General features: G+C 60.6%; 50 protein-coding genes (2 of these 50 cut by a window edge). 17 read left to right on the forward strand and 33 right to left on the reverse strand.

The window, feature by feature from the left end:
- The 3 genes from BCY88_RS02460 to BCY88_RS40195 form a co-directional block, all read right to left on the reverse strand.
- Positions 1 to 1,804: the 5' portion of a putative bifunctional diguanylate cyclase/phosphodiesterase gene (locus BCY88_RS02460; protein WP_120342661.1), read on the reverse strand. Its footprint begins 131 nt before the window's first position; the window shows 1,804 of its 1,935 coding nt (coding positions 1–1,804); the start codon lies at positions 1,802 to 1,804; its stop codon lies off the left edge, out of view.
- A 201-nt stretch (positions 1,805 to 2,005) separates the two neighbouring features.
- Complete coding sequence (gene alr / locus BCY88_RS02465; RefSeq protein WP_120342662.1) at positions 2,006 to 3,073, reverse strand: alanine racemase; 1,068 nt, start codon at positions 3,071 to 3,073, stop codon at positions 2,006 to 2,008.
- Positions 3,074 to 3,488: 415 nt separating this feature from the next.
- The gene (locus BCY88_RS40195) at positions 3,489 to 3,971 is read right to left on the reverse strand and encodes a hypothetical protein (RefSeq protein ID WP_259461201.1); all 483 of its coding nucleotides are present in this window, start codon (positions 3,969 to 3,971) and stop codon (positions 3,489 to 3,491) included.
- A 370-nt stretch (positions 3,972 to 4,341) separates the two neighbouring features.
- Here BCY88_RS40195 and BCY88_RS02475 point away from each other — a divergent pair, with 370 nt between their 5' ends.
- Positions 4,342 to 5,337 (forward strand): GlxA family transcriptional regulator, encoded by a 996-nt coding sequence (locus BCY88_RS02475; protein ID WP_120342663.1) that lies wholly within the window; start codon positions 4,342 to 4,344, stop codon positions 5,335 to 5,337.
- Positions 5,338 to 5,487: 150 nt separating this feature from the next.
- Here the strand turns inward: BCY88_RS02475 and BCY88_RS40200 are convergent, their stop codons facing one another.
- Positions 5,488 to 5,973: a flagellar transcriptional regulator FlhD gene (locus BCY88_RS40200; protein WP_259461202.1), complete on the reverse strand. Its 486-nt coding sequence runs from the start codon at positions 5,971 to 5,973 to the stop codon at positions 5,488 to 5,490.
- Positions 5,974 to 6,176: 203 nt separating this feature from the next.
- Here BCY88_RS40200 and galU point away from each other — a divergent pair, with 203 nt between their 5' ends.
- Entirely contained in the window at positions 6,177 to 7,058 is an 882-nt protein-coding gene (gene galU, locus BCY88_RS02485; RefSeq protein ID WP_120342665.1) for a UTP--glucose-1-phosphate uridylyltransferase GalU, read from the forward strand.
- 48 nt (positions 7,059 to 7,106) lie between these two features.
- Entirely contained in the window at positions 7,107 to 7,685 is a 579-nt protein-coding gene (locus tag BCY88_RS02490) for a phosphatase PAP2 family protein (protein WP_120342666.1), read from the forward strand.
- Here BCY88_RS02490 and BCY88_RS02495 read toward each other — a convergent pair whose 3' ends face one another.
- The 13 genes from BCY88_RS02495 to BCY88_RS02555 all read right to left on the reverse strand — a co-directional run bounded on the left by BCY88_RS02495 (position 7,686) and on the right by BCY88_RS02555 (position 21,818).
- Positions 7,686 to 8,633 carry a KpsF/GutQ family sugar-phosphate isomerase gene (locus tag BCY88_RS02495; protein WP_120342667.1) on the reverse strand — a complete coding sequence of 316 codons (948 nt, stop codon included), beginning with the start codon at positions 8,631 to 8,633 and terminating at the stop codon, positions 7,686 to 7,688.
- A complete protein-coding gene (gene kdsB / locus BCY88_RS02500; protein ID WP_120342668.1) occupies positions 8,630 to 9,427 on the reverse strand; it encodes a 3-deoxy-manno-octulosonate cytidylyltransferase in 798 nt (265 codons plus the stop codon). The genes BCY88_RS02495 and kdsB overlap by 4 nt, the downstream gene beginning before the upstream one ends.
- Positions 9,428 to 9,520: 93 nt before the next feature.
- Positions 9,521 to 10,366 (reverse strand): 3-deoxy-8-phosphooctulonate synthase, encoded by an 846-nt coding sequence (kdsA, locus tag BCY88_RS02505; protein WP_120342669.1) that lies wholly within the window; start codon positions 10,364 to 10,366, stop codon positions 9,521 to 9,523.
- 75 nt (positions 10,367 to 10,441) lie between these two features.
- On the reverse strand, positions 10,442 to 11,521 hold the full coding sequence (locus BCY88_RS02510) for a glycosyltransferase (RefSeq protein ID WP_120342670.1): 1,080 nt from the start codon (positions 11,519 to 11,521) through the stop codon (positions 10,442 to 10,444).
- Positions 11,518 to 12,498, reverse strand: coding sequence for a glycosyltransferase (locus tag BCY88_RS02515; protein ID WP_120342671.1), 981 nt, complete (start codon positions 12,496 to 12,498; stop codon positions 11,518 to 11,520). Before BCY88_RS02515 ends, BCY88_RS02510 begins: the two co-directional genes overlap by 4 nt.
- Positions 12,495 to 13,022 carry a serine O-acetyltransferase gene (locus tag BCY88_RS02520; RefSeq protein ID WP_120342672.1) on the reverse strand — a complete coding sequence of 176 codons (528 nt, stop codon included), beginning with the start codon at positions 13,020 to 13,022 and terminating at the stop codon, positions 12,495 to 12,497. Before BCY88_RS02520 ends, BCY88_RS02515 begins: the two co-directional genes overlap by 4 nt.
- A gap of 2 nt (positions 13,023 to 13,024) precedes the next feature.
- On the reverse strand, positions 13,025 to 14,224 hold the full coding sequence (locus BCY88_RS02525) for a capsular polysaccharide export protein, LipB/KpsS family (protein ID WP_120342673.1): 1,200 nt from the start codon (positions 14,222 to 14,224) through the stop codon (positions 13,025 to 13,027).
- A gap of 29 nt (positions 14,225 to 14,253) precedes the next feature.
- A complete protein-coding gene (locus tag BCY88_RS02530; RefSeq protein WP_120342674.1) occupies positions 14,254 to 15,486 on the reverse strand; it encodes an oligosaccharide flippase family protein in 1,233 nt (410 codons plus the stop codon).
- 30 nt (positions 15,487 to 15,516) lie between these two features.
- Positions 15,517 to 17,757, reverse strand: a complete 2,241-nt coding sequence (locus BCY88_RS02535) for a polysaccharide biosynthesis tyrosine autokinase (protein ID WP_120342675.1) — start codon at positions 17,755 to 17,757, stop codon at positions 15,517 to 15,519.
- A 142-nt stretch (positions 17,758 to 17,899) separates the two neighbouring features.
- Positions 17,900 to 18,334 carry a low molecular weight protein-tyrosine-phosphatase gene (locus BCY88_RS02540; RefSeq protein WP_120342676.1) on the reverse strand — a complete coding sequence of 145 codons (435 nt, stop codon included), beginning with the start codon at positions 18,332 to 18,334 and terminating at the stop codon, positions 17,900 to 17,902.
- Complete coding sequence (locus BCY88_RS02545; protein ID WP_120342677.1) at positions 18,331 to 19,506, reverse strand: polysaccharide biosynthesis/export family protein; 1,176 nt, start codon at positions 19,504 to 19,506, stop codon at positions 18,331 to 18,333. Before BCY88_RS02545 ends, BCY88_RS02540 begins: the two co-directional genes overlap by 4 nt.
- A gap of 113 nt (positions 19,507 to 19,619) precedes the next feature.
- Positions 19,620 to 20,699, reverse strand: coding sequence for a sugar transferase (locus BCY88_RS02550; RefSeq protein ID WP_120342678.1), 1,080 nt, complete (start codon positions 20,697 to 20,699; stop codon positions 19,620 to 19,622).
- 114 nt (positions 20,700 to 20,813) lie between these two features.
- A complete protein-coding gene (locus BCY88_RS02555; protein ID WP_259461203.1) occupies positions 20,814 to 21,818 on the reverse strand; it encodes a GlxA family transcriptional regulator in 1,005 nt (334 codons plus the stop codon).
- A 1,077-nt stretch (positions 21,819 to 22,895) separates the two neighbouring features.
- On the opposite strand from BCY88_RS02555, the gene BCY88_RS02560 reads away from it, so the two are divergent.
- Together BCY88_RS02560 and BCY88_RS02565 are read left to right on the forward strand one after the other, a co-directional pair.
- On the forward strand, positions 22,896 to 24,119 hold the full coding sequence (locus tag BCY88_RS02560; RefSeq protein WP_183081250.1) for an EpsG family protein: 1,224 nt from the start codon (positions 22,896 to 22,898) through the stop codon (positions 24,117 to 24,119).
- A gap of 16 nt (positions 24,120 to 24,135) precedes the next feature.
- Positions 24,136 to 25,320: a sialidase family protein gene (locus tag BCY88_RS02565; protein WP_259461204.1), complete on the forward strand. Its 1,185-nt coding sequence runs from the start codon at positions 24,136 to 24,138 to the stop codon at positions 25,318 to 25,320.
- A 67-nt stretch (positions 25,321 to 25,387) separates the two neighbouring features.
- Here BCY88_RS02565 and BCY88_RS02570 read toward each other — a convergent pair whose 3' ends face one another.
- A complete protein-coding gene (locus BCY88_RS02570) occupies positions 25,388 to 26,560 on the reverse strand; it encodes an acyltransferase family protein (protein WP_120342681.1) in 1,173 nt (390 codons plus the stop codon).
- A 228-nt stretch (positions 26,561 to 26,788) separates the two neighbouring features.
- Here BCY88_RS02570 and BCY88_RS02575 point away from each other — a divergent pair, with 228 nt between their 5' ends.
- Positions 26,789 to 28,039 (forward strand): SGNH/GDSL hydrolase family protein, encoded by a 1,251-nt coding sequence (locus BCY88_RS02575; protein WP_120342682.1) that lies wholly within the window; start codon positions 26,789 to 26,791, stop codon positions 28,037 to 28,039.
- Positions 28,040 to 28,058: 19 nt separating this feature from the next.
- On the opposite strand, the gene BCY88_RS02580 is transcribed toward BCY88_RS02575, so the two are convergent.
- The 4 genes from BCY88_RS02580 to BCY88_RS02595 all read right to left on the reverse strand — a co-directional run bounded on the left by BCY88_RS02580 (position 28,059) and on the right by BCY88_RS02595 (position 31,564).
- Positions 28,059 to 28,910 carry a shikimate dehydrogenase family protein gene (locus BCY88_RS02580; RefSeq protein ID WP_259461215.1) on the reverse strand — a complete coding sequence of 284 codons (852 nt, stop codon included), beginning with the start codon at positions 28,908 to 28,910 and terminating at the stop codon, positions 28,059 to 28,061.
- Positions 28,888 to 29,649, reverse strand: coding sequence for a glucose 1-dehydrogenase (locus BCY88_RS02585; RefSeq protein ID WP_120342684.1), 762 nt, complete (start codon positions 29,647 to 29,649; stop codon positions 28,888 to 28,890). The genes BCY88_RS02580 and BCY88_RS02585 overlap by 23 nt, the downstream gene beginning before the upstream one ends.
- Before the next feature lie 123 nt (positions 29,650 to 29,772).
- Positions 29,773 to 30,675, reverse strand: a complete 903-nt coding sequence (locus BCY88_RS02590) for a LysR family transcriptional regulator (RefSeq protein WP_120342685.1) — start codon at positions 30,673 to 30,675, stop codon at positions 29,773 to 29,775.
- A gap of 91 nt (positions 30,676 to 30,766) precedes the next feature.
- Positions 30,767 to 31,564, reverse strand: coding sequence for a carboxymuconolactone decarboxylase family protein (locus BCY88_RS02595; protein WP_120342790.1), 798 nt, complete (start codon positions 31,562 to 31,564; stop codon positions 30,767 to 30,769).
- 342 nt (positions 31,565 to 31,906) lie between these two features.
- Here BCY88_RS02595 and BCY88_RS02600 point away from each other — a divergent pair, with 342 nt between their 5' ends.
- The gene (locus tag BCY88_RS02600; protein ID WP_120342686.1) at positions 31,907 to 32,911 is read left to right on the forward strand and encodes an aldo/keto reductase; all 1,005 of its coding nucleotides are present in this window, start codon (positions 31,907 to 31,909) and stop codon (positions 32,909 to 32,911) included.
- Between the two features lie 90 nt (positions 32,912 to 33,001).
- On the opposite strand, the gene BCY88_RS02605 is transcribed toward BCY88_RS02600, so the two are convergent.
- Together BCY88_RS02605 and BCY88_RS02610 are read right to left on the reverse strand one after the other, a co-directional pair.
- Positions 33,002 to 34,261 carry a Zn-dependent hydrolase gene (locus BCY88_RS02605; RefSeq protein ID WP_120342687.1) on the reverse strand — a complete coding sequence of 420 codons (1,260 nt, stop codon included), beginning with the start codon at positions 34,259 to 34,261 and terminating at the stop codon, positions 33,002 to 33,004.
- A 14-nt stretch (positions 34,262 to 34,275) separates the two neighbouring features.
- Positions 34,276 to 35,661 carry a dihydroorotase gene (locus tag BCY88_RS02610; RefSeq protein ID WP_120342688.1) on the reverse strand — a complete coding sequence of 462 codons (1,386 nt, stop codon included), beginning with the start codon at positions 35,659 to 35,661 and terminating at the stop codon, positions 34,276 to 34,278.
- A gap of 123 nt (positions 35,662 to 35,784) precedes the next feature.
- Between BCY88_RS02610 and BCY88_RS02615 the strand changes: the two genes are divergently transcribed.
- The 9 genes from BCY88_RS02615 to BCY88_RS02655 all read left to right on the forward strand — a co-directional run bounded on the left by BCY88_RS02615 (position 35,785) and on the right by BCY88_RS02655 (position 47,017).
- Positions 35,785 to 36,675, forward strand: coding sequence for a LysR family transcriptional regulator (locus BCY88_RS02615; RefSeq protein ID WP_120342689.1), 891 nt, complete (start codon positions 35,785 to 35,787; stop codon positions 36,673 to 36,675).
- Positions 36,676 to 36,935: 260 nt separating this feature from the next.
- Positions 36,936 to 38,027 carry a DUF917 domain-containing protein gene (locus tag BCY88_RS02620; protein WP_120342690.1) on the forward strand — a complete coding sequence of 364 codons (1,092 nt, stop codon included), beginning with the start codon at positions 36,936 to 36,938 and terminating at the stop codon, positions 38,025 to 38,027.
- 13 nt (positions 38,028 to 38,040) lie between these two features.
- Entirely contained in the window at positions 38,041 to 39,681 is a 1,641-nt protein-coding gene (locus BCY88_RS02625) for a urocanate hydratase (RefSeq protein WP_120342691.1), read from the forward strand.
- A 4-nt stretch (positions 39,682 to 39,685) separates the two neighbouring features.
- Positions 39,686 to 41,047, forward strand: a complete 1,362-nt coding sequence (locus BCY88_RS02630; protein ID WP_120342692.1) for an MFS transporter — start codon at positions 39,686 to 39,688, stop codon at positions 41,045 to 41,047.
- Positions 41,041 to 42,684 (forward strand): HAL/PAL/TAL family ammonia-lyase, encoded by a 1,644-nt coding sequence (locus BCY88_RS02635; RefSeq protein ID WP_259461205.1) that lies wholly within the window; start codon positions 41,041 to 41,043, stop codon positions 42,682 to 42,684. The genes BCY88_RS02630 and BCY88_RS02635 overlap by 7 nt, the downstream gene beginning before the upstream one ends.
- Before the next feature lie 40 nt (positions 42,685 to 42,724).
- Positions 42,725 to 43,585: an MBL fold metallo-hydrolase gene (locus BCY88_RS02640; RefSeq protein WP_120342693.1), complete on the forward strand. Its 861-nt coding sequence runs from the start codon at positions 42,725 to 42,727 to the stop codon at positions 43,583 to 43,585.
- 47 nt (positions 43,586 to 43,632) lie between these two features.
- The gene (locus tag BCY88_RS02645; RefSeq protein WP_120342694.1) at positions 43,633 to 44,886 is read left to right on the forward strand and encodes an NAD(P)/FAD-dependent oxidoreductase; all 1,254 of its coding nucleotides are present in this window, start codon (positions 43,633 to 43,635) and stop codon (positions 44,884 to 44,886) included.
- Positions 44,883 to 45,707 carry a sulfite exporter TauE/SafE family protein gene (locus BCY88_RS02650; RefSeq protein ID WP_120342792.1) on the forward strand — a complete coding sequence of 275 codons (825 nt, stop codon included), beginning with the start codon at positions 44,883 to 44,885 and terminating at the stop codon, positions 45,705 to 45,707. Before BCY88_RS02645 ends, BCY88_RS02650 begins: the two co-directional genes overlap by 4 nt.
- A 203-nt stretch (positions 45,708 to 45,910) precedes the next feature.
- The gene (locus BCY88_RS02655; protein WP_120342695.1) at positions 45,911 to 47,017 is read left to right on the forward strand and encodes a porin; all 1,107 of its coding nucleotides are present in this window, start codon (positions 45,911 to 45,913) and stop codon (positions 47,015 to 47,017) included.
- Between the two features lie 153 nt (positions 47,018 to 47,170).
- On the opposite strand, the gene BCY88_RS02660 is transcribed toward BCY88_RS02655, so the two are convergent.
- From BCY88_RS02660 to BCY88_RS02680, 5 genes are all read right to left on the reverse strand, one after another.
- Positions 47,171 to 47,710 carry a fasciclin domain-containing protein gene (locus tag BCY88_RS02660; RefSeq protein WP_259461206.1) on the reverse strand — a complete coding sequence of 180 codons (540 nt, stop codon included), beginning with the start codon at positions 47,708 to 47,710 and terminating at the stop codon, positions 47,171 to 47,173.
- Between the two features lie 138 nt (positions 47,711 to 47,848).
- Positions 47,849 to 49,030 (reverse strand): porin, encoded by a 1,182-nt coding sequence (locus BCY88_RS02665; protein WP_404935664.1) that lies wholly within the window; start codon positions 49,028 to 49,030, stop codon positions 47,849 to 47,851.
- Positions 49,031 to 49,169: 139 nt separating this feature from the next.
- Positions 49,170 to 50,477 (reverse strand): MFS transporter, encoded by a 1,308-nt coding sequence (locus BCY88_RS02670; RefSeq protein ID WP_120342698.1) that lies wholly within the window; start codon positions 50,475 to 50,477, stop codon positions 49,170 to 49,172.
- A gap of 35 nt (positions 50,478 to 50,512) precedes the next feature.
- Positions 50,513 to 51,907 (reverse strand): M20/M25/M40 family metallo-hydrolase, encoded by a 1,395-nt coding sequence (locus BCY88_RS02675; RefSeq protein ID WP_120342699.1) that lies wholly within the window; start codon positions 51,905 to 51,907, stop codon positions 50,513 to 50,515.
- A gap of 62 nt (positions 51,908 to 51,969) precedes the next feature.
- On the reverse strand, positions 51,970 to 53,565 hold the full coding sequence (locus tag BCY88_RS02680) for a carboxylesterase/lipase family protein (protein ID WP_120342700.1): 1,596 nt from the start codon (positions 53,563 to 53,565) through the stop codon (positions 51,970 to 51,972).
- A 133-nt stretch (positions 53,566 to 53,698) separates the two neighbouring features.
- On the opposite strand from BCY88_RS02680, the gene BCY88_RS02685 reads away from it, so the two are divergent.
- Positions 53,699 to 54,616 carry a LysR family transcriptional regulator gene (locus BCY88_RS02685; protein ID WP_120342701.1) on the forward strand — a complete coding sequence of 306 codons (918 nt, stop codon included), beginning with the start codon at positions 53,699 to 53,701 and terminating at the stop codon, positions 54,614 to 54,616.
- A 40-nt stretch (positions 54,617 to 54,656) separates the two neighbouring features.
- Here BCY88_RS02685 and BCY88_RS02690 read toward each other — a convergent pair whose 3' ends face one another.
- The 4 genes in view from BCY88_RS02690 to BCY88_RS02705 are tightly spaced (at most 13 nt apart) and all read right to left on the reverse strand, a layout consistent with a single transcriptional unit that may run on beyond the window.
- Complete coding sequence (locus BCY88_RS02690; RefSeq protein WP_120342702.1) at positions 54,657 to 55,934, reverse strand: NAD(P)/FAD-dependent oxidoreductase; 1,278 nt, start codon at positions 55,932 to 55,934, stop codon at positions 54,657 to 54,659.
- Positions 55,931 to 56,719 carry an amino acid ABC transporter ATP-binding protein gene (locus BCY88_RS02695; protein WP_310796103.1) on the reverse strand — a complete coding sequence of 263 codons (789 nt, stop codon included), beginning with the start codon at positions 56,717 to 56,719 and terminating at the stop codon, positions 55,931 to 55,933. Before BCY88_RS02695 ends, BCY88_RS02690 begins: the two co-directional genes overlap by 4 nt.
- A 2-nt stretch (positions 56,720 to 56,721) precedes the next feature.
- Complete coding sequence (locus tag BCY88_RS02700; protein WP_120342794.1) at positions 56,722 to 57,636, reverse strand: amino acid ABC transporter permease; 915 nt, start codon at positions 57,634 to 57,636, stop codon at positions 56,722 to 56,724.
- Positions 57,637 to 57,649: 13 nt separating this feature from the next.
- Positions 57,650 to 57,671, reverse strand: partial view of an ABC transporter substrate-binding protein gene (locus BCY88_RS02705; protein WP_183081251.1) — the 3' portion only. The gene runs 833 nt beyond the window's last position; the window shows 22 of its 855 coding nt (coding positions 834–855); its start codon lies off the right edge, out of view; its stop codon occupies positions 57,650 to 57,652.

A 57,671-nucleotide genomic window follows, 5' to 3' on the forward strand; every position in this document is an offset into this window, starting at 1 on the left:
CCTGCGTCTCGATGCCTTCGGCCGTGGTCGGTATGCCGATTTCCCGTGCCAGGGCCACAATCCCGCGAACCACGGCTGCGGATTCACGCCGGTGCACGGACTCCTTCACGAACGAACTGTCGATCTTGAGCTTGTCGAAAGAGAAGCGCACGAGCGTGGACATGGTTGAAAAACCCGTGCCGAAGTCGTCGAGCGCGAGGCCGATTCCCAACGCACGCAGTTTCTCGACGTTGTGCCGGGTCACGCTATCGTCGCTCAACAACACCGTTTCCGTGACTTCGATATTCAGACGCGCCGGCGGCAATCCCGTCCTGCCAAGAATGGCCGCAACCGTCCCCGCAAACGACTCCTCCCGCAATTGCACCGGCGAAACATTCACGGCCACGCTCACCGCATCGCGCCAGGTAACCGCTTCCGTGCAGGATTGCAGCAGGGCCCACTCGCCGAGTGCGAGGATGAGGCCCGTACGTTCGGCGGTGGGAATAAACGCCGAGGGAGAAAGCTCGCCACGAGTCGGATGCGTCCAGCGCAGCAGCGCCTCGCGGCCGGAAATCGTGTCGTCGCTGAGATCGACGATCGGCTGGTACTCCATGCGCAGATCGCGATAGGACTGCATCGCGCCTTCCAGATCGCTGCGCAACAGGCTCAAACTTTCGTCGGAAGCGTGCCTGACGGCGTCGAACATCGCGAAGGCGCTTTTGCCACTGCGCTTGACCGCGTACAACGCACGATCCGCACAGATCAGCAATTGAGGCCCGGTGGTTGCGTGCTCCGGATAGCGCGAGACGCCCACGCTGGCGCCGATATGCACCAATGCCTCGGTCAGTACGAAAGGGCGCGCCAGCGTTTTGACGATGCGATCCGCCAGCAAATCCACGGTGCCGGTCGACGCCGTGCCGTCGGTAATGGCGACAAACTCGTCGCCTGCCAGGCGCCCGACCAGGCCGGCGCCCGGCAGTACTTCACGCAACCGGATGGCGGCCTCCTGAAGGATCTGATCGCCGGCGGCATGGCCCAGGCTGTCATTGATGGCCTTGAAGCCGTCGAGGTCGATCAGCAGAACCGCGAACCGATAATCCTGCCGCAACGAGCCTGCCGCGGTGCGTTCCAGCAGAAGCTCGGTAATGCGAGCGCGATTGGGCAGGCCGGTGAGGCTGTCATGGTGGGCAAGCCGGTGACTGCTTTCGCGCGCCAATAGAAGCGCCACGATGTCGCGATTGCTGCGCAGCGCCACGGTAAAAAATCCCGCCGCACAGAACGGCGCCTGAAACAGCAGCACGAGCTTGCCGGAGCCGGGAGAAAGCGCCGCCCCGCACGCCAATAGCGCGAGAATGGACGAAATCTGCAGAAGCACCAGCCGGGGCGTGCCCGCGTTGCGCCCGGCCAATCCGCCGATTACCCCCACGGCGCAGACATTGCCGAGCAGAAAAAGCGTCTGGTCGCCGCTGGTGTTGCACAAAAAAGTACCGAAGCCAAATACGACGGCCCAGAGCAGACTCGCGAGGAGAAAGGCCGAGGTAGGGGTCGGCAGGTTGCGGGCGCTGCGCCGGCAGCACAGCCGGATCAACGTGAGACGCGCAATCAGCAGCGCGACCACGGCGCTGCCCCACACCGCGTAAAGGGCCGTTGGATACAGGTAGTAGGCGGTCGCGCAGACACTGATTTCGCAGATCGACGCAAAGATAATCGATGCGGTTCGCGTGAACAGATTGGCAAGCAATATTTGCCGATTGTCAGCGCTCAGATTCTGAGCGGAAGACACGACCCATTTGAAAAATGGAGACCTTGGTTCGCTGAACGCCATGACCTGCGCATTTTTAATGGTTAGTGGATCGAGTAGAACACCCCGCGCAATTATTACGTAAACACAAAGTGTCCGGTGCAACGGCATAAGCCTGCCCCGGACCCACAACGCCTGCGCCACAAGCGTGTCGCGCCGCCTCCCGGCCGAAGATGCGACGCTTCCTTGCGGACTGCCTCACGCCCCGGCCAGAAAGAAGGTCATTCAGGCGACTTCCACCGGCACCCGTTTTGCCAACGCGCACATGAGTTCGTACCCGATTGTTCCCGATGCGTGAGCGACGTCATCGATCTTGACCTGGTCACCCCATAGCTCGACGGTTGAACCGATGCGCGCATGCGGGCATGGCGTCAGGTCGACGGTGAGCATGTCCATCGAAACACGGCCCACCACCTGGGTCATGACACCGTCGACCGCGATGGGCGTACCCGTCGATGCATGGCGGGGATAGCCGTCCGCATATCCGCATGCCACCACGCCAATGCGCATTTCACGATTGGCGGCGAAGGCACGGCCATAACCCACGGTTTCCTGCGCCGACAACGACTGCACACCGATCACTTCGCTACGGAACGTCATTGAAGCGCGCAAGCCCACGTCGTCAATGTGGCGCGACTGACCGGTGGGCGAACCACCGTAGAGCACGACACCCGGGCGCACCCAGTCGCGATGCGCCTGGGGATGCCACAGAACCGCCGCCGAATTCGCGAGGCTGCGTTGTCCGGGCAAGTCGTGAGTCACCGCATCGAAGCGATCCAACTGCCATGCCACGTCGCCGTCATCGGCATTCGCGAAATGGCTCATCAGCGTGATGTCCGCGATGCCCGGAATCGACTTCGCGTCCTCCCACGCGGCACGGTACGTATCGGGCCGGAAGCCGAGACGGTTCATTCCGGAGTTCATCTTCAGATTCACGTTGACGCGCGCACGTGAGGACGACTGGCGCAACAGATCGAGTTGCTCACGGCAATGCACAGCCATGGAAAGATCGAACTGCTGGGCGATTTGCACGTCGCCCGGCCTGAAAATACCTTCCAGAAGAAGAATCGGTTTGGTCCAACCCAACTCGCGTACGCGGACCGCTTCGTCGAGATCGAGCAGCGCGATGCCGTCGGCGCTCGCGAGCGCCGGAAAGACGCGCTCGATCCCATGTCCGTATGCATTGGCTTTGACCACGGCCCAAACCCGTGATCGAGGTGCCCGTTGTTTGACGAGGGAGAGGTTATGGGCAATGGCGTCGGGATGAATCTGCGCAACGATGGGACGTGGCATAGGAGGCGTGAAGGGCTTGTTTGGAAAGGGAATGACTGCCCGTTGCTAACAACCAGTGTTATGGCTGACAGGCAGCTTTTTCCACTATCGTATCCAGCCTTAGCCAGTTTTTGTTAATGTATTGTTTTGATTTTCAGGTTTATCTGCCGCTTGAGCGGTTCTGCTCACGGGCCTTTTTTCATGTCCGGTTCGGTCAACAACTTGATTCAATCAGCCGTCTGCGTTCACCGCCCGCTTCGAACGGCTAGACTCGGCTCTGGTCTTTCGAGGGGCGCCCATCTCAGGCACACACCCCACCCCTCGGTCTCATAGCCTGCCGCTCCTTCGGGCGGCAGGCTTTTTTTTTGTTGATTCGTGAATTCGTCTATTCGATTCGAAGCAATGATGCGCAAGCGGCAGAAACCCCGCTGCGCACCTAATCGAGAATCGAAAGCAGCTCGACAATGCTAATGTCGGGTAATTGCTTGGCGATCATGTCCCAGAAGATCACGTCGTGCATTGCGCTTGCCTCCTCGGCCGTCCTCCACCGCCGCGCACCGACAATGGTATCGGCGGTTTCGCTGGCGGCATCAACGATTGTTTTAATGTCTTGTTTGTGCATGAACGGGTTATCGGCCACAAATGCGACTTTTTTAGCCACGCAATCGTTTGCCAGTAGTGTGATCGTGCCCGGCTCCGGTATGCACCCGGCCAATGCAACCTGCCCCAGGCGGCAAGTGAGCCGCGCGCAGCGCGCCGACATGATACGCGGCACCCCTTTCAAAGAAGACGCAGGAAGGCCCTGCTTTGACGATCGGAAATGAGAAACGGATAAGCGCTGTGCCGCAACCAACCGGGAATCAGAAAGCAGTCTCGCGATAAGGTGATCGCGGCTACAGCGGCAACCCGGAACCGTCATGCTGCTTTACCGTGCTTATCGGCAACATACCGGCTGGCGAGGCCATGCCGCTTCAATAGCGTTTGACAACCTGATTCCCTTTGATCCGTATATAAATTACTTTATAAACCTCTCCATACACTCCGTCTCATTTTCGCAGTTATTTACCAGATTCATTCGACTTTTTCGTTAAAACACGCAAATCCTTTATTTGGGAATGCCTGCACCGGCGGGACACCGCCCGCCCAATTAATGTCTCGATCCGCCAATTTCTTGGCCAATTCAGCCATACAATAAAGATGCTAATATCATTTGCATAACATGTGCCAACAAGAAAAAAGACAGGGTCTTGAGAGAGGCTTTGCAGGCCATATCATTCCGGGGAAAACTAATGGAGAGGGTTCTTACTCTGCCGCGCAGCTCGCGGCAAGGTGCCATGCCGACGCTGGCAAACGCGATGACTCGCGTCGACATAGCGCTGTTCAATGGCTTCGCACTACCTAAGGTCGCAGCGCTCATCGAGATATTCCACAAGGCGAACGTGCTCAACGCGTCGCAACGATCGGGCCGCGCACGCTACGACGTCTCACTGCTTTCGGCCGCGGGTGGCCGCATCGCGAGTTCGTCGTCGGTGTTCGTCTGGACGGAAAGCGTCGATTCGCACCGCGGCACGAACGACACGCACCTGTTGTTCGTTGCAGGCGGCGCGGGCGTGCAACAGGCATGCGGCGACGAGCGCCTGCGCATCTGGCTGAGGCACAGGCATTCGTTCAGCGCGATCGTTCATCCCATCGCGGAAGGCCGGTTGCTGCTGGAAGCCGCCGGGCTTGCCAGCCGCTACCATCAGCCGCTTCACGACAGCAACAACGTGCGCGGCCTCTATCCGGCGCGCTCGAGCAGTGAGACCCCGACTGCCGAGCGCACGGCATTGCGCATCATTGAAGACGATCTCGGGCCCGAACTCGCGTGTCAGGTTGCCGAGTCGATCGCCCCTCAGCATAAGACGCCATTCAGCGCTTCCATGGCTCGCAGCGTGGCGCCGCACGTCAGCGAGAAAATCATGGCGTCGGCACGCTGGCTGGAAGAAAACATCGATCGTCCCATTTCGGTCGACGACGCGGCACGCCTCGCCGCCATGAGCGAGCGCAACTTCCTGCGCCGCTTCAAGAACGAGATCGGCTTGACGCCCTCAGACTATCTCCTGCGCGCACGTCTGAATCTGAGTTGCCAGATGCTCGTGGAATCGCGTTTGCCCGTCGACAAAATCGCGCGGCGCTGTGGAATTGGCAGTGGCGGTCAGTTGGCCAAACTGTTCCGCAAGTATCTGTCGACGACACCCACCGACTACCGGTTGAGCAGAGAAGCGTCGCGAGGCAGTGCGGCCTGAGCGCGCTGACCGGTGCGCGCGATCGACGAGGCGCATGGTGTGCGGCACACCATGCGTTCATTTGCGACGATCGTTCTGCGTGCCAGGCTTCGCGTCTCCACGGCGCCCCACTGCATCTGCGCCTCGTCATCGCTTCGCCTCACGCTCACATCACGCACGGCCCGGCGCGACATGGACCCGCAACTGGCAAACCAGCTCCTCGGTCTGCGCGAGCACTTCCATTTCAGCCGAGGTCAATGAACAGATACGGCCGGCCAGGACGTCGGAGACGCCCAGCATGCGTTTGCCGCTCTCGCGGTCTTCCCGAAGCATCCGCTGTGCGAGCAGTAGATACGACAGATTGAACTTCGCAATCGCATCAGAAATATCGGATTCTTCTTCCATCATCGTGCCGCCATGGCTTCCCAGGTTTTTTATTGCGAAAGTTAATGCAGCTGCCTCTACTGATTTGCCGGCAATAACAGACGTGTGGAGTCTATCCATTCTGAAATACTCGTCACTGACAAAATCTTGGGCTATTCCGCCATCCAGCAGAAACGCATACTTCCTTGAATGCGGCCCAATCGGCGGCAGCGACAAAAATCGCGTGCAGCGGGTTCCAACATGGATAGCAGCTTTACTGGTGCGTTCGGTCAATTGCTAAGCGCGATCCGACATGCGTCTATTGAACGGGCGCACTGGCGGACATACTGGCCGCGGGTTCGTCCCAATTGGCGAGCCTTCAACACCTCGGCTTAACCTGCCCGTCCAATTGCTGAACGGGCAGGTTCTTTTTGGCGCCTATTGTGAAAATGAACGGCGCGAGCACACGATCACTTCACAATCGAGATTCGAAGCTCATGCTTAAAGTGACCAAAGCAGTATTTCCCGTTGCCGGCCTCGGCACGCGATTTTTGCCTGCAACCAAGGCAAGCCCGAAGGAGATGCTTCCTATCGTCGACAAACCGCTGATCCAGTACGCCGTTGAAGAAGCCATTGCGGCCGGCATCACCGAAATGATCTTTGTGACCGGGCGCAGCAAGCGCGCGATCGAAGATCACTTCGACAAGTCGTATGAGATTGAAGCCGAACTGGAAGCGCGCGGAAAGGAAAAGCTGCTCTCACTCGTGCGCAATATCAAACCCAGTCACGTCGACTGCTTCTACGTGCGGCAAGCGGAAGCACTCGGCCTCGGCCATGCGGTGCTTTGCGCGGAAAAGTTGGTGGGAGACAGCCCGTTCGCCGTCGTGTTGGCCGACGACCTTCTGTACGGCAAACCTCCGGTTCTACGGCAAATGATCGACGTGTTCGATCACTATCACACCTCCGTTCTGGGCGTGGAGAAGATCGCGCCGGAAGAATCGAAGTCGTATGGCGTGATCGACGGCAAGCAGTGGGAAGACAATATTTTCAAGCTGTCGGGTCTGGTCGAAAAACCGGAACCCGCTGCAGCGCCATCCAATTACGGCGTGGTTGGCCGGTACGTTCTCAAACCACGCATCTTCGCGCATTTGCGCGCACTGCGGCCCGGCAGCGGCGGCGAATTGCAATTGACCGACGCGATCCAGTCGCTGCTGAGCGACGAACAGGTGCTGGCCTACCGGTATGATGGTGCGCGCTTCGATTGCGGCAGCAAGCTCGGCTATCTGAAAGCGACGGTGGAGTTCGCCCTGCGGCATCCCGAAGTGGCGGCAGACTTCGAGCAGTATCTCGCCAACCGCATGGCGGACATACAGGTTTGACGAAACACGGCGGCCGCGTGAGCCGCCGCCCAGGTAAAGGATTTTTGCATGTGGTCTGCTTTAAGCAATCTCGGCGACGCGGCGCTCACGCTGCCGCTCGCGATGGCCTGCGCGGCATGGCTGACAACCTCGCTAACAGGCTGGCGATCGGCGACCTCGTGGCTCACGCTGCTGGCCGCTGGCGCGTTCATGGTGGGCGTCACGAAGATCCTGTACGCGGGTTGCGGCATACAGATTCGCGCGATCGACTTTCGGGTGATCAGCGGTCACACGATGCTTGCGTCCGCCGTGTGGCCGATGGCGCTGATCCTGTGCCTGCCCCGGCGTGTGAACGCGACGCCGCATCTCGCGCTTGCGCTCGGACTGGCGCTGGCCGCCGCGATCGGCACCGCCCGCGTGTTCGACGACGCGCACACGGTCTCCGAGGTCATCGCCGGCTGGGGAGTCGGCTCGCTCGTCACCGTTCTGTTCGTGTACCGGAAGAATGCGCCCGTGCTGCCGGCGCGGTTCCAGCCATTCATCATTGTGTCGCTGCTCGGTATTTCGACCGTCGCGTATGGGCACCACGCGCCGATTCAGGAGGCGATCGAACTGTACTCGCCGTACCTGTGCGGGCGTGGCATCTAGCTATTTCTTGAATACCCCGACCACGTCGTCGCCCTCGAACACCAGCAACGCGTTGATCTGCCGCTCGTCCATCAGGATCAGCGCGTCCTCGATGCGCGTGCCGACCGGCACCATCGTGGGATCGGCCGACATCATGTCCGCCGCGATTCGGCTGAACAGCGTGTCGCCAAAACTCTCGATCGCGCGCCGGATATCGCCGTCGGTAATCACGCCCCAGCCCGAACCCCGCCCTGTCTCGCGCCGCACGATCGCGACGCCGAGGCGGCCGCGCGTCATCGTCTGCAGCACTTCGACCGTGCGGGCCTGCTCGCCGACAAACGGCAGATCCCGCCGCACCATTTCGTCTTCGACTCGGGACAGCAGCCGGCGCCCGAGCGACCCGCCGGGATGCAGCCGCGCGAAGTTCTCGGGGCGAAAGCCTCGCGCCTTCATCAGCGTGACCGCAAGCGCGTCGCCCATTGCCAGTGCGGCCGTCGTCGAGGAAGTCGGCGCAAGCTGTAACGGGCAGGCCTCCTGATCGACGCCGACATGGAGATGGTGATGCGCCGCTTTCGCCAGCGTCGACTTTGGATTGCCTGTGAGCGCAACCAGATGGTTGTGGTTGCTGCGCAAAAACGGAATGAGCTTGATCACTTCATCCGTCTCTCCCGAGTTGGAAATGGCGAGGAAGGTGTCTGAAGGCGCGACCATGCCGAGGTCGCCGTGATACGCCTCGCCCGGATGCATGAAGAAGCTCGGCGTGCCCGTGCTCGCCAACGTCGCGGCGATCTTTTTGCCGATAATGCCTGACTTGCCCATGCCGCACACCACGACGCGCCCGGTCGAGGTGAGGATGCAGTCGACGGCGTCGCTGAAGTTCTCATCGAGTTGGTGCGCGAGATTGGAAAGCGCTCGCGACTCGATCTGGAACACTTCCTTCGCCGAATCGATATAGTTCGCTGCGTTCATCGATTGCTCTGCTTGCTCAGTGTGAATAGATTGACTACACGTGCAACATCTTCCGAGGTGTCGACACCGGCAGGAACACTATCGGACCAGCGCATGACGAGAATCGGAACGCCAAGCCATAGCGCGCGTAGCTGTTCGAGTTGCTCCCGCCGCTCCATCTCGCACGGCGCGCTACAGGTGAGCTGCTGCAACACGGCATTGCGGTACGCATAGATGCCGATATGACGCAGGAAAACTTCCGGCACGCCACCTTGCGCGGCGCGATCCCGATTGCGGTCGCGCGTGAACGGAATCGGTGCACGTGAAAAGAACAACGCCCGATTGTTCTGGTCGGTCACTACCTTGACGATATTTACATCGTCCACCAGATCGCGCTCGACGATAGGGCTCACGATTGTCGCCATTGCAAGCTGCCGGGCCGAACCGCAATAGTCGACGAATGCCTGCAGCAAAGCAGGTGGCACGAGTGGTTCGTCACCCTGAACATTCAGTACGATGTCGTGATCGCCCCAGCCCGCACGGCGTGCCACCTCCGCGGCACGGTCCGTGCCGGACGCATGCGCAGGATCGGTCATCGCGCACGGCACATGGCAGGCCGCCAGTACCGCCTGGATGCGCTCGTCATCCGTTGCGACCACTACCGTGGAAGCGGGCAGCGCATCCTTCACGCGCTCGTACACGCGCACGATCATCGGCTTGCCCGCGAGGTCGATCAACGGCTTGCCCGGCAAGCGCGTCGAGCCGTAACGGGCAGGAATGACGACGCGGACCGGCGCCGATTCACTGGATGACATCGTGCGCGCTCCAATGCGCCGGCAACGGCACGTAGATGTCCTGAACCGGAAAGTCCGCGGCCATTGGCATGCTCCTCTGATCGGCGCCCACGCTCATTGGATATCCAGCACCGGCTGGCTTTTCACGAGATCGTCGATCGCCTTGATCTGTGCCAGGAAGGCTTCGAGCAGATGCAGCGGCAATGCGCTCGGACCGTCGCAGCGCGCGCGGTCAGGGTCCGGGTGAGCTTCGAGAAAGAGTCCTGCTAGCCCCACCGCCATGCCGGCCCGGGCGAGGTCGACCACCTGGCGGCGGCGGCCGCCGGATGCTTCGCTGGCGGGGTCCCGGCGTTGCAGGCTATGGGTGACGTCGAAGATCACCGGGCAGTTGTCGCTCGCGTCCCGCATCTCGCGGAACCCCAGCATGTCAACGACGAGGTTGTCGTAGCCAAACGAACTGCCGCGCTCGCACAGAATCACCTGATGATTGCCGGCTTCGTTGCATTTCGCGACCACATGCTTGATCTGCACGGGGCTCATGAACTGCGGCTTCTTCACATTGACCGGCTTGCCCGTGCCTGCAATCGCCACCACCAGATCCGTTTGACGGGCAAGAAACGCCGGCAGTTGCAGCACGTCCGCCACTTCTGCAACCGGGCCAGCCTGTTCGACTTCATGCACGTCGGTAATGACCGGAACGCCGAATCGCTGCTTGACGGCGCTCAGTATTTCGAGTCCTTCATCCAGCCCAACCCCGCGATACGAATGCATCGACGAACGATTTGCCTTGTCGAACGAGGCCTTGAATACGAACGGCACGTTCAGCTTGCGCGTGACTTCGACATATTTCTCGCACACGTCCAGCGTGAAATCGAGGCTTTCGAGTACATTGAGGCCGCCGAAAAGCACGAACGGCAGCGTGTTGCCGAGCGTCACGCCCGGTGCGATGTTGATATTCATGATGTTCCCCCTACGTTTGATAACCCACATCCGCACGGCCACGTGCACCGATGTGGAAACAATCTTCACCGTCGTTCAACGCGCCAGCCTGCGTGCGTAGAACGGTGCGAGTTGCTGGAAAAAACGCGCCTCGGCAAAACGCTCCGAGGCTTCTTTCTGTGCTCGCGCGGCGATCAGCCCGCGCAGCATCTGGTCGTCGGCGAAATCGACAATACAGCGTATCGCGTCCTCGCATGTGGTGAACACTACGCCGTTATGCCACGGCCGGACAATGTCGATATTCCCAGCACACGCCGAGACTACCACCGGAACACCGAGCAACATCGCCTCGATGACCGAGACCGGCATCCCTTCCCACGACGAAGTAGAAAGATACACGCAAGCCTGTTGCAGTTGCAGTTCAACCTGTGCGCGCGCCATCCAGCCGGTGACTTCGACGCCCGCGGCGCGCAATTGCGCCTTGAGGGCAGCGTCGCCGTCGCCGATCCAGATAAAGCGCAATCCGCTGCCGCGCAGGCCGTCGGCGATCTCCGCAAAGAGCAGTGGGTTCTTCTGCGCACGGATGCCCCCCACGGTGACCACACATTTCGCGGTCGTCGCATTTCGCGCCGGCAGGTCGGCACCCCGAACCCGCATTTCGCTCACCGCGTTTTCCACCACGACGACGGGCTGCCGAAGATACGAACGGACCGCCTTGCGTTCGCTTTCGGAACACGCGACGTACAGACACTTGCGCAGTGTCGCCAGCGATTCCAGCGCGACGAACGCGAAGCGTGTAAGCGGTGAAATATCCCGGCGCATGAACGAGATGCAATGCGGGCTGTAAAGCACGGTTGAGCGACGCGCCGTGAACAGCGCCGCGAGCCGCCCAAGAAAGCCGGCAACCGACGAATGCAGATGAATCACATCGGGCTGAATCTCACGGAGCACGCCGGTTAGTCTGGCGATAGCCGGCAATAGCGGCACGCCCTTCATCTGCACGTGCCGCAACGCGACATTGCTATCGAACATGGCGTGAATATCGGTTGGCGTCTCCTCCCGAATGGAGTAAATGACATGGACTTCGTGCCCTTCCCGCGCAAACCGGTTCGCGATCAGGCACACCATCGAGAGCGTGCCGGTCGCACTAGACTCCATGATCTGGACGATCTTCATGCCGAACTCCCCGCGTGCACCGGTCCTTGCCAGCGCAGCGCCGGCAACGCGGCACTGATGTGCGACAGTACCCCCGACCGCTCGATTACCGAGGTCCACTCGAGCCCGCGCAGGCTGCGTGGATCGTTGTCCTCGATCGCGATCTGAGAAGCCGGCGGCAATCCGTCGAAGATGGTGGGTCCGGTCACCAGCGAGCGGATGTTGAGCTCCGCGCATGCCAGCACGTTCGACGGCGCATCGTTGCAGATGATCTTCTTGCCAAGGGCGGCGTACTCCAGAAGCTTGGTCGGCGTCTGAAAGCGATGCGGGCGGTGATACGGGAAATAGCAGATCGCAAAGTCGGAGCGGCGCACGATACCCAGTGCGTCGGATTGTGGAACCCGCCCGACGAACTCGAGACCCGGTGTGTCTTTGAAGGCCTGATAGAGCTCCGGTTCGGGGCGGCCCACCAGAACGAGCGAATCGCCGGCCTCACGCGGTGCGGCACGCCACGCCGAGAGCACCTTGTCGAATCCCCGCTCACGGCTCATTTCGCCGATGTAGCAGAAGCGGCCGGCAGGCAATGCTGCCGCGCCAGCCTCCTGACTATGGGCGAGATTGAAAATCCAGTCGGGCACGCCCATCGGCAGCAGCACCGACGTAACACGATCGCGAAACCCCATGGCGTCGCGCATCCGCTCGTTCTGAAACACGCGCAGATGTGGCCTCGCGTTGAACGCGCGCTTGAGTCCGTCCTTCACCCACGCGAGCGGTCCCAGCGAGAGCGAGCGATAGTCGTGGATCACAAAACGTGCCTCTTCGTGGGCACGATAAAAACCCATGATGCACCACAGTACGCACTCCGATTTGAACGGGAATCCGGCATAAGCATCGCTGTCGCCCTCGAATACTTCAACGCCGTGTCTGTTGAGAAACGCGGTGTAGGCGGATATCTCGGGGTAGTTCGCTTTCCCCGGATGCAGAATGAAGACTTTCATGCTTGTTGATCTCCTGTCATCACGCGGGCCGGCACACCGACCGCGATCGCGCCGTCGGGCACATTGCAAAGCAGCACCGCGCCCGCGCCGATCCGGGCTCCGTCGCCGATCCGGATATCCCCTAGCGCGACGCTGTGCGCGCCGAATTCCACGCGATCTCCGATCACCGGCACGCCACTGTTGGTGCCGTCGGCCAGAATCGTATTGCCGATGGTGACGCCGTGGCGAACCACGCAGTAGTCGCCCATGACGCAGTAGCCGTTGATTACCAGACCTGTGCCGTGATACAGCGTGAGCCCTTTACCGATCTGCGTCTTGACGGGAATCTCGATGCCCATCAACCAGTCGCACATGAAGATATAAAGCAGGATCACGGGTGCGCCCAGCACCAGCGTCAGACGGCTCCGGCACGCCAGGTAGTTCGCTATCCGGAAGAAAATCACGACACAACGCGTTTTTATGAATGCATTGCACCGGTAGTCTTCGACGATGGCATGGATCGTGTCTTTGAGCGTGGCAACCATGGTCAGCCTCCCGGTGTGAGCACACGTCTCGCCGCGCCAGCCGGAACCGGCCCGGTGCCGAAGTAGTCGACGCCATCAATCAGAAAACCGTGGATGTACTTCATCAACCGGCCACGGTCGAACTCCTTGTAGAAGCAACGTCCCAACGCGACCACTTCCTTTCCGTACAGGAGCGCTTCGAGACCCACGGTCGAGTTGATCGTCACCACCGCTTCTGCGTGCCGGATGAGCTCCACGGTGGCAGCATCCGCGATCTCGAAGTGATAGGTACCCTGTAATCCGACGATCTCGTCGATCACGCCAGTATCGATTTCCGCCGGGTGGATCTTCACGATCAGATCGGCACTCGCATTCGAAGCGAACTGAAAAGCGATCTGAATCGCCTCCAGATTGTCGACGTCCGAATGCAGCTTGATCTGGGTATCGCCCGAGACCTGGAGCGGCAGGAAAACATAACGGCGCATCGCCAGATCGTCTGCCGACAACTGGCCCGCCTGGATTGGGAGCTTCGCTGCGTTGCTGACACGCACGGTGTCGAGCCGCTTTCGCCCCACACCCCGCGTGGCGACCTTCAGCACATAGTTGAGCAGCGACAGGCCTTTGCGTTTGAGCGACGTGCGCGATTGCGGCAACGGTCGCGACTTGTATTCTTCGTAATGCAGCAGCCAGCGGCGATGCTTGTCCTCGCTCGGCATGGGCAGCCGGTCGATCAGCGCCGGGTCGCTGCTGATCGATGAAAGCGCGTTCACGCCCATACTGTCGACGAACAGCTTGCCGGGCAGATTCGACAGTTCGAGAAAGCGCGTGGCTACGCCGTGCACCATGCATGCATGGCTGACGGCCCGGCAGACGAGTTGTTGCCCGTTCCACATCAGGCAGACCGCAACTTTTCGGGTGAGAAAGAGATCCGAAACCGTACGGAAAACCGCCGCAGAATCGAGCCGTGCCTGTTCCGTATCGATCTGCGCGTTCAGAACCTCGATCGACCGCTCGTATTGCGAGTTTTCCGCGCCACGGTCGTAGCCAGACACGCGCGATGCCTCATGACGCAAATAGACGGACTCGTGACCCGCCATGCGCAGCGCCACATGTGCAAGCGGTTCGCTGGTCAGGAAGAGGAAGCTGAATTCGTCCCTGACGGTTTGCACCAGCCGGGTGACGAAGTAATAGCGCTCCATCGAATCGACTACGATCACAATCATCACAGACCCCGGAATAGAGTGAGCGGTTTTCATATCGATACGCGTAGCCGTGCCGCGCTGACGCTCATCACGCGAAACGTCAGCATGACCCCAAGAATCATCATTGCGGTGCCGGCAAGCGAGAACACCTGAACGCTGGAATGGACCGAGAGATCCAGCGCCTTCGCGGCAAACAGCACACCCATCAGCACGACGCCGCAGCACAACTGAAAAGAGAGATCGAGGCGCTGCTCACGCGTTGCAAGAAAGATCTGCGACAAGGGCACGTAAATCATCTGCACCGCAAATAGCGGAATGAGTGCGTAGAAAAATCCACTTGCGCCAATCCAGCGCTCGCCGAAGAACAGCCGGACCAGCGGCTCGAACAGCAGTGCGCCGCCCACGGCATAGCCGAGCGCCAGCAACGCCAGCGACCGCGCGTAGGTGAGAAACACCCTGGGCAGCACCGAGGCCGCATCCTGCCGCGCCACCGCGCCAATCGCGTCACGCCGGAACACACCGCCCAGACTCTGTCCGATCAGCGATACCGGGAAAAAACCCAGCCGGTATGCAGCGGCGAAGTAGCCGGCGCTTTCGGCGTCGAACCAGCGGGGAATGATGATTGCGAGTGCGTACGTCAACACCGAACCGCAGATCGTGGAGGGCAGGATGTACTTCGCAAACCGCACGTTGTCCGCGAAAAAACTGCGTGACAGGACAAGCGAATACCCATGGCGCCGCCCATGCCACAGCACGCCAATCAGCATGACGGTTGAGATCGCCAGGTTGATCGCGGTGTAGGTCTCGAAGACATCCAGCGCGTTGATCGCTTTGAACTCCAGCGCGGCGATCAGGCACAGCAGAAACGACAGGTTGACGGCGAACCGGCTTGCCGCGATCAGGTCATAGCGCCTTAGGCTGTTGAGATACGAACCCGCAGCGATCTGGGTGAATGAGGCAAACGCATAAGCACCGACGATCAGCAGTTCCCCATGCCCACTCGCCACCATGACGACGATCGCTATCGCAATCACGCCACCGCTCAGCGCCATGACATTGACGAACCCGCTGAACGACTGCCGGGGACTGTCGGTGACGCACGCAAGCTCGAAACGCAGCGCGAGTAACGTCCCCGCGAATGTGCCTAGCGCGAGCAGGTAGTTGAAATGGCCCAGCGCCTCGGGCCCGCGCAGGCGCCCGATCAGCGAAACGCACAGAAACAGTGCGATCTGCCCGGTGACTACGCCCGTCATGGATACGACCGAATCCTTCAGCCGGATCATGGCGTGCTCGTCCACGGCGCGACGCGGCCACTACGCGTCATGATGGGTCCCGTATTCGTAGGCGACGTAGCGATAGCCGCCGTACTTCGAGCCGTAGCCGTACTGTCCGAGCCGCGGATTGACGCCGTTGAACACCACGCCGTTCAATTTGACGCCGTTCTGCGTGAACCGTTTGATCGACTCCTCGATCTCGCCGAGCTTCGTCACCCCTGAGAACGCGATCAGGAAGGCTGTACCTGCGGAGGCGGCGAGAATCCCGGTATCGGCGACGGCCAGCACCGGCGCGGAATCGATGATCACAATGTCGTAGCCTCCCGACAGTTCTTCGATCAATGCCGGTACTCGCGAACTCAGCAGCACTTCAGCAGGGTTCCTGGTGATCGCGCCGGTCGCAATGAAGTCGAGTCCGTCAAGTACGTCGCGGTGAATCACATCGGCTACGGGAACACTGCCCAGAATCGCTTCAGAGAAGCCATTTGCCCGTCGAAGTCCGAGGTATTCGTTCAAGCGGCCCTTGCGCAGATCGCCGTCGATCAGCAGCACCCGCTTGCCACCCATCGCAAGTACGGCGGCGAGGTTTGCCGATACGAAAGTCTTGCCCACACCGGGCGCGGGTCCGGCAATGACCACCACGTTGTTCTTCGCCTCGAGCATCGCGAATTGCAACGCGGTGCGCAGGCTACGCAAGCTCTCCACCGCCGGATCGCCAGGTGCCGCGAGCGCGAGCAGCGACACCGAACGCTCGCGCCGTTCCGCCTTCTGCGCCAGCGCTTTTTGTTGCTCACTGAGCGGTACAGTTGCATAGACGCTGACGCCGAGACGCCGCTCGATCTCGGCAGGATCGGAAACGCCGTTGAACAGGAACGAGCGCGCGATCGCCGAGCCGCAGCCCACCAGCAAACCGAACAGCAGCGAGGCGGCCACAACGAGTACTTTCTTCGGCTTGACGGGAATTTCCGGCACGGCCGCGGTATCGACGAGCCGTACGTTGCCGACCTTGCCTGCGCGAACCAGTTGCAGTTGCTGCATGTTGTCGAGCAGCGCGGTATAGAGATCCGTATTCACCTTCACATCGAGCATCAGGCGAACCGAGTCCTGCTGCAGGTCCGGCAAGCGCCGAATCTGCGTCTCCGCGGCAGCGCGATACGCACTCAACGATGCAATCTGCTGATCGATAGCCGCGATGCTCGGGTGCGTGCCGGTGAAGTGCGACAGCAACTCCTGCCGCTTCTGTTGCAGTTCGAGCAAACGCGTCTGCGCATCGGCGGACTGCCCCAGGGCGAGCTTGGCCTCCTCCGTGAGGTCGACGGTGCCGCGCTCGTCGCGCAATTTCGTCAGACGCTCTTCCGATTCGTTGAGCTGCGTTTTCAGCTTCGGCAACTGCTCGTTCAGGAAGTCGAGCGACTGTGCAGCTTCGGCCGATTTACGCTCGATATTCTGGCGAATGTACTGGCGTCCAATCTCGTTCAATGCATCAGCGAGCCACTGCGGGTCGGTGTCCTGCAAACTGGCCACCACGACGTCGGATTGTTTGACCTTCTCCTGGACGTCGAGATGGTCCTGCAGGTCTTCGATCGTTTGCAGGCGTGAGTTACGTATCAACCGGAAGGCCGTGCCGGGCTTTGCGGTGACGGAAGCCACGCGCAATTCGATCGGACCACTGTCGCTGTTGAAACGCTCGAGCTTGCCGATCGTGCCTTCGACACTGTCGGCCAGATCCGAACCCGATAACCGGTAGCGTCGCGCATCGAGCAAGGTCAACAGGAACCCGTCGCCTTCGATCTTCGCCGGCACATTGAATACCGGTACGTCGATGCGTTCGTGGCCCCACGCGAAGCCGCCGAAACCGGCGAGGCCAGGCTCCGAAAGTCCGTCGTGATGCCGGGCGATCAATTGTCCGATCAACGGGAAACGTCGCGGTTTAGCGTAGATAAACAGATTCAGGCCGTCGACCGCGCGCGAGACCACCAGCCGCGAGGCCAATATCTGCGCTTCCGCCGCGGCAGACGACTTGACGTCGAAGAGCGCCGACACATCGCCCAACAGGCTCTTTGCCGCCGACGTGTCGGGGCTGTCCTCGACCTGGACCATGATGTCCGCTTCATACACGGGCTTGGCGAGGAACGCATAGGCCGTTCCAAGCAGAAGAAATGCGCAGACGATCGCAATGATGGTCCAGCGGCTTTCGATAAGAATGTCGAGGATGGCGATGAGATCGCCATCTGCATCCTCATCGTCGGAATGCGTCGGCCCCAGATTTTTTGGATTCATGATGCAACTCGGTTCAGGGTTGTCTGTACGACGTTCATTGGCTTTGTGGGCGAGCGGGCGCTACGTGTGCAGACGGAACACCTCATGTTCGACGGCGTCCGCGCTTCATGCGGAACGGAACGCGGTGCAAGCCCGGAACAGGTCAAAGCAGCCTCAAGCGTGCTTGCCAGTCAGCTACACCGGTTTCGATGAGACGCGCGCAGCGTTCAAAGACGAAGCGGGGCTGACGGTAAGGATCGTGAACGTCGAAGTTCTTGTACTCGCCAATGCGGAAAACTTTGCCGCGAGCAAACGGATGTTGACTCTCGAGTAATGCGCGTTGCTGCCGGTCCATCACCAGAATCAGGTCGGCCTCGACGCATGCCGCGTGACTGACTTGCCGCCCACGGTGATCCTCGATCGACAGACCGCGTTCGCGCATTACGTCCTGCGCGAACGGCATGGCAGGCACGCCGAGCAGCGCGTTGAAACCCGCCGATGCCACCGAGCGGTCCGGCAGTGCAGCGCGAAGCAGTGCCGCGGCCATCGGACTGCGGCATACGTTGCCTTCGCACAGGACGAGAATGTTGCCGATCATTTGGTAACGATCGCCGCCGTAAGACCCGCGTTGATCGCCGGCAGCAGGAGGCTCAGCACGCGGCTGAAGCGCACCAGGCCATTGCCGTCGACATACACGATGTCCTTCGGCTGCAGGTCGAACTGATTGGCGAGCACCATCGCGACCGGTGAGCTCGCGTCAAGATGGAACACATGCGGCGCGGCGCTCTCATTGCCCCGAATGACGTAGAGTTGGGCCGCATCGGCTGAAGTCGAACTCAGGCTGCCTGCCTGCGAAAGTGCGTCGCTCAACGTCAGCTTGCCGCTTCGCATCGGCAGCGCGGTGACGGGCTTGTTGACTTCACCCATCACGAACACGCCGAAGTCGTCGCGCGCGGGAATGCGCAGCAGGTCGCCGTTCTGCAGGACGATCCGCGATGGACTCTGGCCATGCTCAGCCATCGCGCTCAGATTGATTTCATGCCTGACACCGTTGCGCACCAGCGCAATCCGGCTCTGATCCGCTGTCGGAGCGAGTCCGCCGGCGCGGCTGATTGCGTCGTACAGCGTCATGGGGATGTCGTTGATTGGCTGGGTACCCGGTGTGTGCACCTCCCCCTCGATAAACACCTGCTTGGCGCGAAACGAAGCGATGCGTACGGTGAGCTGAGGCGCCTGAAACGTTTTACCCAATGTCTTTTGCAGCAGTGCCTGAATTGCTTCTGTCTGCAGCCCGGCGACGTGAACGCGTCCCACGTAGGGGAATTGCAGCGTACCGTCCTGATCGACGACAAATCCGGCCGGCGCATCCGCTGTTCGCGTGCCGGTTTGTGTCTGCGGACCGAGCGCTGCTGCAAGCTCAGGGTGATCCCATACCGTGATTTGCAGCACATCGCCGGGCCCAACCGAATACGCTGCCGGCACCGTCATCAAACCCCGCCAGTCTTGCTGCGAGGTGCGCGCGTCCTCACGCATGCGCGCGATCAACCCAAGATTGATATCGGTAATCGGCACGTTCAGTTGCGTGTCCTCTTGCGGCGTACTGCCGCTTTCCAGCGGGAGGTTGGCCGGCTGCCGCATTCGCATACCGGGCGCTACCGTGCAGGCGCATAACACGGCGCACATGGACAGCGTGGCAATCCGCAAACCGACTCCGCGGATGGCCGGGGAGCGTCGCCACGCACCGCTTCCCGTCTGTTGCAATCTGATCATTTAAAACCTCGGCAATCTGTTTATTGTTTGAACTGGCTACTACTCCATACGCCGGCGCGCCATCAACGCTAGTCAACGCGCCGGTTGAATCGACTAATCAACTAATCACCTATTCAGTACGCGCCCGATCCGCGCAACACCACACTGACCGTCTTGAAGAGGATCCGCATGTCGCGACGCAGTGACAATTGCTTCACATAGGCGACGTCGAGCGACACACGCGTCGCGTAGTCGGTGTCGTTCCTGCCGCTCACCTGCCACAGCCCCGTCATGCCGGGCTTGGCCATCAGGTAGTAGTTCACGTCCTGCCCATAGCGCGCCAGTTCCTGCTGCACGATTGGCCGGGGACCGACCAGGCTCATCTCGCCTTTGATCACGTTGAACAGTTGCGGCAGTTCGTCCAGACTCGTGCGCCGCAGAAAACGACCGATCGGCGTAATGCGCACATCGTTCTTGAGCTTGAATTCGCGCTCCCATTCGGCGCGAGCTTGCGGATCGCGCTCGAGCAACGCCTTCAGCACGCCATCGGCGTTCATCACCATCGAACGGAATTTCAGGCATTTGAAGCTGACACCGTCGCGGCCAATACGAACATGTCCGAAGATCGCCGGGCCGCCATCGCGCTTGACCAGCACAGCAATCAGGAGCAACGCCGGTGACAGCATCAACACGAGCAACGACGCCGCGGCGAGATCGAAGCTTCGTTTCGCGATCCGCCGCGCTGTACCCGACGCCGTCGCGCGACTAGCCACCGAGCGACGGTAGTGATCGACCTGATCGAGCGCACCCGCCTGCACGCGCCGCCCTGCTCTTTCGATCCATTCGAAGATCGCCAGCGTCACCGCGCGGAAGATCAGAAGGCCGATGCCACTCGTGATGGTCCAGTAGACAAACCAGACACTGGACAGCACTTCGCCGCGGCGCAATGCGTAGAGCAGCACCATGCTGCCGCCCTGAACCACGATCCACGCAAGCGCCGTGCGGCTGAACAGATGCACCGGCGAGCGCCGCTTTGCACTCTCGTAGATGCCGCAGGCAGGGAAAACCGAAAGCGCCAGCGCAGCAGCGAACGCAACGAGCGAGCCGTCGAAGATGGAAGAATGAATTCCGTCCGAATCGTGAATAAGAAAAGGAATGAACGCACCGGACACAATTAATCCGATATCGATAATTCGCGGGATGATTCTTTCCATTTAGTATTCCTCATTTCGTCACGAGCAGACACATCGGATCGGCGTGCCCCTTTCGGGGAAACGCAAGTCAACGGGAAGAAAAACGTACCGGCCGCTGGGACGCGGGCCAATCCGTCAGAATGCCGATCCGCGCATGCGCCCGGCTACGTCCAATTCGGATAAACCATCGTCCGCCAGCCGGGCGCGCGCGAGCGTGCGGTATTCGGTGGGCGACATCGACAGGTGCTGGCGGAACAGCTTTGCGAGCCGGTCACCACTGCCGAGACCGGTGCGGCGGGCAATCTTGTCAGCAGGCAGATCGGTATCCGCGAGCATGTGACAGGCTTTCTCAAGACGAACGCGCAGAACAAACTCCGTCGGCGTCACGCCGATTTCCTGCTTGAAGCGGCGCAGGAAATTGCGCTCGCTCATGGCGGCTGACTGTGCGGCATCCGCAATCGATATACGGTTCTCGCTGCTCACGCGCAACTGATGCGCCGACGCACGAATGAGATCGCTTGCGCGCGCTTCACGCGAATCGAATATGGAGCGCGCGAATTGCTGCGGCGCAGTGGGCAGCAATTCGTGCGCAACCTGCCGGGCGACCTCATAGCCGCAGTCGCGCTTGACGGCGGACAGCGCGCTGGTCAATGCGACGTCCGCGTCGGCGTCCGCCGCGGATGCCCTGCCGGCGGACAGCGCCTCCGGCAGCATCGCACCGCCGGGCATCTCCACGGCGCTCACGTCTTTGCGCTCCACTCCCGCCTGTTGCAGGACCTGATGACCGCCGCCCACGCCCTGGACAACCGTGGTGTGTGGATGCGCATGGCGAAGCCACGCTAACAGGCGCTCGTCGCGTTCAGCGGGTGCGCCGGCCGCACCAATCAGGAACAACGCATGAACGTCTTTAACGTAGTGGGTGTCGAGAGCATCTGTCCATATCACTACGCCTGACGATGAACGCACCGCGCCACCATTGCCTGAAACCAGCAAAAGGTCGTAGTGATCGCGCAAGGCGCTATCCGCGCGACGCAGACGATTGGCGAGGTTGAAGGTCTCCGCAAGCCGCCCCATATGAATGAGAGAAAAGCCGTCGAACAGCACAATGACGACCTGTCTCCGGCGGCGTGGCGATCCCATGCTTCCGCCCATGATGAGATGAATTTTCTTCCGTGATAAATCAGTCGCATGTTCCATACAGCTGGCCCCCGGGCGCTGAAAGCGAAATTAGGTTTTTCTGCGGTGCATCATATTCGCAGGGGCGAACTGCTCATTCTTAGGCGTCCGATTTGAACATGCTCTTGGCGGATTCGATCAAGAACATCCCCAATGCGATTTAGTCTGCATCTCGTGCATTTCTTGCACCGGCTCAAGTAGACGGATGCCCAGCATTGGTGAATTCGAAATAGAAATTCAGAACGCGCGCGCGTAGCCGATATTTAATTAATTGAGAAGCTATTTCTATATTCTGTGTACGCTTGCGATAAAGCGTTCTAATGAGAGCATCGTCACCTCGGCAGAAGCGGTCGCTCCCCGGCCGCAAAGCTATGCCCAGCCGCAATACCGAGTCTCGATCAGCTACAGGCACGTGCCGGTTCGAGCACCGGCTGAAGGCGACCGAACGCCCGGCGGATGCGAATCCATGTTTTCTTCGGTTAATTTATCGATGTAAACGTTTGCGAATCACAATTGGCGCTCCAAAGGCGCATTTTGCAATCCGGCGTCATATAAGATAGGCAACAGCCGGTCCACGTCAATATCCATGGAGCCTTAAAGCGAACGCAAAAGACTTACGCATCCTTTCCTCGCTCATTTGCGACGATTTTCCTCGCTTGCGTTGCACGATTTTGCATGCCTCCGCGTCATTGCCTGGAAAACGCGTTGTATCAATCAGGAGGTCATTCGGCCAGGAAAGAGGAGTGCATCGGCAAGGAAAAGCACGGCTCATCCTCGCAATGATGGATTTAGCTTGCGGTGATCCGCCAATCATGTGGCGAAATCGGACGCCGAACACGTCCAATCGCCGTGCTTCTATAGGATGGCCAGCACATCTAAGTGGAGCGGCAACATGCATAGAGGAAGGTTGCATGCGACAGGGCGCCTCCGCTCTGCCTCATGCGAAGCGGCCCGGTATCCCCACGCTGCGAAGCATCGCACGACGCCAGAGAGCATCCCTCCGGCGCAGCATGGCGGTTCCTCCATCGCAGGCATCCTGTGATGAGAGCACTCCTGAGCGGCACTAGCAGATGGAATGCTCGCGAATACTTCAGCCTTGCGATTGTCGTGGCGATCGTGATGGTCATGGCGTATCCGTTCGGCCTGTTCTACTCCTGCCTGTTGTTTATCGGTCTCGCGGGCAGCGTACAACGGCCCGCTCGCCTGACGGTTCTTCTGCTATGCATTGCGGCCGTGATTGCACTCGGGCCACTTGTCGCGCTCAAGTTGCCCATTCAGGACGGCGGCAACGACAAGCTGCAATACCTGGAATTCATGCAAACGATGCACGCGTCCGGCATCGAGCAGTACATGGCGAGGCAACCCGAGTTCCTTTCCTTTGCGTCCTTGTACATCGCATCGACCTTGGGCGGATCGACAGATCTGGCCTTCCTGCTCATTTTCATCGCATTCTTTTCGGCGTTGCTGGTCGTGATCTGGCGCGAACGCTATGAAGCGATCCCGGTATTTCTGATCCTGCTGATATCCTCGTCATCGTTCTTCGGAACGTACGGAAACGTGATCCGACAGGCGATGGCGTTCCCGTTCATGTTCCTGATGATCTTCGCCCGCACACGCACCAGGTCGGCATGGTTCACGGCACTTGCCGGACTTGCGCACATTCCGTCACTGATCGTCTGTCTGCCCTACCTGCTCTACCGCTATATGGGAAAGCACGTGATCTGGCCGCTGCTGGCCGTAACGGGTTGCGTACTGCTGGTGTCGAAAGTGAGCCCCGGCTTGTTCAACTCGTTTGGCAGCGACGATTCGTACCTATCGACGAAAGTCAATCTGTACAGTACCTGGGACACCTACAGCATCGTGGGCATCGCGACGCTTGCTGCCGCGATTTTTCTGCTTAGCAATGTCCTATGGCGGCGAAAACGGCCGGCGGAGTCGGTGGCCGTCGCGGGTGCTCAACGGGCGGCCCAAAGCTGTCTGATTACGCTGAACTTCGCCGCGCTGGCCTTGATTGCCACCTATGCGTTCCCGAAAGTGTTCGAGCGCATCTACATCTACTTCTTCGTCGTCGCGCTGATGTATCTGTCGCTGATGATGGTTCAGACAAAACGCGGCCTCACCAAAACGCTTATGTCGTTCGCGATCGTGGCGTACGGCATATATGGGCTCGCCAAGAATCTCGCCATTCAACCGCTGCTCTATGGCGGCGACCCGATCGGTTTCCTCACATCCGGCATGTTCGATCTGTACCGTCCTTTCCTGTAGAAGCGGCTCCCACATCATGACCTCTATCGCACGGCGCTTCGCGACGCCCTCCGCCTCATTGATATCTGGCGCCTGCCTGCTGGGTCTCGTGCTGATACGCTCCCTTCCGGCCGCAGCCGTGAGTGAAGCGCAACCAGGCGTCGCGATTGCTCATAGCCCCGCCGTCAGTCAGATATTCCTGGGGTCGCCGTCACTCGCCATTCTGCCGAACGGCTTCTACGTCGCCGCGCACGATACCTTCGGCCCGGGCTCGACCCAGAATACGGAAGCCGTGTACGAGTCCCGCGACGCCGGCAAGTCGTGGCGCAAGATCAGTGAACTCCAGGGGCAGTATTGGTCTTCGCTATTCGTCAACCGCAGCGCGCTATATATCGTCGGAACGAGCGGGTTCTCAGGTGTCCCCACGATCCGCCGCTCGCTCGATGGCGGCCGAACGTGGACCGTTCCACGCGACAGCGATACCGGCATACTCGCAGCCGGAGGCAAATATTTCTCTGCGGCGGTTCCCGTCGTTGTCGCGAATGGCCGGATCTGGCGGACCATGGAGCGTGTGGAAAGCACCGGTATCTGGGTAATGATGATGTCCGCACCGGTCGAAAGCGATCTGCTCGATGCTAAAAACTGGACCTTCAGTAACCGCCTTGCGCCGAACTCATCGTGGTTGGGAGGGAAATTTGGCGGTTGGCTCGAAGGCAACGCCGTGGCCAAACCCAATGGAGAGGTCGTCGACGTTCTTCGGGTCTATTACAACGCGCTCCCGGAAAAAGCCGCGATCGCCCCAGTCAGCGCGGATGGAACGACCCTGACATTCGATCCGCAAAACGGATTCGTTGATATGCCAGGCGGCGGAAAGAAGTTCACCATACGCTACGATCCCCGCACGAAGCTCTACTGGTCATTGACCAACGCGGTGACCGGCAGCTACGGCGGACGCAACTATGAGCGGGCTCGAAATACGCTTGCGCTGATCTCCTCGCCTGATCTGCGGGATTGGAGCGTTCAGCGAATCGTTCTCCATCATCCCGACTGGAACACCCACGGTTTTCAGTACGTCGACTGGCAATTCGACGGTGACGACATCGTCGCTGTCGTGCGCACATCCGACGATGATCCAGAAGGCGGCGCCCACTCGCAGCACGATTCGAACTGGATCAAGTTCAATCGGATCTCTCGCTTCCGCGAAAATACAGAGGGCAAATAGCCCTCTGCCAGCAAGGATCAAACGCGCGAGTTGCAACAACGCGCGTCCTGCAATCCATCCGTGACGGTTATCGAAGTTCCGCAGCACCGCTCAAACCATCCTCCCGATTGAACGACTTCGGTTTCTCGCGAAAGAGGCGGTTCGACAACCTGCGCGCAATCTCCCGGCCGGGAGATTCAACGAACCGGTAGGTCTGGGTGGAAATACCGATTACCACCGCAAGATACCCCAGCAACACGGTGACTTTGATTGCCAGCGGCAAGGGTTTCAACGTTACATGGCCGATGAAAACCAGCGGCGCGTGAATCAGATAGATCGAGTAGGAAATCTTCCCAAGAAACTGGCAGGCGCGGGCTTTGAGAAGAACCGCGAGCGGGCCGCTGTCGCCGGCAAGCGTCAGCACAACGACAAAAAACGCAAAGACCGCCAGAAACGCATACTCAGGGATCGTGACCGAGCGCGCCATGATGAAGATTGCAAGGCCCGATGCGAGAACCTGGACGATAGACAGCGTCCTTTGCCGGACGAACGTCATGGCCGAGGACAGTCTCTCGGCAATTGCGCCCAGAAAGAAGCCGCCCAGACATCGAGGAAATGCGTACTCGAGATGTGAGTCGAGACAATGGCCAATGCGCAGGCATTGATCCGCTTCAACCGAGCCGTAGAAGGCAAGCGCAAGTCCGGCCACGGCAACAACAAAAAACACCGGCATGCGCAATCGCGGTTTGAGCACGAACAGGCCAAGCGCAAGGGCGATATAAGCGTAGAACTCTGTACTGATACTCCAGCTCGGCCCGTTGATTTCAAAATGAGAAAACGGACCTATTCCCTGAAGAAGCAACAGGTTGGTCAACACGTCGCCCACGCCCGGCAACCCAATCGTGCCGGTCTGCGTGGAGCCGAGGGCCGCACCCAGCCCGAAGTGCAGCATTGCGGTTTTGAGCAAGCGCGACGAACACGTGACACCAACGAAAAATAGCGCGGCAAACACATGCAAGGGATAAAGGCGGCCGATACGGCGGATCATGAAATGCGCAATCTCGCGTCGCGATGCAAGCCGGTCCTTGTACGCGCGGTAGATGACGAATCCGCTCAGAATGAAGAACAGATCGACGAGCAGATAAAAACTTTCGACGATCGATCCCTGCCGTAGAAAACCGTTGAAGTGGTAAACGGCGACAAGCAGCGCAGCGACACCCCGCAAGCCCTCAAATGATTTTATCGTTGCGTCGTTTTTCATTTCGTCGGAATAGATTTAAGCGAATCGGGTCGCCCGCCGCTGCACTTGCATCGCATTGAGTTGACCACCGGCTACAGTAGTCGTTTTCGTCAATGCGGGTCCGCCAAAGTTTGGCTGAAATCCAGGGGTATCCGCCCTCAACCACACCATGCTTTTCCGCTACGATTCAGGATCGTTTGCACACTGGGCCACGCACATGAACAGCGACTCGCCTCTTACAGCACGGGTATGAAAGCACGCGTTCTACGGGTTCTCCTGATCGCCGCCACGATTGTGTCGGCGTCGGCCGCTCAAGCGGCCCCCTTCTTCCTGCGCGATGGCGACACGGTCGTTTTCATGGGGGACAGCATTACGGAGGGCGGCGCATACACAACAGCCGTGGAAGATTACGTAGTCACTCGCTTCCCGACGCTCTCGGTCCGATTCGTGAACTCGGGCGTCGGCAAAGACAAGATATCCGGAGGGATAACGGGGGACATGACGGAGCGGCTAAACCGCGACGTTGCTACGTTCAAACCCACCGTTGTCACGATGATGTTCGGCATGAACGATGGCGCGTTTCGAGCGTTCGACCAGAATGCCTATGACGCATTTGCGTCCGGATACGAATCGGCTCTGTCGACATTAAAGCGCCTCGTCCCCGACGCGCGCCTCACGCTGATCCAGCCGTCCCCGTACGACGAAGTGACCCGAGCGCGATGGATTGGCGGCGGGTACAACGCCGTCCTGACGCGCTATGGTGATTTTGTCTCGCATCTTGGCGCACGCAATGGCGCGTTGACGGTCGACCTCAATGCCCCGGTTGTGTCGGACCTGAACGCGATCCGCTCAGCGGACCCGGACGCGGCTGGCAAATTGTTTCCCGACCGCATTCATCCCACGCCGGCTGGCGGCCTGCTGCTCGCAAAGGCGCTGCTTAAGGCATGGAATGCAACGCCCGCTGTATCGTCGGTTGCTATCGATGCTGCCACGGGCAAGGTGGCCACCGCATTGAATGCCCAGATTCGACGTTTGACGCTCGCTCCGGCACTCTCCTGGGACGAACTCGACGCCGCATTGCCGATGCCCCTGCCTGATGATCCGCTAACCCGGGTCGTGATAGCGCAGACCGATTTCAACGCCGCGTTGAATGAACAGATGCTCAGGATAAGCGGCCTCCTGTCCCGCCGATACCGGCTGGCGATCGACGGCAAGGAGGTCGCTGTTTTCGACGCAGCCGAACTCGCGAAGGGTGTGAATCTGGCCGGCTACCCCACGCCCATGCTCGCACAGGCAGAGGACGTCCACGCGCTGACGCTTGCTCACAACTCACTGAGAATGACACGCTGGCGCCGGGTGCAACTGCTCAAATCAGCCACGGATGCTTCTGGCTATTCGCAAACCCTGGCGTCGATCGATCGCGCGGAAGCTGCCGTCGTCAAATTGCAGCGGCAAGTGGCAATGCCGCAGTGGCATCGGTTTGAGCTCTCGCTGTTGTGAAGTTCGCTGTACGGTGTTTCTATGGGTCGCAGACAGTCCCAAGCATGAAGTCCAGCATCATGTCCTGTACGGCCTCCACCATCTGCACGCCGTTCGCCGTCTTGCAGCCGGCGGCCTGAGCCGCCCGCAGGAATGGTGTCACTCCATGCCCGGCGATAACGTCGCCCACAAACATGGACGATTCAAACAGATTGACGGCGACGGGAAACGGGTCACCATCGGTCATACCCATTGGCGTCGCATTGCAGACCATATCGCAGCCTGTCGGGTCTGCCGGACCGGTGCTCACTCGGCCGCGCCCCAGATCCGCCACCACTGCCATCAACCGGGCAGCGCGAGATTCATTGGCATCGTGAATGATCAGTTCGCGCACCCCTGCCTTGAGCAGCGCGATGGCGATTGCGCTGCCCGCCGCGCCGGCTCCGACCAGCAGCGCTCGCGCTCCCTCGGGCCTGGCTCCCGCGTCAACTTGAGCTTTCACAAAGGCAAAGCCGTCGAGCATTCCACCATGCCATGATCCGTCGGGATTGCGACGCATCACACTCACCGCGCCAAGCAGTCTCGCCGTTCCGGAGCTGGTCGCGCAGCAAGTAAAGGCCGCAAACTTGTGCGGCATGGTAACAAGCAGGCCATCGACATTCGGCGTGCTCGTGAGACCCCGCATGACGACTTCCAGATCGCCGCTCGCCACCTGCATCGGTATGCAGATACCGTTATGCCCTCTTGCCGCGAAGCCGGCGGTCAAGCGTTGCGGTGATTTGACGAATACGATCGGGTCCCCAATGATCGGAAACAGCCGTGACTCGCCGCTTAGATTTTCAGGCATTCGATTAACCAGGCTACCTCCCCTACCGTACCGTGTAGCCACCATCAACGGCAAGCGCGTGACCGATCACGAAGCTGGCGCCAGGACTGCACAGCCAGATCACGGCCGAGGCAATCTCTTCAGGATGACCGAGCCGTCCAATGGGCTGCTCTTTCATCAACGCATCCATCGCTTCAGGCTCACGCTCGATCATGCCGGTAACCATCGGTGTCGCGACGATGCCGGGACAAACAGCATTGACACGAATACCTCGTGCAGCGTATTCAAGGCCGGCACTCTTCGTCAGTCCGAGAACACCATGTTTGGATGCGTGATACACGCCACGGCCGGCGATACCCACCAGTCCACCCAACGACGAGCAATTGACGATTGCACCGCTGCCCTGCTTGCGCATCTGCTGCAATTCGTATTTCATGCAGTTCCAGACGCCGCGCAGATTGACGGCCATCACACGATCGTATTCTTCGCCGCTGGCATCGGCTGTTTCCGCGACCGGACTATTGATGCCTGCATTGTTGTACGCGGCATCCAGGCGGCCGAAGGTGGACACCGTCAGATCAACCATCTCTTTGACCTGTTTCTCCTCGGCCACATCGCAGCGCACTGCAATGGCCTTGTGCCCGCCGGATACGAGTTGCTCCGCAGCGGAACGAACTGCCGCTTCGTTATAGTCCGCGAGCACTACCGCAGCACCCGCCTCAGCGAATGCCCTGGCGGTGGCCAGCCCCATGCCTGATCCCGCCCCCGTCACAAGCGCAACCTGACCTTCGAAAGTGATGTTCATATCTGGCTCGCTTCAATCGTTTAGTAAGCCAGATAATAGGGATAGTCGTTCCTTCTATTAAGCCCACAAAACCGCAAACCCTGATGAGCCACAGTCATGAATCCCGGGGAAGCCTCGCTGACCTCAGCCCGTTTTCGGCCGATAACGCAGCGAATCGATAACCAGAGCCAAGGCTCGTGAGGACTCTGAACGGCTCGCGTAGTAAGCGTGCAAACCCGGGAACGTTGGACACCAATCGTCGAGCACGCGAACAAGACGTCCCGCCGTGACGTGAGGCTGTGCCAGATCCGACGGCAAGTAGGCAAGACCATAGCCTGCCAATGCGGCGTCGAGCATGTGATAGGTGCCGTTGAACGAGAGCTGCCCCTCCACGCGGACCTGAACTTCACGACTCCCCTTTTTCAGCTCCCATGCGTAAAATCCGCCGAGTGTCGGCAGGCGCAGATTGATGCAATTGTGCTGCATCAGATCCTGCGGCGTCTTTGGTAGCGGCCTGTTCTCCAGATAGGCAGGCGAGCCGACAATCGACATCTTCATCTCCGCGGCAATGCGAACCGCGATCATGTTCTTCGCGACCTGATCGCCTTGACGAATGCCGATATCGTAGCGGTCCGCAACGATATCGGTGAGCCCGTAGTCCGTGATGATCTCGACCTTGATCTCCGGATATTTTCGAAGCACCTTGGACAACCTTGGCCAGAGAATCGTGTTGGTGGCGTAGTCTGTCGCCGTGATGCGAATCGTCCCGGCAGGTTTGCCGCGAAGCTCGGTTACCGCCATCAGTTCAGCTTCGATTTCCACGAAACGAGGTGCTACCGTCTGCAGGATACGTTCGCCGGCCTCGGTGGGAGACACGCTGCGCGTGGTTCGCGTCAGCAGCCGCACGCCAAGCCGGCTTTCGAGCGCCCGGATGGTATGGCTCAAAGCGGATTGGGACACACCTAGCTGGGCGGCCGCGCGGGTAAAGCTGCGTTCGCGCGCAACAGCGATAAAGGCGAGCAGGTCGCTGAAATTTTCGCGTGGCATTGATGAACCGATCTCATAGGCGTTGGCGGAATTTAACCACTAGTCACACGCGAGCGCATTGATTAAATTCGCCATGCCGATAGCGGCTGAACTAACCGGGCCGCTTCTCCAACACATCCTTTACAACCGGCAACGCGGAAAATACGTTGGGCCAACCCGCATAGAAGGCCAACTGAGTCATCACTTCGGAGGCTTGCGCCTTCGTGAGGCCGTTGTCCATGGCGCGGTTCAGGTGATAAGTCAGTTGCGCGAATTGTCCCGTGGCGACGAGCGCACTGACCGTCACCAGGCTTCGGTCCCGGGGCGCCAGACCCGGGCGCAGCCAGAGATCATGAAAGAGCGCTTGCGTCGTATAGTGCACGACACCTGGCGCCACTGCGCCGAAGTTATTTTCTACGGCAACTGCCCGTTGAGCCTCCGCGGCCTCGTCGATTGGAAGTTGTTCGCCAGCAACCGCGGGAAGACCGGATAGCGTGATCCCGCGCTTATCGAACACAGGTCTTGCGGCTACAACGGCCGACGCCGCATTGCCCCATCCAGAATAGAACGCCAGATGCGCGATGATTTCGGCAAGCTCCTCCGGCTTCACCCCGCTGTCGAGCGCCAGGTTCAGGTAGTACGGCATCTCAGTGGTTTGATTGCGCGCAATCAGCACCGCTAACGTAACGATGCTGCGATCCCGGGCAGGCAGTTGCGGACGCTTCCAGAGATCGCCGAGCAGTACGCCATTCGTGTAATGCTCGAGCGCCGGTGAGACGGTGCGCATATCATCAGGCGCGAATGTCGGCGGAGGAGAATCTGCTTTCGTCATATCGGTTGTCCTTTCCATTTGCGCACACGCGCCAAGCCCCAAAGAGAGCACTGTCGCCACTACGGCAAAAGATTTCATCTTGCGGTTCCGTTCCATAGGCGAAAGGCGCTTCGGGCGAGTCGTGCGCGTGACACGCGATGTCTGCGAGTTCGTTACCAATCTAACCATCCCGCGCGCGCGTGACTAGACGCTGAATCCTGCAAACACTTATGAATCAGGTTCATTAGTCATTCATCGAGCCTGATGTCCGCTTGTCGCGATCAGTGCGATCGGCGCACTTCGCATGGCGGCCGACGCATGCGGGCGTCCACGCAAATTAATGAATCACCTTCATAACAGCATGCGGTTTCATGGTCTTAATCTCTAGACAATGAATGTCTATCATGCACATCACAGGAAAAGCCTGCATGGAGAAAAGCAATGGACTATCGATATCTGGGCCGTAGCGCCCTCAAAGTGTCGCCCCTGTGTCTGGGCGCGATGATGTTCGGTGGCGAAACGGACGAAACCACCTCGAAACGCATCATCGACAAGGCGTTCGATCAGGGCGTCAATTTCATCGATACGGCGGACGTCTACCACGCCGGCCGTTCTGAGGAGATCGTGGGGCGCGCGGTTGCCGAGCGGCGCGACAGTTGGGTGATCGCCACGAAGTTCGGCTATCCGGCCACTCAAGGTCCGAACGAACAGGGGCAGTCGCGCAAGTGGATCATTCAGTCGGTGGATGCAAGCCTCAAACGCCTGGGTACCGACTACATCGACATTCTCTACTTCCATCGCGCGCTACTCGATGCGCCGCTCGAAGAAGGCGTACGCGCTATCGGCGACCTGATTCGTCAAGGCAAGGTCCGTTACTTCGGCTTGTCGAATTTCCGCGGCTGGCGCATCGCTGAAATCGTGCGACTTGCCGACCAGCTCGGCATTGATCGGCCGGTTGCAAGCGAGCCGCTCTACAACATGGTGGATCGCACCGCCGAGGTCGAGCAACTCCCCGCAGCCGCACACTATGGCATCGGCGTCGTGCCTTATAGCCCACTCGCTCGTGGTGTACTGACCGGCAAATATGCGCTGGATGGCGCGCCGCCAGCCGATTCGCGCGCCGGACGCGGCGACAAACGCATCCAGCAGACCGAATGGCGCCCCGAGTCGCTGGCGATCGCGCAGAAGGTCGCGGCTCATGCTGCGGCACGCGGCACGAATTCGATTGCTTTCGCCCTAGCGTGGGTGCTCAGGAACAAACTCGTCAGTTCGACTATCGCCGGCCCTCGCACTGAGGCGCATTGGGACAGTTACGTTCAGGCGCTGAGTGTGGAACTGGGACCCGACGACGAGAAGTTTGTCGACAGTCTGGTGCCGCCGGGGCACGCGTCGACGCCGGGGTATACGGATCCGGGGTATCCGATCGAAGGCCGCCGCGCGGTTTGAAGCGGCGTAGCAAGTCGAGTCGCCCTCCCCGGGAGCATTGCCCCCGGGGCAGCGCTATTCCTGCAACAGGGCGACCCATTCGTCGAAGCGTTACAAGCTGGCATCCAGCTCACGGATCGTCTGATAGAGAACCCGTGTGCCATCGAGCAACTGCTGCGGCTCGATCCATTCCTCCGGACAATGACTGCGCCCATTCAGACATGGGATGAAGATCATCCCGATGGGGCCGGTCGGCGCGACATACACGGCGTCGTGCCCCGCGCCGCTCGGCAGACGCATGGTGGCGTATCCCAACACCTCTGCCGCCCGTTCGACGGCATTCATCACAAGCGGCTGGCAGTCGGTCGGTTTGGAGCGGCTGACATGCACCGCGCTGGCGGACACACGCAATTCAGCGAGCGCGGCCGTGGCGCCAGCCATCAGGTCTTCGGGAAAACAATCGAGGACTGCATCGCTGTCACTGCGCACTTCGAGCATCAGTTCGACATGCCCCGGCACCGCGTTCGGCACGTTCGGCGTCATCGCAATCCGGCCGATCGTCGCCACCACGTAGTGCGGATGGCCGCTCCACTTCGAAGCAAGCCGGTACGCGCCATCAATCAGACGCGCGGCGCCGACCAATGCGTCGCGGCGAATATCCATCGGCGTGGTGCCCGCGTGGTCGGGCTGGCCCGTGACGGTAATCAGCACGCGCCGAATCCCGACGATGTTCGTGACGACGCCAATCGGCAACTGCCGGCTTTCCAGCACCGGCCCCTGCTCGATATGCAACTCGACAAAGGCCGCCGTGCTCTCCGGCGCGCGCAGCGCTTGCGTCAACGCATCGGGATTGCCGCCAATACGCTGCAGCGCCTGTCTCAACGATTCTCCATCCGCATTCTTCGAAACCAGCATGCCCGCGTCGAGCACACCCGAAAATGCCCGGCTTCCCACACACGAGATCCCATAGTCGCTCGGTTCTTCAGAGAGAAAATCGATCACTTCGAACGGGTGGTCGAGCGTGATGCCCTGTTCGTTCAATGTGTGCGCCACCTCGATGCCCGCCAGCACGCCGATGATTCCGTCGAAGCGGCCGCCGCCGACCACCGTATCGCAATGCGAACCCGTGATGAGCGGCTTGCTCGCACGCCCCGACCCTTCGCGCCGGCCGATCAGATTGCCGCCGGCGTCCTGCGAAACACTCAGGCCGGCGCCGAGGAATTCACCGCGCAACCACGCACGCGCCTCTTCGAACAGCGGTGAAAATGCCCGGCGTGTCCAGGGGACGTCGGCACGCGTGAACTGACTGAGACGCTCGACACGGGCATTCAGACGCTCGGCGTTGATCGGCGGAAAAGGAAGCTTGGACATGGCGGCGGGTCGCTTCACGAAGCGGCCGGCATCATGCCGGCACGGTTAAAGGATGCAGGGCGCAGGAAACGTCCATCGCCGTTCTGATTGACGACGCGAACGCCGTCGAAGACCTGTTTTCCACGGCAGTAAGTCGCCGCGACGCGCACGGTGAACTCCATGCCTTCGAACGAACTCCATTGCACGGCAGACAAGCTGTGCGACGGGTCAAAAGCATAACGCTCAGGCGTGAGAATCACGAAGTCGGCCTCGGCGCCGGTGTCGAAGGTGCCTTTGCGATCATGCAGCAGGAAGTGGCGCGCGGGGTTGCGCGCGAGTTGTTTTGCAACCATGGTCGGTGCAATGCCGTGGTTTTCGCAGCCGGTCCAGAACGCCGGCAACAGCGTTTCCAGCCCCGGGCCGCCCGATGAATTCCTGAACACGTTCGGATTGCCCTTGCGCTCGAGTCCCCAGCTCACGTGGTCGGAGGAGACGAAGGTACACGCGTCGTTTGCGATGTGACTCCACAGCAGTTCGGTCTCCGCCTTCGGCCGGATCGGCGGATAGTGCTTGGTCTTCGCGCCGAATCGCTTCGTGTGCTCTTCGTGATTGAGCATCAGATACTGCACGCACGTTTCGATGCTGGCCTGATGACCCGCCTTGCGATACATGGCGCACAGCTCGAAACCGCGCGACGTCGAGACGTGCACCGCGTGAGCGCGCGCGCCGGTCTCGGCGCCGATCTCATAGATCAACGCGGTCGCGAGATTCTCGATCAACGGCGTATGCGCGCGCAGAAAGGCGTCCCAGCCGGTATCGCCCGCGTCGATCATGCGGCTCACGTTCTTGCGCGTCAGGTCCTGCATCTGGTTGTGCACGCCGCACACGAGTCCGGAGGGCGCGATCAGCCGGAACGCCTCGTACAGGTCGTCCTCTTCCACGCGAGGGAAACGGCCAGGGGTCGCCTCGAACGTCGAGAACTTGAACGCGCAGACGCCGCCGTCGATCAGCCCGGCGGCCGCCTCCAGTCCATGCCGGTCGTTGAGCGTGCCAAACAACGCGACGTCCACATGGCAGTCGCGCTCGACCTCGGCAATCTTCGCGTCCAGTTGCGCGCGCGAGGCCACTGGTTCGGGATCGTCGTAAGGCATATCCACCATCACGGTCACACCGCCCGCCGCCGCCGCGCGCGACGCGTGGCCGAGGCCCTCCTGATTCGCCTGGCTGCCCGAATGAACCTGTCCGTCGATCACGCCAGGCATCACCCATTGCCCGCGTGCATCGATGAAATCTTTCGCGGCCGGCGGCGGCCCGTCGCCTCGCAGCGCCACGCGGCCGTCGCGCACCGCCAGCCAGCCATCCTTCACGACGCGCTCCGCGTCGACGATATTGCCGCGCACCACCAGATCGAAATCGCTCATCTTGCCTCCGTCTCCCGCGCCTATAGCGCTCGGTATCACCTGAATTCCGGGCAAGTTTAGACAGCGGCATCCCAAAATGTCTTATGCTTATTTATCCGCCCCACATAACATCAGGTTAATCGTTTGCGACTCAATCTCAGGCAAATCGAAGTCTTTCGCGCAATCATGCTGACGGGGTCCATCAGCGGCGCAGCCAAGCTCCTGCACGTCTCGCAACCCGCTGTTTCAAGGCTGATTTCCTATACGGAACAAAGGCTCGGGCTGTCGCTGTTCGAGCGCATCAAGGGGCGGCTCTATCCCACGCCCGAAGCACGGCGGCTCTTTACCGAAGTGAACGTGGTCTATCAGGGCGTGCAGCGCGTCAACGAGGTAGCCGACGATCTGATCGAAAACCGCATGGGCCATCTGCGCATTGCGTGCAGCCCGAACCTCGGGCAGTCGCTGATTCCGCGCGCCATCGCCTTGTTCTACGAGCGCTTTCCCGATGTCCGCATCATCCTGCACACGCTCTTGCCCAACATCCTGCTGCAGGCGGTTCTGACGCAGCAGGTCGACGTGGGCATTGCGTTCATGCAGGAGACCCATCCCAACGTGCAGATCCGGCCCATTCACGAGAACCGCATCGTCGCAGCGCTGCCCGTCGGTCATCCGCTCGCGCAGCACGACACGCTGCATGTGCGCGACCTCGTCGATCAGCCGTTCATCGGCTACGGCAGCGACATTCCATTCGGGCAACTGGTGCGCAAGATGTTCGTCGACGCCGACTGCACGCTGCGCATCAAAACCGAAGTCCAGCAGGCTCACGTTGCCTGCGCGCTGGTCCAGGCCGGCGTCGGCATCGCGCTGATCGACGAACTGACGATCGGCGGTCCGGCATGGTCGAACATGGTCGTGCGGCCGATCGAGCCGGTGATCGCGGCACCGGTCAGCGTGATTCACGCCGTGCTGGAGCCGCTGTCGCGCACGGCGCAAGCGTTCATCGCCACGCTCGAAACGCTGCGCACCGAGCTCTGATTTCCGGTGCGACTGGCCTATTCGCGTATACCCGCCCCATAACATCGCGTTATGTTCCCGCCATAAAAAAGCAATAACGCGTTAAAAAATTGGTTCCCTAGACTCATCCCCATTCGATCGCCGCACCGCTCGCCGGCTTGCCCACAAGCAAGCCGCCGGCCGTATGACCGCACGGTTCCGGCTCGCGCTTCGTGAGAACGGCAAACCGGCGGCAAGCGTGTGCAAGCTCGCGCATTTCTTAACGAACAAAGGGGAAAGACATGGGACGCATCCTGAACTTGAAGGACGTGGAGGCCGCCGTGAAAGGGGGCTCGGTGTTCGCCTGCGGCGGCGGTGGCTGGGCCGCGCATGGCCGCGAACTGGGCACGCTCGCGGTGACGATCGGACGCCCCGAACTGGTGTCGATGGACGAGTTGCCCGACGACGCATGGATCGCCACCGCCGCGGCAATCGGCGCGCCCGGCGGCCTCACCGAATGGGAGATGCTCGGCGCGGATTACGTGAAGGCCGTGCAACTCGTGCAGGACGCGCTGGGCGCGCCGATCGCGGGCTTGATCATCGGTCAGAACGGAATGTCGAGCACGCTCAACGGCTGGCTGCCCTCCGCGCTGCTCGGCACCAAGGTCGTGGACGCGGTCGGCGATATTCGCGCTCATCCCACCGGCGACATGGGTTCACTCGGTCTCGCCTCCAGCCCTCAGCCGATGATCCAGGCCGCTGCCGGCGGCAACCGCGCGAACAACGCGTATATGGAGCTCGTAGTGCGCGGCGCGACCGCCAAAGTGTCGCCGGTGCTGCGCAAGGCCTCCGACATGTCGGGCGGATTCATCGCCAGTTGCCGCAATCCGGTACGCGCCAGCTACGTGCGCAAGCATGCCGCGCTAGGGGGCATCAGCCGCGCGCTGGCGCTCGGCGAAGCGATCATCGCCGCGGAATCGAAAGGACCCGGCGCGGTCGTCGACGCGATCTGCAAGGCGACGCAAGGCACGATCATCGGCAGCGGCAAGGTCGTGCGCAACACGCTGAAGTACACCGACGAAGCGTTCGATGTCGGCGTGGTGGAAATCGGTACCGGCGCACAGCGCTGCCTGATTCACGTGATGAACGAACACATGGCCGTGGACGACGCGCACGGCGCGCGCATCGCCAGCTATCCGGACGTGATCACCACGCTCGATTCGCAGGGGCTTCCCGTCAGTGCCGGCAATCTCAAGGAAGGCATGGAGATTCTGGTGCTGCACGTCCACAAGACGCATTTGCCGCTGTCGTCCTCAGTGCGCGATCCCGCGGTCTATCCGCCGGTCGAGAAAGCGCTCGGCATCGGTCTGTCCGCCTACGCACTCGCCGACTAAAGGAACACCGACCATGAAACGCGAATTCAACGTGACTTCCGGAATCACGCTGCGATGCAAAGGCTGGCGGCAGGAGGCCCTGCTGCGCTTACTGGAAAACGTGCTGGCCGTGGGTGAAGACCCGGCTCAACTGATCGTCTACGCCGCGCTCGGACGCGCCGCGCGCGATTGGCCTTCGCACGATGCAATCGTCCATGCGCTCAAGACGATGACCGAAGACCAGACACTGGTCGTGCAGTCCGGCAAACCCATCGGCCTGTTGCGCACGCATGCCCGCGCCCCGCTCGTGATCATGGCCAATTGCAACCTGATCGGCCAGTGGGCCAAGGCGGAGAACTTCTACGACCTCGAACAGAAAAACCTGATCTGCTGGGGCGGCCTCACGGCGGGCGACTGGCAATACATCGGCTCGCAGGGCGTGATCCAGGGCACGTATGAAATCTTCTCGCGGATCGCGGAGCGGCACTTCGACAACGATCTGCGCGGACGCTTCATCCTGACCGCGGGCATGGGCGGCATGGGCGGCGCGCAACCGCTCGCCGGCCGCATGGCGGGCGCGGCGATCCTGACGGTCGAGGTCGATCAGGAACGCATCGACAAGCGGATGAAGATCGGCTTTCTCGAGAAGCAGGCCCGCGATCTTGACGAGGCGCTCGCCATGATCCGCGATGCGCAAGCGAAGCGCGAGCCGTTGTCGGTCGGCTTGCTCGGCAATGCAGCGGAGATCTATCCCGAGATCCTCGCACGGGGCGTGATACCGGACATCGTGACCGACCAGACCGCGGCGCACGATCTCGTCTACGGTTACGTGCCGATCGGACATACCCTTGAACAGGTCCGTGCGCTGCGCGCCACCGACATCCCCGCGCTGATGAACGCGAGTCGTGCCTCGATCGTCCGCCACGTAAGCGCGATGCTCGGTTTCAAGGACCGCGGTGCGATCGTTTTCGACAACGGCAATCTGATTCGCACGCATGCGAAGGAAGGTGGCGTCGAGCGCGCGTTCGAGATTCCGATCTTTACCGAAGCGTTTTTGCGCCCGCTGTTCTGCCGCGCGATCGGCCCGTTCCGCTGGATCGCGTTGTCGAACGATGCCGACGATATCCGCAAGATCGACGACTACCTGCTCGATCATTTCGCGGACAACGCGATCGTCGTCAACTGGATCAGGCTGGCGCGCCAATACGTGCCGTTCGAAGGGTTACCGGCGCGCATCGCATGGCTCGGTCATGGCGAACGAACGGAACTGGCGCTCGCGGTCAACCGCATGGTGCGCGAAGGGGTGCTCAGCGCTCCGGTTGCGTTCACGCGCGACCATCTGGACGCGGGCGCCATGGCGCATCCGAACATCATGACCGAGAACATGCGCGACGGGTCCGACGCGATCGCGGACTGGCCACTGCTCAACGCCATGGTCAACTGCTCGTCAATGGCGGATCTCGTCGCGATCCACTCCGGCGGCGGCGGCTACAGCGGCTACATGACGAGCGCGGGCGTGACGGTGGTGGCGGACGGCACCCGCGAGGCCGACGAACGGCTGCAACTCTCGATGACCAACGATACGTCGATGGGTGTCATGCGTTACGCCGACGCCGGCTACCCCGAAGCGCTCGATGAAGCCGAACGCAAGTCCCTGCCCCACATCCGGATCTGATTCCATGTCCAATACGAGTCACGTCGCGGCAACCAGCGCCGCCGCCGAGGTCCCGCCGACGCCCAGTACGCTGAAAACGGGGCGCCGTGCGGTACTGGCGGCCTCCATCGGCAATGCGCTGGAGTGGTACGACTTTTCGGTCTACGCATTCTTCGCGGTGTATATCGCGCAGAATTTCTTTAGCCATGGCGACGCCGGCGCCGAACTGCTGGAAGCGTTCCTCGCTTTCGGCCTCGGCTTCGTGGTGCGGCCACTGGGCGCGCTCGTGCTGGGCGTCTATGGCGACCGAGCGGGCCGCAAAGCCGCGCTGAGCGTCACCATTCTGGTCATGGCGCTGGGTACCGCGATCATCGCGTTCGCCCCGCCCTATACCGCGATTGGCTTCGGCGCGCCGTTGCTGATCGTCTGCGGACGCATGCTGCAAGGCTTCTCAGCCGGCGGCGAAGTCGGCGGCGCCGCAGCGTTTCTGATCGAGCACGCGCCGCCGGACAAGAAGGGCAAGTACGCTTCCTGGCTGCAGGCGAGCATGGCGATCTCGAACATTCTCGGGGCCCTGGTTGCGACGGCCGTCACGCTGCTGCTGACCCGCGAGCAGGTTGGTGAATGGGGTTGGCGCGTGCCGTTCATTCTTGGCCTCGCCATCGCGCCGGTTGGCTTGTGGCTGCGGAAAACGCTTCACGAAACGCCCCAGTTCGAAGCCGAAATGGATCGCCGGCATCGCACGCACCAGGCCGCGAAAACGCCGCTGCTGCAAGTCGTTCGCGACTATCCGAAAGCACTGGCGACCGGCTTCGGCTTCTCGATCCTGTGGGCGGTCTGCGTGTATGTGCTCATTATCTTCATGCCCATCTACGTGCAGCGAACCCTGCATTTTCCAGGGCAGCAAGCCTTCCTCGCGGCCTTGATCGGCAACTGTTTCATGGCGGTCGCATGCGTCTATGCCGGCGCATGGTCCGACCGCTTCGGCCGCCGCACCGTGTTGACGTGGGGCGCCACGCTGATGCTGGCCGGCGTCTACCCGCTGCTTGCGTGGCTGCAGGCAACCCACACCCTGGGCGCGCTGATCGTGGTTCAGGTGGCGTTCTGCGTGATGGTCGCGCTGTTCACCGGGGTCGCGCCCTCAGCGCTGTCCGAGCTGTTTCCCACCCGTGTGCGTTCCACCGGCATGTCGCTTTCCTATAACGCAGCGGTCACCATTTTCGGCGGCTTCGCCCCGGCCATCCTGACGTGGCTCACCGAGCGCACGGGGAATGCGTTTGCACCCGCCTGGTACGTCATGGCCGCCAGCGCCGTCGCGTTGATTTCCATTGCCTGTTTGCCTCGCCAGATTAAATTTCAAATAAATAAGGATATCGAATCATGCTGAGACCAATCCGGTGCGCGATTATCGTCGCCACCCTGATGCATGCACCGTTTTCGTTTGCGGACGTCGTGCTCGACGGCCGTTCGGCCACGCCGGAGATCATTGCCAGCATTGCCGATGGGGAAGCCGTCAGTATCGCGCCGGTTGCGATGAAGCGCGTTGAAGCCGCGCACGCCGTACTGCTCGAGGCCGCGCAGGCCGGCCAACAGATCTACGGATTGACCACCGGTGTCGGGGAGAACAAAGACCGCTCGATGGTCGATGCGAAGGGCAAGCTGACGCAGGAGATCATCGACGCGTCGGGGCGCTTCAACGTCGGCCTGATTCACGCGCATTCGGGCAGCGTCGGTCCGGACATGGACGTACGCACGGCGCGCGCGGCAATGGCCGCCCGCCTGAACGCGATGCTCGACGGTGGCGCCGGCGTGCAGACCAGTATCGTCGACACCTATGTGCAGTTCCTGAATCGCGGCGTGACGCCGGCCATGCCGTCGGGCGGCTCGCTGGGCGAGGCCGATATCACCATTCTGAGCCACGTGGGTCTGGCCATGCTCGGTGAGGGCGACGTCTACTATCAGGGCCGCAAGATCCCCGCGGCGGAAGCGCTCAACGCGGCCGGCATCAAGCCGATCAAACCCTACGGCAAGGACGCGCTCGCGATTCTGAGTTCGAACGCCTATTCCGCCGGCATGGCCGCGCTCGCACTCAACGACATGGGCCACCTGCTGAAAATCTCCAAACTGGTCTACGCATTGAGCCTGCAAGCATTCAACGGCAATGTATCGCCGTTCCTGCAGGACACGCTTGCATTGCGCCCGTTCCCTTATACCGTGCGCACCGGCGAGGAGCTGCGCACGCTGCTGGCCGGCAGCAGCATCTGGAATCGTGACGACAAGCGTGCGCTGCAAGATCCGTTGAGTTACCGGGACGGTGTCTATCTGTTAGGTGAAGAAGCGCGCGCATACGCAGGCGCGCAGGCCTTGCTGAACATCCAGCTCAACTCGTCCGACGACAATCCTGGTGTCGCCGTGGGCGTCAAGGCGCACTCCGCGCGCTGGCAGGATCGTCGTGGTTACGTGGATGCGAACGGTGTGACCGGCGCCGTGCTGCCCAGTGCCAATTTCGAGCCGTTGCCGTGGGTGTTGTCGTTCGAAGAGCTTGGGCTCGTGCTTGGGCACAACTCATTGGCGTCGGCCCAGCGCATCATGAAGCTGAACGACCCGCAACGCAGCGGCCTGTCGCGCTTCCTCGGCACCGAGCAGACCGTGCATGCGTTCGGCGCGATGGAAAAGCCGCCGGTGGCGCTGGCCGAAGCGAACAAGGAACTCGCGATGCCCGTTTCGATGGACTACCTGCCGGTTGCCGGCGACATCGAGGACATTGCGACCAATGCGCCGCGCGTGGTTGAGCGCGTGCAGCAACAGATCGACAACAGCTACACGCTGCTCGGTATCGAGTTGATTCACGCCGGCCAGGCCGTCGATCTGCGCAAGCAACAGCAACCGGACTTCACGCTCTCCCCGGCCACTGCGAACCTGTACACCGCGCTGCGCGGCAAGGTCGCGTTCCTCGATCGCGACCGGCCGCTCACGCCGGATTTCCGTGCGGCTGCCGCGTTGCTGCATGCGTATCCCGGCTGACGCGCGCACAGACGCTCGACCGCCCATTCCGGAGTCCACCATGAAGCCCTGCGTTGAAGCATTCCACGATCCGCAGACGTCGACCGTGACCTACGTGGTGTACGAAGCCACGGGTTCCGCCTGCGCGATCATCGACGCGGTGCTCGACTATGAACCGCAGTCCGGCCGGATTTCGACCCGGTCCGCGGATCGCGTTATCCGCTTTGTGACCGAGCGGAACCTGCGGGTGCAGTGGCTACTGGAAACGCATGCCCATGCCGATCACATATCGGCAGCGGCGTATTTGCGAGCAAAGGTGGGCGGCGCGATTGCGATTGGTGAACACATCGGTTCCGTGCAGAGCGTGTTCGAACGGATTTTCAATCTCGAGCCGTCCGCGCACGCGGGGCCTGCGCCCTTCGACCATCTGTTTGCCGATGGTGAAGTCTTTCAGGTCGGCGCGTTGACCGGCCGTGTGATGCACGTTCCCGGGCACACGCCGGCCGATGTGGCTTATATGTTCGACGGCATGGCGTTCATGGGCGACACGTTGTTTATGCCCGACGTCGGCACGGCGCGTTGCGATTTTCCAGGCGGCGATGCTTGCACGCTGTACGAATCGATTGGCAAACTGTTGAGCTTGCCGTTGCAGACGCGTCTGTTCGCCTGTCACGACTATCCGCCCAATGGCCGTGAAGCGCAGTGGGAAACCACGGTGGCCGAGCAGAAAGCGGCGAACATTCATGTCCGCGATGGCGTCACGCGCGGCGAATTTGTCGCCATGCGCAATGCGCGCGATGCAACGCTCGGCCAGCCGGCGTTGATCATCCCGTCCATTCAACTGAACATCCGCGCGGGCGTTTTTCCAGCGGCAGAAGAAAACGGTGTGAGCTATCTGAAGCTTCCGCTCAATGCGTTTTGAAGCGGCCGGCAGATAAAGCAAATTAATCTGGAAGCATAGGTATCGCGATGAGTACGAATGCAGCATCTTCAGGCAACACGGAAACCTTCGACGTCGTGGTGATCGGCGGCGGCGCCGCGGGCATTGGCGTAACAGCGAGCCTGCTGCGCCGTCGGCCCGGCTTGCGCATCGCGATCGTCGAACCGGCGGAGCGCCACTTCTATCAGCCGGCGTGGACACTGGTTGGAGGCGGCGCGTTCGACATCGACGACACGGTGCGGCCAATGTCGTCCGTGATGCCTCGGCAGGCGCACTGGATACAGGCGAGCGCCAGCGCAATCGAACCGCAGCAGCATTGTGTCCGGCTCGCGGACGGGCGCACCGTCGGCTATCGCAGCCTGATCGTCTGCCCCGGCTTGCGGCTCGCATGGGAAAAAATCGAAGGTCTCGAAGAAACGCTGGGCAAGAACGGTGTGACGTCTAACTATCGATTCGATCTCGCGCCGTACACCTGGAAGCTTGTCAGTGAGCTGAAAAACGGCAAGGCAATCTTCACGCAACCGGCCATGCCGATCAAATGTGCGGGTGCGCCACAGAAGGCGCTTTACCTGTCTTGCGACCACTGGCTCAAGACGCGCGTGCTCGGCCAGATCGACGTCGAATTCAATCTTGCCGGGGATGTGCTGTTCGGCGTCGCGGCCTTCGTCCCGTCGTTGACGAAGTACATGGAGCGCTATCACGCGGCGCTGGCGTTCGGCTCGAACCTGGTGAGCGTGGACGGCGCTCGCAAAGTCGCGACGTTCAGCGTGAAGGATGCGGCCGGCGGTGTCGTTCGTATCGAGAAGCCGTTCGACATGCTGCACGTCGTCCCGCCTCAATTGCCGCCAGACGTGGTCAGCAAGAGCGAGCTCGCGGACAAAGCAGGCTGGTGCGAAGTCGATCACGCCACGCTTGTACACCCGCGCTATCCGGACGTTTTCGCGCTCGGCGACGCCTGTGCGGCGCCCAACGCCAAAACAGCCGCGGCCGTTCGCAAACAGATCGTGGTCGTCGCGGAAAACCTGCTGGCCACGATCGATGGCAATCCCCTGCCCGCACGTTATGACGGATACGGCGCGTGTCCGCTGACGGTCGAGAAGGGTAAGGTTGTTCTGGCGGAGTTCGGCTACGGCGGGAAATTGCTGCCGACCTTTCCGCTCGATCCCACGGTGCCACGTGCTTTGGCGTGGCATCTGAAAACTGGCGTCCTTCCGTGGCTCTACTGGAACGGCATGCTGAAGGGCCGGGAATGGCTCGCCGGTTCGACGCGGCCGCAAGCATGAGCGCACTGTCATTCGTCACGTTGACGAGCACCGCGCTTGGCGCATGTGTCGGCGCCACGCTTGCGCTGACCGGAGCGGGCGGCGCAATCATCGCCGTGCCACTGTTGATGTTCGGCTTGCAGCTTTCCGTGATCGAGGCGGCGCCCATCGGCCTGCTCGCGGTGGCGTCGTCGGCCATGCTCGGCGCGTTCCTTGGACTTAGGGCGGGCATTGTCAGATATCGCGCGGCGGGCTTGATAGCGGCCGCCGGGATGCTCATGACCCCGGCGGGCTTGTGGGCCGCGCGGCATATGCCGAACACGCCGCTGACGGTGTTGTTCGCCGGCGTGCTCGCCTGTGTCGCGGTTCAGATGTACCGGCGGGCAAGCGGATCGCATGGCGCTTCTTCGTCGGCGCAATTCGTGCCTTGCCGCCTCGATACCGCATGCGGCCGCCTGGTCTGGACACTGCCGTGTGCACGCGTGCTGGCCATGTGGGGCGCGGTAGCGGGTTTCCTGTCGGGATTGCTGGGTGTGGGCGGCGGCTTCGTGATCGTGCCCGCGCTGAAGCGATCGACCGATCTGCCCATGCAGACCATTGTCGCGTCCTCGCTCGGGGTTATCGCGCTTGTTTCCATGACCGGCGTGGTGTCGTCAGCGCTGCAGGGACATATGGACTGGCCGATTGCCACTCCGTTCGCGGCGGGCGCGGTGTGCGCCATGCTGGCCGGACGCGCATTCGCGAGGCGCTTGAGCGGTCCCCGGCTGCAGCAGGGTTTTGCGGTGATTGCCGGGTTGATTGCGTTTGGGTTGGTCGCCAGAGTGGTGTTGAACCACGTCTGATCGTTCAAGGCGCAAATAACAAACTATCTGAATTCTATAAATATAGTTATCCGAAATAACAATAAGCGGATACACCGGACCACGCTTAAAGTATTGGGTGGATGAAATTCCGCAGCCAGGGCGCCCGCTTGTTGGTCATTGTCGTATCAGGTGCATTTTTCCAAAAACCGATCCATCCCCAACCTTCTAGATCAGGCGTTTATATGATAAAAAAATTTGCAGCGATTATTCCGATCGTGGTCGCCGCGTCGCCGGTACATGCGCAGAGCTCGGTCACCTTATACGGCATCGTGGAAGACGGCGTCGACGTGGTCAGCAACGTACAGGGCAGCCATCTGGTGCAGCTTGCTTCGGGCGTCACGGCGGGTAGCCGCTGGGGCGTACGCGGCACCGAAGATCTGGGCGGCGGGCTTTCCACGGTTTTCCGGCTCGAAAGCGGCTTCGACCTCAACTCCGGGCGCCTTGGCAGCGGTCTCGCGTTTTCGCGCAATGCCTATGTGGGGCTGCAAAGCCAGCAGGCAGGCACAGTGACGTTCGGACGCCAGTGGGATTCGATCGTGGATTTCGTCGAACCTTATACGCTGAACGGCAACATCGGCGGCTATTACTTCGCGCATCCGAACGACATGGATAACACCGATAACGGGTTCCCCATCTCGAACGCCATCAAGTACCGCAGCCCGACAATCGGCGGCCTCACGTTCGGCGGGCTCTATGCGCCAGGCGGCATCGCCGGGAAGTTCTCCGACAACACCACCTACAGCGCCGGGGCGACCTATGCGATGGGGCCGGTCAGCGCGGGCGTCGGCTATTTGCGCATCAACGATCCGGGTGTGTCGACGCAGGGTTATCAGAACTATCCGGGTTTCACGAATGCGGTTTATGGCGACTTCCTCGCAGCCGCGAGAGCGCAGAAGGTATTCGGCGTGGGCGTGGCGTATCAGGTGCTGACATCGGTGCGTGTGCTCGCGGATTTCACCAACACGATTTTCCAGCAAGGCAGTTCCGGACATGATGCGACATTCCAGAACTACGAGCTATCCGGGCTGTTCAATCCCACACCGGCGATAACCATCGGCGCCGGTTATACCTACACCACGGGTCGCGACCATGCCACTGGCGCGCAACCCAAGTACAACCAGTTCAACCTGACTGCGGAATACGCGCTCTCGAAGCGCACGTCCGTGTATGTGCTGGGTGTATTCCAGAAAGCAGCAGGGGATGCGCAGGTTGCCCAGATCGCAGGATTCAACCCGTCTGGGAATCAGAAACAGGCGGTGGGGCGTTTCGGAATCCGCAGTGTATTCTGAGCGCGACAGGTAAAGCGGATCGGCTTGCGATCATCGCCAAACCATGGCGAGGGTCGCAAGCACAAGAGAAAACTTCCGCCCATTGGCAGTCCGCGGAAACACGCACCGACTGCAGTCACCAGGACTGAAGAAGAACAGCGCGCGCGGAATCCGCTATTTCGGCATCAAGACCTTATCGACAACCATGATGACGCCGTTGCTCTGGGTCACGTCGTAGGTCGATATGTCCGCAGTGTGGCCGCCGGCATCCATTACTACGATGTTGCGCGGCCCGTTTTCCGTGAACGTCAGCGTCTCGCCGTTGACTGTTTTCAGTTCCGCCTTTCCGCCACCAGCCTTGATGGTCTGGTCGAGCTTACGGAAATCGTATCGGCCCGGGATAACGTGGTACGTCAAGATGCTGGTGAGCATCGCTTTGTTTTCAGGCTTGACGAGCATATCGACCGTGCCGGCCGGCAGCGCCGCGAATGCTTCGTTCGTCGGCGCAAACACGGTGAACGGGCCTGGGCTCTTTAACGTATCGACGAGACCGGCGGCTTTGACCGCGGCGACGAGCGTGGTGTGGTCGGCCGAGTTGACCGCGTTATCCACGATGTCTTTGTTCGGGTACATGGCCTGACCGCCAACCATGACCGTGTCGCCGGCGGCAAAGGCACCTGAAACAGCTGCCGACAATGCGGCAGCGACGAACATAGTCCTGTATTTCATTGCGTACTCCCCCAAGGGTGCCACGCGTGATTGCGCGGCCTTGACTGCATATACGGGGAATACTTGCGAATGGATTCGAGAACGGATCGTTGGTGACAACAAATTTCGATGTTCCCGCGCCGGTCAGAACTTGTGCCGAATCCCCACGCGCACAGCCGCCGCATGATTGTTGCTCGACGGCGTGAGCAGATTGACCGCGGCGACTGCGGTGACATCGCGCGAATCGACACCCGATGCCTTCTGGTAAACCGCGATTACGTACAGGTCGGTGCGCTTCGAGAGGAAGTAATCGGCCCCCGCCGACAGCTGATGATAGGTAGCGGCCGGTTTTTCCCCGTTCGACGTCGAAACACTGCCGCCGGTCGTATAGTCGTAGGCTGCGCCCAGCAGCAACGCGGGAGTCAGCTGATAGCTCGCATTCGCCTCGACGTTGTTGAACACGGCCGTGCCTGAGTACCCGTGCGGGTTCGCCCCGCTCGAAAGATCGCCGAGACCGGCATAGCGAATGTTCGAATAGGTCACACCGACCGTTGCGCGGCCAAAGGTATATGCACCCGCTGCCGCCGCCACACTGTAGCTATGCGCGGAGATGAAGCCGGTTGTCACGGGAGAACTCAGCGCAACAGTGGCCGGCGTGATGGTGGTGGAACTGCTGTTGCTGAAAAATCCCGCGTTTGGCGTGCGTGCATTCAGGTAGGCGGCACCGAGGCGGATCGGACCACTCACGTAATTGGCGCCGACCGACCAGACCTGATTGGCGGTCACCGACCCGGCCACGCCACCCGGCGCGTACATCCCGCTGAACGAAAACCCGCCAAGGTTGGTACTGGTGTACTTGATCGCGTTATTGGTGCGGACCGTATTGTTGAAATTGTCGAGGTCGCCCGGGTGAGCGGCGATATACCCACCCCACTGGTCGCCGACAGCAAATTCGCCCAACGAAGTTACCAGCGGATCGTACTGTCTTCCCAGCATCAGCGTGCCGTACCGGTTCGACGACAGACCGACATAAGCCTGTCTGCCGAACATCCGGCCGCCTTGGCCCAAGGCGCCGGTATTGACGTCGAAGCCGTTCTCCAGCACGAAGATGGCGGCAAGACCTCCACCTAGATCCTCCCTGCCCTTCAAGCCCCAACGGCTGCCCTGAATAACCCCGCTCGACAGGTTGTACAGCGCTTTTCCTCCTGCATTGGACTGGTAATTGACGCCTTCGTCGATCACACCATAGAGCGTGACCGATCCCTGTGCGTGGGCCATTGCCGGCAACGCTGCGGCCAGAACCAAAGTCAGACTTTTCTTGTTCAACTGGATCTCCATTTTTTAAGGACGTGTTCATCCGCGTGTCCCCGACGGGGACACGACGGTGTAGCGCTAACAAACTCAGATTGATCGAAGGATCACGATTCCGGCATCCGTCACGGCACGGGGGCGCCGGACCGGATGCTCAGCCGCTCACGGGTTTCTCGACATACGGCCGGATGATGAGAAGCGAGAGCGTGGACAGCAGGATGCCGGCCGTGATCGCTATGGCCGGGGCAAACCGGTTGCCGGTGAAGTCGGTCAGCCAGAGCGCCACCGGTTGAGTCAGCCCGCCAAACACGGCAACCGCGACGCTGTAAACCGTGCCGGTCGCCGTGACGCGGATCGACTTCGGAAACAGCTCGGGGATCAGCGTCACCGAAGGCGAACCCTGCAGCGTGTACGGAATGATCAGCACCACGATCACCACGAACAGGCGCGACAGGCTCGGTGCGCTGCTGAGCCACGCATAGGCCGGGTAAAGGCTCGCGATCAGGATCACGCGGCCCACGACGATTGGAAGCGTACGTCCCACCGCATCCGCGATCTTTCCCGCTAACGGCGACAGCACCGCGAGGAGAACACCGCTCGCGAGCGCGCACGCATACGATCCCGTTTCACCGAGCTTCAACGCGTGGACGGCATAGGTGGGGATAAAGAAAATCACCATATATGCGGTGATGGTGCCGCCCATCAGCAGGAGAATGCCGCCAAGCAGGTTTCTGCCATGGCCGCTTAGCAAGGTGCTCAAGGGACGATGCGGAGCGCGTTGGCCAGCGGGTTCCGTAGTGGGCTCGAGCTCACTGAGACGCCGGCGAATCAGCACGCCGGCCGGCAAGATCGCGGCACCGCAGAGAAACGGAATCCGCCATCCCCAGTCGTAAAGTGCATCGTGCGGCAAAGCGTATGAGAGCACCGTTGCAAAGGCCGCGCCGAGGGCGATGCCGATGCCCTGACTCGCGAGTTGCCAGCTCGTGTACCACGCACGCGATCCGGAAGGCGAGTACTCCAGCAGCACGACAAGGGAGGGACCGACTTCGCCGCCCGCCGAGAAGCCCTGAATCAGCCGCGCCACGATCATGATGCACGGAGCCGCGATGCCGATTTCCGCATAGGTCGGCGCGAGGCCGACCATGCACGCACCCAGCGCCATCAGGGACAAGGTGAGTGTCATCGCGGACCGCCGTCCGGCGCGGTCCGCATAGATGCCAATCAGCACGCCGCCCAATGGGCGAATCAGAAAACCGACACCGAACGTCATGGCGGATAGCAGCAACTGACCCTGCGCATTTAGCGGCGAGAAGAAGTTCTTGCCGATCACGATCGCAAAGAAGCCGAATACCGTAAAGTCGAAAAACTCCAGCGCGTTGCCGATGGTGGTCGCAACCAGCAGATTCGTTCGCGATGTAGCAGCCGGTTCATAGGCCGGTATATGTGTCGCTTGATTTGGCATTTACATCCCCTGGTCGGAGTGACGAACGCGTCGCGTCATGGCTTGTTGAAGGCTTCCACCGGGAAGCGGCCCAGTTCGTCGAGCAGCAAGGTCCATCCGCGTGTGCCCTCCTCGATCGAACTCAGGCGGAAGAATTCATTCGGCGCGTGCACGTCCTCGTCGGGCAGGTTGTAGCCGAACATCAGCGTATCGACGCCTAGCATCTCCTTGAATACAGCCGTGATCGGCACGCTCGCGCCGAGGCGCACATGCACCGGTTCGCGGTCATATTCGCGGTGCAACACGGCTCGCGCCGCCCGCACAAGCGGATGACTTTCCGCCAGTGTCGAAGCAGGCGCGCCGTTAAACTGGCTGACTATCTCCAGTTCGACGTCTTCGGGACATGCTGCATGCAGATGCTGCACGATCGCACGCAATACCTGTTCCGAGGTTTGCCCCTCGACGATGCGCACGGTGAGTTTTGCGCTCGCCGTGTGCGGAATGATCGTCTTCCCGCCGAGCCCGGTATAGCCGCCCCACATGCCATTGATGTCGAGTGCGGGCCGAAGCGTGATCTGCTCGCGCACGCTGTAACCCGGCTCTCCATGATGGTTCGCACCAACCTCATCGAAGAAAGCGTTCGCGTCGAACGGAAACGCTGCCGTGTCGGCTTTCTCACGTGCATCCGGCTCGCAAGCGCCGGCATAAAAGCCAGCCACCGCAACCGTGCCATCGGGCCGGTGCAACGACGCGACGAGCGACGCCATTTCATGCAAGGCGTTGCGCACGCAACCGCCATACCGTCCCGAATGGAGATCCTTGTCCGCTGTGCGAAGGCGAAATTCCAGTTGACCGCTGCCGCGCGCCCCTGTGTTGATGGTGGGAAAAACCGCGCTGGCGCGACCGCCGTCCGCGGACAATATCGCATCCACACGCAGCAATTCGCGATGACGTTCGATGATGGCGTTTAATGTCGGGCTTCCGGTTTCCTCCTCACCTTCCAGGAAAACCTTCACGTTCACCGGACACGCGCCGGACACCGCGAGAAACGCGGCGATCACTTCCAGTGCGATCGTGGTCGAACCCTTGACGTCCGACGCACCGCGCGCATAAATGCGGCCGTTCTCGTACGTGGGTTCGAATGGCGGAGTGCGCCACATGTCGCCAGGTTCGGCGGGTTGCACGTCGTAATGACCATAGATCAACACCGTGGGCTTGCCGGGCGCGCCGAGCCATTCACCGAAAACGGCCGGCTCGCCGCCCCCGTCCAGTTCGCGCACATTCGCGAGTCCCATCTCCCGTAAGCGCAAAAGAAGAAAGCTTCGGGCGTCACGCATATGAGTCGCGAACGTCGGATCGGCACTGACGCTGGGAATACGCAGCAGGGCGTCGAGCCGGGAACGTATGCCGGCGTGGTCGGCATTCAGATAGTCGATTACTTTTTGAATCATGGGTTCGTCCGGTTGATGAGTCCGCGGGCGTGGCTGGCTTTTCCCGCGGCGATACTGCAAGTTCAGTAGATCGCGGGGAATACGCCTTTGCCCCACAGCGTGCTGCATTTGTGCGTCGTCTCGAACGCCGTGTTCGATGCAGTGATCGACGGTATCGTCAGCTCCACCATCGACCGGTCAGACGGGCCCGCATAGCGCGGCCAATTGGGCAACGTGGCATCGGTCTTATTGCCGTTCGGATCGCCGTAGCGCGCGAAGTTGGCCAGATACGTCTTCATCTTTCCACCGAGTGCCTGCATCGCCGGATTCGTGCTGGCGGTGCTTACATCCGTGGGACCGAACCAGTACGTCGCATCGAGTCCGTGCTGCGAACCCAAATAGAAGCTCGTTGGATTGCTGGGGAACGAAAGCGCGGGATCGGTGAATTCCCAGCCATACACAGACACCCAGGCCGACAACTCGTCACGGCGCGAACTGTTGCCGCATCCATACATGGCGTCCCCCATCGCGCGCGCAAAACCCTGAGCCGGGACTGCGTAGTTGGCGAGCGGGTACGCGGCGTCGATCTGCGTCATGTCATAGCCGGGCGGCGCCAATGAAGCCAACGCCGGAAGATAAGCTGCGGCCGGCAGGGTCGGCGGAACGAACAGGGTTCCTTCGTCGTACACACCACCGATCATCACCGGCACACGGTTGAAGTTGCCCGCGGCAAACGCGAGAGACGGCACCTGGGTGACGACGTGGCCGTCCACGGTGGGACGCCACTTACCTGCTCCCTGTGCCGCGACGATATCGGTCGCGGATTGCGCGCGCAAACAGGCCACCACGTCCGACGCGCTCGCGCATCCGGTGGCGGCGATCAGCGTGTTGCCTTGTGTCGCGGCGTCGCTCGGTTGGAGGTTGGAATAAGGGCCGCCACCGCCGCTCTCCATCACCGCCTTATTAAATAGTCCCTTCGATGCCGGCGATTCGAGCAGCGTGAAGGTCGACGTCGCGCCAGCCGACAGTCCCCAGATCGTCACGTTGTCCGGGTCACCACCGAACGCCGCGATGTTGTCGTGTACCCATTGAAGCGCGGCCTGTTGGTCGAGCACGGCAAAGTTGCCGAGGTTCGGGTCTTGAGTATCCGCCTGCAGCGCTGCATTGGCCAGATAGCCCAGGGCGCCGAGCCGGTAATTGAAGGACGCGTAGACCAGGTTGCCCTGGTTTGCGATGGTCGAGCCGTCCACCTGCGCACCGGAGCCCTGCACGAACGCGCCACCGTGGATATAGACGAGCACCGGCAGCTTGCTTCCAGGCGTGGCTGAAGCGGGCTTCTGAACATTGAGGTAGAGGCAATCCTCCGACATCTGATCCGCCGTGATGTCGTTGTTCGCAACCGACTGCGGACAGGCTTTTCCATATGCCGTGGCGCTGAGCGCGCCGCTACGTTGCACAGCCGGTTGCGGAGGACGCCACCGCAGGGCGCCTACGGGTGGTTGAGCGTACGGTATGCCCAGATACGACATCACGTTGCCGTTTGCGGTGCCGGTGACCGGGCCCTGTTTCGTCGCCACGGCCGACGGCTGAATGCCGCCAGACGAACCGCCGCCCCCGCATGCCACCAGCGAATGCACCGCCAATAGGGCGATGGTTGTTCTGAAACGTCTGATTTTCATGTCTCCTCCTTGCGTCTCGTTGTTTCAACGTGACCCAGAGAGTAAAAATCCGAAATCCATGTGTCCAATGCATTGTTTTTCTCATTATGATTACATTGTCTGATACATCGTTGTCGAAGGAGACTCGCGGCAAATGAACCTGCATCACCTCATGCACTTTCTGGCGGTCGCGGACACAGGCTCGTTCAGCCGCGCGTCCGAACTCGTCCACCTGACGCAACCAGCGTTGAGCCGCAGCATCCAGATGCTCGAGCAGGATCTGGGCGCGCGTCTGATCGACCGGGTCGGCAAGCGCAATGAATTGACGCCCCTGGGCGTGGCGGTGGCGGAAAAGGCGCGCCGGATCGTGTCGGAAACCGTCGATCTCAAACGCACGGCCGAGTTGTTGAGTCAGGGCGAGGGCGGCCAGATCAGGCTGGGGCTGGGATACGCGCCGAGCGCCATGTTCGCGGGACCTTTGCTCACCTATATGCTCAGCCACTATCCGCGGGTCGACGTGCATCTTTCGACAGCCAGTCCCGACATACAACTCGCCGCCCTGCGTGAGCGGACGCTCGACGCGCTGCTGGTGCATTCACGCGCGGTGCGACCTCATGACGATCTTCACCTCGACCTGATCGGTACCGCACAATCGGGATTCATGTGCCGGCGCGGGCATCCATTGGCGCGCCGCCGCAACGTCGGTTTCGACGAAATCCTCAATTTTCCCGTGGTCTCCACCATGCTCAGCGACGAGGCGACGCGCACCCTGGTGGAACAATTTGGTCCGGCAGCTCACTCGGCCCGGCTATTGCGGGCGTCCGCCGACTCCGCGACCGCCCTGATCGAAGCGGTGAACGCCACCGACGCCATTTTTCTCGGCGCCTTGGGTACGGCGCGAGCGTGGCTCGAAAAAGGCGAGATTGTGCTGGTCAAGCTCGACCGTCCGCTCGACATCGACGCACCGTATGCCTTCGTCACGCTAGCCGGGCGGACCCAGTCACCTGTGCTCGAAAAGGTTCGTGTGTTCTGCACGCAGTTGGTTGCGCAGAAGATAAGGAATGCGACTTGAGGCGATAACCTGTCACGCCATCCCGGCGCAGCCCATTTTGTTATTTGAACCTGCTTGGAGAGTACGGTGTTGGGTCAATAAAAGTCCGCTCTCCCATCATCAACTCCGCGATCAGACGTCCGCTCGGGGGTGCCGCTGTCATTCCGTGCGTACCATGTCCAAAACATAGCCAAAGACCTGGCTTGTCTGCCATCCGGCCAATTACGGGCAGGCTATCGGGCGTGGAAGGGCGTTGCCCCGTCCAGATTGACTGCGGTGACTGTGTCAACGCTGGAAATAGCTGCCTGGCATGAAACATAGCTTGATCGGCCCGTCTCTCGTTTGGCAAACCGTCGATCCCCGAGAATTCAACCGTTCCGGCCACGCGAAGGCCATCAAGCATGGGCGTGAATCCTATGCCCCTGTTCCGGTGGATGAAAGGCAGGCCGATTTCGAGCCCGCTGTTTTTGATCATCACGTGGTATCCACGCTGGCTCTCAAGCGGGATCTTTATTCCTAGCGGTGCCAGAAGTTGCGCCGACCAGACTCCCGCTGCGACCACCACGTCGCTCGCACGGTGATTTCCAGTCGAAGTCAGAATCAGCCATTGTCCGTTTTCAGGAATGAGCTTGAAAACCGACTCCCGGTGAAACTGCCCGCCATCGGCAAGAATCGTCTCCGCAAGCGCAGAATTCAGTCCGGCCGGACTCACGGTGTGAGCATTTCCATTCTTTAGTATTCCAAATTTAACAGAATCAGAAATTTGCGGGTATAGCTTCCGGATGTCGGCAGGTGAAAGGGTGTCTACTTCGAGGCCGAATTGCGCGATCAGACGCCGCTCCAATTCGAGGGCAGAACCCGACGGCGGCGTGTCACTCAGAATGACCTCGCCCCCTTCGCGAATATAGCGGTCATAGAGTTCCTGCCCGAGCAGTCTCTTCCACTCCTTCAAAGCAGGTGCATGCAACGCGTAAAGGCTGTGGGCGAGTGCCGTCATCCGTTGGAGTCTCCCAGCTCTCAACCAGAGGAAAAACCAAGGCAGGGCATGCAGAATATAGCGTGGATCGATCGCCAGTGGCCCCATCGGGTCACGCAGCCACCCCGGTATTTTCCGAAGCATGCCTGGTTGAGCACCCGGCATGAAACTGTCCGGCGAAATGAAGCCTCCGTTCCCGAACGAGGCTCCACCGGGCGAAGGCAACGGATCGATGATTGCGACACGACGTCCGGCCAATTGCAGGCTCCGGGCCGCAGAAAGACCTGCAACGCCGCCACCTATTACGAGTATTGGATTACCCATTGAAACCGTACCTTTTACGCAGGTTGACTGGATGCTCATGCGAGGAGGCGCTCAAGGAAACAGCGGGCTCTGTCAGTTCGAGGATTCGAGAAAATCTCAGATGGGGGGCCATCTTCGATGATGCGGCCTCCGTCCATGATGACCACCCGATTTGCGACTTCGCGTGCAAAGCCCATTTCATGCGTAACAACGACCATCGTCATACCGGCACTTGCCAGGTCACGCATAACCTTTAACACCTCGCCCACGAGTTCCGGGTCCAGCGCCGAGGTGGGCTCATCGAAGAGCATGATCTTCGGGTGCATCGTCAGCGCGCGCGCAATTGCCACACGTTGTTGCTGTCCTCCCGAGAGTTGCGATGGATAACAACCCGCCTTCTCAGACAGCCCGACCTTTTTCAGCATCTCCAATGCGTCGCGCCTAACCTCAGCCTTGGGTCGTTTGAGCACAACCGTCGGCGCGAGACAGAGGTTTTCCAAGGCAGTCATGTGCGGAAACAACTCGAAGTGCTGAAACACCATGCCGATGCCGCGCCGCCGGAAACACACCTCAGCAGTCTTCAATTCATAGAGTTTATGTCCTTGCTGGCGATACCCCACCAGTTCCCCGTCCACGCTAAGCCGGCCCGAATCCACGTATTCAAGATGGTTCATGCAACGTAGCAATGTGGATTTACCCGACCCCGAAGGGCCTATGATGCAGACCACCTCTCCCTGCCCGACGTTAAGGTTGATCCCTTTAAGAACTTCCGTGCTCCCGTAGTTCTTGCAAACGTCTTGAGCCTCGACCATCACCTTGCGAGATTGCATAGCATCGGTGCTCATCATCACTTTCCCCTCTTCATTGTCTTTACCGACTTGTTCAGACGGCGTTCGATATGGGTTTGAGCGATGGTCAGAATCGTCGTAACCACCCCGTACCAAATGACGGCAACCATCAGGAGCGGAATCTGTTCAAACGTACGAGAGTAAATTTGCTGGACCGTCGTCAGCAATTCCGTGTAAGCGATCACGCTAACCAGCGACGTCGCCTTCACCATGGATATCACCTCATTGCTGAGCGGCGGAACGACCACTCGCATTGCCTGCGGAAAGACTATGTGCCGCATTGCACGAAGCGGCGTCATGCCAAGCGCCAAAGCCGCACGAGTCTGGCCCGTCGACACCGACAGGATGCCGGAGCGCACAATTTCAGAAACATACGCTGCCTGGGCGAGACCAAGCCCGAGAACCGCCGCTATCAATTGAGTGATTACCTTGTTGGTCGCCACAATCTTGATCGAAGGTCCAAACGGAATACCGATAGACAGCACCGGAACCAACGCTGAGAAGAAATAGATGAACAGAATCATCACTAGCGGCGGAATACCACGGAAAATCCACGTATAGGACGCGCTCGACCACGATAAAAGTGGATTTTCCGAAAGCCGCATGATCGCAAGCAGAATGCCAAGACTGATGCCGACGATCTCCGCTAAAACCGTTAGAAGCAGGGTATCTCCGACTCCCGTCAGAACCGGCCCGCTAAACAGGTACTCCCATACCGTATTCCAGAGCCAACGGGGATTCGTAATCAGAAGATCAGAAATGCTAAGGATGACGTACAGCATGAGCGCAGCGCTGAGCCAACGGCCAGGATGGCGCAGCGGCACAACCACAAAGCCCTCGCTGTTTGATTTGTCGGTCTCCCTGGTCGACGGAGAGGAGCGCGAATCAGCAAGAGAAGGGGTTTGATTTCGCATGATGCGGTTCACCTCAGAGCCAGGCGTCGTTGATT

The sequence above is a fragment of the Paraburkholderia fungorum genome (genome assembly GCF_003610895.1).
In the GTDB taxonomy this organism is placed as follows: Bacteria; Pseudomonadota; Gammaproteobacteria; order Burkholderiales; family Burkholderiaceae; genus Paraburkholderia; species Paraburkholderia fungorum_B.

Coding starts and splice junctions, on each gene's coding strand:
- alr (WP_120342662.1), bottom strand. CDS start 3,073: ATGCCACGTCCCATCGTTGCGCAGATTCATCCCGACGCCATTGCCCAT.
- BCY88_RS40195 (WP_259461201.1), bottom strand. CDS start 3,971: ATGACGGTTCCGGGTTGCCGCTGTAGCCGCGATCACCTTATCGCGAGA.
- BCY88_RS02475 (WP_120342663.1), top strand. CDS start 4,342: ATGGAGAGGGTTCTTACTCTGCCGCGCAGCTCGCGGCAAGGTGCCATG.
- galU (WP_120342665.1), top strand. CDS start 6,177: ATGCTTAAAGTGACCAAAGCAGTATTTCCCGTTGCCGGCCTCGGCACG.
- BCY88_RS02490 (WP_120342666.1), top strand. CDS start 7,107: ATGTGGTCTGCTTTAAGCAATCTCGGCGACGCGGCGCTCACGCTGCCG.
- BCY88_RS02495 (WP_120342667.1), bottom strand. CDS start 8,633: ATGAACGCAGCGAACTATATCGATTCGGCGAAGGAAGTGTTCCAGATC.
- kdsB (WP_120342668.1), bottom strand. CDS start 9,427: ATGTCATCCAGTGAATCGGCGCCGGTCCGCGTCGTCATTCCTGCCCGT.
- kdsA (WP_120342669.1), bottom strand. CDS start 10,366: ATGAATATCAACATCGCACCGGGCGTGACGCTCGGCAACACGCTGCCG.
- BCY88_RS02510 (WP_120342670.1), bottom strand. CDS start 11,521: ATGAAGATCGTCCAGATCATGGAGTCTAGTGCGACCGGCACGCTCTCG.
- BCY88_RS02515 (WP_120342671.1), bottom strand. CDS start 12,498: ATGAAAGTCTTCATTCTGCATCCGGGGAAAGCGAACTACCCCGAGATA.
- BCY88_RS02520 (WP_120342672.1), bottom strand. CDS start 13,022: ATGGTTGCCACGCTCAAAGACACGATCCATGCCATCGTCGAAGACTAC.
- BCY88_RS02525 (WP_120342673.1), bottom strand. CDS start 14,224: ATGATTGTGATCGTAGTCGATTCGATGGAGCGCTATTACTTCGTCACC.
- BCY88_RS02530 (WP_120342674.1), bottom strand. CDS start 15,486: ATGATCCGGCTGAAGGATTCGGTCGTATCCATGACGGGCGTAGTCACC.
- BCY88_RS02535 (WP_120342675.1), bottom strand. CDS start 17,757: ATGAATCCAAAAAATCTGGGGCCGACGCATTCCGACGATGAGGATGCA.
- BCY88_RS02540 (WP_120342676.1), bottom strand. CDS start 18,334: ATGATCGGCAACATTCTCGTCCTGTGCGAAGGCAACGTATGCCGCAGT.
- BCY88_RS02545 (WP_120342677.1), bottom strand. CDS start 19,506: ATGATCAGATTGCAACAGACGGGAAGCGGTGCGTGGCGACGCTCCCCG.
- BCY88_RS02550 (WP_120342678.1), bottom strand. CDS start 20,699: ATGGAAAGAATCATCCCGCGAATTATCGATATCGGATTAATTGTGTCC.
- BCY88_RS02555 (WP_259461203.1), bottom strand. CDS start 21,818: ATGGGATCGCCACGCCGCCGGAGACAGGTCGTCATTGTGCTGTTCGAC.
- BCY88_RS02560 (WP_183081250.1), top strand. CDS start 22,896: ATGAGAGCACTCCTGAGCGGCACTAGCAGATGGAATGCTCGCGAATAC.
- BCY88_RS02565 (WP_259461204.1), top strand. CDS start 24,136: ATGACCTCTATCGCACGGCGCTTCGCGACGCCCTCCGCCTCATTGATA.
- BCY88_RS02570 (WP_120342681.1), bottom strand. CDS start 26,560: ATGAAAAACGACGCAACGATAAAATCATTTGAGGGCTTGCGGGGTGTC.
- BCY88_RS02575 (WP_120342682.1), top strand. CDS start 26,789: ATGAAAGCACGCGTTCTACGGGTTCTCCTGATCGCCGCCACGATTGTG.
- BCY88_RS02580 (WP_259461215.1), bottom strand. CDS start 28,910: ATGGTGGCTACACGGTACGGTAGGGGAGGTAGCCTGGTTAATCGAATG.
- BCY88_RS02585 (WP_120342684.1), bottom strand. CDS start 29,649: ATGAACATCACTTTCGAAGGTCAGGTTGCGCTTGTGACGGGGGCGGGA.
- BCY88_RS02590 (WP_120342685.1), bottom strand. CDS start 30,675: ATGCCACGCGAAAATTTCAGCGACCTGCTCGCCTTTATCGCTGTTGCG.
- BCY88_RS02595 (WP_120342790.1), bottom strand. CDS start 31,564: ATGAAATCTTTTGCCGTAGTGGCGACAGTGCTCTCTTTGGGGCTTGGC.
- BCY88_RS02600 (WP_120342686.1), top strand. CDS start 31,907: ATGGACTATCGATATCTGGGCCGTAGCGCCCTCAAAGTGTCGCCCCTG.
- BCY88_RS02605 (WP_120342687.1), bottom strand. CDS start 34,261: ATGTCCAAGCTTCCTTTTCCGCCGATCAACGCCGAGCGTCTGAATGCC.
- BCY88_RS02610 (WP_120342688.1), bottom strand. CDS start 35,661: ATGAGCGATTTCGATCTGGTGGTGCGCGGCAATATCGTCGACGCGGAG.
- BCY88_RS02620 (WP_120342690.1), top strand. CDS start 36,936: ATGGGACGCATCCTGAACTTGAAGGACGTGGAGGCCGCCGTGAAAGGG.
- BCY88_RS02625 (WP_120342691.1), top strand. CDS start 38,041: ATGAAACGCGAATTCAACGTGACTTCCGGAATCACGCTGCGATGCAAA.
- BCY88_RS02630 (WP_120342692.1), top strand. CDS start 39,686: ATGTCCAATACGAGTCACGTCGCGGCAACCAGCGCCGCCGCCGAGGTC.
- BCY88_RS02635 (WP_259461205.1), top strand. CDS start 41,041: ATGCTGAGACCAATCCGGTGCGCGATTATCGTCGCCACCCTGATGCAT.
- BCY88_RS02640 (WP_120342693.1), top strand. CDS start 42,725: ATGAAGCCCTGCGTTGAAGCATTCCACGATCCGCAGACGTCGACCGTG.
- BCY88_RS02645 (WP_120342694.1), top strand. CDS start 43,633: ATGAGTACGAATGCAGCATCTTCAGGCAACACGGAAACCTTCGACGTC.
- BCY88_RS02650 (WP_120342792.1), top strand. CDS start 44,883: ATGAGCGCACTGTCATTCGTCACGTTGACGAGCACCGCGCTTGGCGCA.
- BCY88_RS02655 (WP_120342695.1), top strand. CDS start 45,911: ATGATAAAAAAATTTGCAGCGATTATTCCGATCGTGGTCGCCGCGTCG.
- BCY88_RS02660 (WP_259461206.1), bottom strand. CDS start 47,710: ATGTTCGTCGCTGCCGCATTGTCGGCAGCTGTTTCAGGTGCCTTTGCC.
- BCY88_RS02670 (WP_120342698.1), bottom strand. CDS start 50,477: ATGCCAAATCAAGCGACACATATACCGGCCTATGAACCGGCTGCTACA.
- BCY88_RS02675 (WP_120342699.1), bottom strand. CDS start 51,907: ATGATTCAAAAAGTAATCGACTATCTGAATGCCGACCACGCCGGCATA.
- BCY88_RS02680 (WP_120342700.1), bottom strand. CDS start 53,565: ATGAAAATCAGACGTTTCAGAACAACCATCGCCCTATTGGCGGTGCAT.
- BCY88_RS02685 (WP_120342701.1), top strand. CDS start 53,699: ATGAACCTGCATCACCTCATGCACTTTCTGGCGGTCGCGGACACAGGC.
- BCY88_RS02690 (WP_120342702.1), bottom strand. CDS start 55,934: ATGAGCATCCAGTCAACCTGCGTAAAAGGTACGGTTTCAATGGGTAAT.
- BCY88_RS02695 (WP_310796103.1), bottom strand. CDS start 56,719: ATGAGCACCGATGCTATGCAATCTCGCAAGGTGATGGTCGAGGCTCAA.
- BCY88_RS02700 (WP_120342794.1), bottom strand. CDS start 57,636: ATGCGAAATCAAACCCCTTCTCTTGCTGATTCGCGCTCCTCTCCGTCG.